Origin of the sequence: Novacetimonas cocois (genome assembly GCF_003311635.1) — a bacterium.
GTDB lineage: Bacteria > Pseudomonadota > Alphaproteobacteria > Acetobacterales > Acetobacteraceae > Novacetimonas > Novacetimonas cocois.
Genome location: NZ_QEXL01000014.1, coordinates 57,672 through 113,229 on the forward strand (window position 1 = coordinate 57,672; position 55,558 = coordinate 113,229).

General features: G+C 60.2%; 44 protein-coding genes and 1 tRNA gene (1 of these 45 running past the window's edge). 33 read left to right on the top strand and 12 right to left on the bottom strand.

Features of this window, described 5'->3' with window-relative positions; translation table 11 throughout:
• From shc to NJLHNGOC_RS11200, 4 genes are all read left to right on the top strand, one after another.
• Window positions 1-135: the final stretch of a squalene--hopene cyclase gene (gene shc, locus NJLHNGOC_RS11180; RefSeq protein WP_113596430.1), read on the top strand. It extends 1,896 nt beyond the left edge of the window; 135 of the gene's 2,031 nt are visible here — the last part of the coding sequence; its start codon lies beyond the left edge, outside the window; it ends in the stop codon at window positions 133-135.
• A gap of 20 nt (window positions 136-155) precedes the next feature.
• Window positions 156-836 (top strand): phosphorylase family protein, encoded by a 681-nt coding sequence (locus tag NJLHNGOC_RS11185; protein WP_113596474.1) that lies wholly within the window; start codon window positions 156-158, stop codon window positions 834-836.
• Window positions 837-1,291: 455 nt separating this feature from the next.
• Window positions 1,292-2,497, top strand: a complete 1,206-nt coding sequence (locus tag NJLHNGOC_RS11195; RefSeq protein WP_113596432.1) for an acetate/propionate family kinase — start codon at window positions 1,292-1,294, stop codon at window positions 2,495-2,497.
• A 34-nt stretch (window positions 2,498-2,531) separates the two neighbouring features.
• A complete protein-coding gene (locus NJLHNGOC_RS11200; protein WP_113596433.1) occupies window positions 2,532-4,901 on the top strand; it encodes a phosphoketolase family protein in 2,370 nt (789 codons plus the stop codon).
• Window positions 4,902-5,297: 396 nt separating this feature from the next.
• Here the strand turns inward: NJLHNGOC_RS11200 and NJLHNGOC_RS11205 are convergent, their stop codons facing one another.
• The 7 genes from NJLHNGOC_RS11205 to NJLHNGOC_RS11235 all read right to left on the bottom strand — a co-directional run bounded on the left by NJLHNGOC_RS11205 (window position 5,298) and on the right by NJLHNGOC_RS11235 (window position 11,592).
• On the bottom strand, window positions 5,298-6,815 hold the full coding sequence (locus tag NJLHNGOC_RS11205; RefSeq protein WP_113596434.1) for an efflux transporter outer membrane subunit: 1,518 nt from the start codon (window positions 6,813-6,815) through the stop codon (window positions 5,298-5,300).
• A 16-nt stretch (window positions 6,816-6,831) separates the two neighbouring features.
• Window positions 6,832-7,743, bottom strand: a complete 912-nt coding sequence (locus NJLHNGOC_RS11210; RefSeq protein WP_110530592.1) for a biotin/lipoyl-binding protein — start codon at window positions 7,741-7,743, stop codon at window positions 6,832-6,834.
• A 29-nt stretch (window positions 7,744-7,772) separates the two neighbouring features.
• Window positions 7,773-7,967 carry a DUF1656 domain-containing protein gene (locus NJLHNGOC_RS11215; RefSeq protein WP_003616576.1) on the bottom strand — a complete coding sequence of 65 codons (195 nt, stop codon included), beginning with the start codon at window positions 7,965-7,967 and terminating at the stop codon, window positions 7,773-7,775.
• Window positions 7,967-10,192: an FUSC family protein gene (locus NJLHNGOC_RS11220; RefSeq protein WP_113596435.1), complete on the bottom strand. Its 2,226-nt coding sequence runs from the start codon at window positions 10,190-10,192 to the stop codon at window positions 7,967-7,969. Before NJLHNGOC_RS11220 ends, NJLHNGOC_RS11215 begins: the two co-directional genes overlap by 1 nt.
• Window positions 10,189-10,665, bottom strand: coding sequence for a MarR family winged helix-turn-helix transcriptional regulator (locus NJLHNGOC_RS11225; RefSeq protein ID WP_113596436.1), 477 nt, complete (start codon window positions 10,663-10,665; stop codon window positions 10,189-10,191). Before NJLHNGOC_RS11225 ends, NJLHNGOC_RS11220 begins: the two co-directional genes overlap by 4 nt.
• A gap of 197 nt (window positions 10,666-10,862) precedes the next feature.
• A complete protein-coding gene (locus NJLHNGOC_RS11230) occupies window positions 10,863-11,303 on the bottom strand; it encodes a hypothetical protein (protein WP_110530585.1) in 441 nt (146 codons plus the stop codon).
• Between the two features lie 40 nt (window positions 11,304-11,343).
• The gene (locus NJLHNGOC_RS11235) at window positions 11,344-11,592 is read right to left on the bottom strand and encodes a hypothetical protein (RefSeq protein ID WP_110530583.1); all 249 of its coding nucleotides are present in this window, start codon (window positions 11,590-11,592) and stop codon (window positions 11,344-11,346) included.
• 99 nt (window positions 11,593-11,691) lie between these two features.
• Between NJLHNGOC_RS11235 and NJLHNGOC_RS11240 the strand changes: the two genes are divergently transcribed.
• The 12 genes from NJLHNGOC_RS11240 to NJLHNGOC_RS11295 all read left to right on the top strand — a co-directional run bounded on the left by NJLHNGOC_RS11240 (window position 11,692) and on the right by NJLHNGOC_RS11295 (window position 22,315).
• A complete protein-coding gene (locus tag NJLHNGOC_RS11240; protein WP_113596437.1) occupies window positions 11,692-12,813 on the top strand; it encodes an ABC transporter ATP-binding protein in 1,122 nt (373 codons plus the stop codon).
• A 58-nt stretch (window positions 12,814-12,871) separates the two neighbouring features.
• A complete protein-coding gene (locus tag NJLHNGOC_RS11245; protein WP_113596438.1) occupies window positions 12,872-13,993 on the top strand; it encodes an extracellular solute-binding protein in 1,122 nt (373 codons plus the stop codon).
• Window positions 13,990-14,481 carry a hypothetical protein gene (locus NJLHNGOC_RS11250; RefSeq protein ID WP_113596439.1) on the top strand — a complete coding sequence of 164 codons (492 nt, stop codon included), beginning with the start codon at window positions 13,990-13,992 and terminating at the stop codon, window positions 14,479-14,481. The genes NJLHNGOC_RS11245 and NJLHNGOC_RS11250 overlap by 4 nt, the downstream gene beginning before the upstream one ends.
• A 23-nt stretch (window positions 14,482-14,504) precedes the next feature.
• The gene (locus NJLHNGOC_RS11255) at window positions 14,505-15,032 is read left to right on the top strand and encodes a YcgN family cysteine cluster protein (protein WP_408890847.1); all 528 of its coding nucleotides are present in this window, start codon (window positions 14,505-14,507) and stop codon (window positions 15,030-15,032) included.
• On the top strand, window positions 15,029-15,742 hold the full coding sequence (locus NJLHNGOC_RS11260) for a M48 family metallopeptidase (protein ID WP_113596440.1): 714 nt from the start codon (window positions 15,029-15,031) through the stop codon (window positions 15,740-15,742). The genes NJLHNGOC_RS11255 and NJLHNGOC_RS11260 overlap by 4 nt, the downstream gene beginning before the upstream one ends.
• Window positions 15,743-15,842: 100 nt before the next feature.
• Window positions 15,843-15,931, top strand: a tRNA-Leu gene (locus tag NJLHNGOC_RS11265).
• Between the two features lie 94 nt (window positions 15,932-16,025).
• Complete coding sequence (locus NJLHNGOC_RS11270; RefSeq protein WP_113596441.1) at window positions 16,026-17,621, top strand: DUF6538 domain-containing protein; 1,596 nt, start codon at window positions 16,026-16,028, stop codon at window positions 17,619-17,621.
• Between the two features lies 1 nt (window position 17,622).
• Window positions 17,623-18,270 carry a hypothetical protein gene (locus NJLHNGOC_RS11275; protein ID WP_113596442.1) on the top strand — a complete coding sequence of 216 codons (648 nt, stop codon included), beginning with the start codon at window positions 17,623-17,625 and terminating at the stop codon, window positions 18,268-18,270.
• 167 nt (window positions 18,271-18,437) lie between these two features.
• Window positions 18,438-19,550: a rolling circle replication-associated protein gene (locus NJLHNGOC_RS11280; protein ID WP_113596443.1), complete on the top strand. Its 1,113-nt coding sequence runs from the start codon at window positions 18,438-18,440 to the stop codon at window positions 19,548-19,550.
• A 405-nt stretch (window positions 19,551-19,955) separates the two neighbouring features.
• Window positions 19,956-21,215 carry a plasmid recombination protein gene (locus NJLHNGOC_RS11285; protein WP_113596444.1) on the top strand — a complete coding sequence of 420 codons (1,260 nt, stop codon included), beginning with the start codon at window positions 19,956-19,958 and terminating at the stop codon, window positions 21,213-21,215.
• Between the two features lie 159 nt (window positions 21,216-21,374).
• Complete coding sequence (locus NJLHNGOC_RS11290) at window positions 21,375-21,716, top strand: hypothetical protein (RefSeq protein WP_095351118.1); 342 nt, start codon at window positions 21,375-21,377, stop codon at window positions 21,714-21,716.
• Complete coding sequence (locus NJLHNGOC_RS11295; RefSeq protein ID WP_095351117.1) at window positions 21,716-22,315, top strand: recombinase family protein; 600 nt, start codon at window positions 21,716-21,718, stop codon at window positions 22,313-22,315. The genes NJLHNGOC_RS11290 and NJLHNGOC_RS11295 overlap by 1 nt, the downstream gene beginning before the upstream one ends.
• 541 nt (window positions 22,316-22,856) lie before the next feature.
• Here the strand turns inward: NJLHNGOC_RS11295 and NJLHNGOC_RS11300 are convergent.
• Together NJLHNGOC_RS11300 and NJLHNGOC_RS11305 are read right to left on the bottom strand one after the other, a co-directional pair.
• Window positions 22,857-25,169, bottom strand: coding sequence for a GH92 family glycosyl hydrolase (locus NJLHNGOC_RS11300; protein WP_165837924.1), 2,313 nt, complete (start codon window positions 25,167-25,169; stop codon window positions 22,857-22,859).
• Window positions 25,170-25,438: 269 nt separating this feature from the next.
• Window positions 25,439-26,797, bottom strand: coding sequence for an L-serine ammonia-lyase (locus tag NJLHNGOC_RS11305; protein WP_113596446.1), 1,359 nt, complete (start codon window positions 26,795-26,797; stop codon window positions 25,439-25,441).
• Between the two features lie 418 nt (window positions 26,798-27,215).
• Here NJLHNGOC_RS11305 and NJLHNGOC_RS15710 point away from each other — a divergent pair, with 418 nt between their 5' ends.
• From NJLHNGOC_RS15710 to NJLHNGOC_RS11365, 9 genes are all read left to right on the top strand, one after another.
• The gene (locus tag NJLHNGOC_RS15710; RefSeq protein WP_133258734.1) at window positions 27,216-28,454 is read left to right on the top strand and encodes a hypothetical protein; all 1,239 of its coding nucleotides are present in this window, start codon (window positions 27,216-27,218) and stop codon (window positions 28,452-28,454) included.
• Window positions 28,451-29,095 (top strand): ATP-binding cassette domain-containing protein, encoded by a 645-nt coding sequence (locus tag NJLHNGOC_RS11325; protein WP_165837925.1) that lies wholly within the window; start codon window positions 28,451-28,453, stop codon window positions 29,093-29,095. Before NJLHNGOC_RS15710 ends, NJLHNGOC_RS11325 begins: the two co-directional genes overlap by 4 nt.
• A gap of 633 nt (window positions 29,096-29,728) precedes the next feature.
• Window positions 29,729-31,141, top strand: coding sequence for an APC family permease (locus tag NJLHNGOC_RS11335; protein WP_113596452.1), 1,413 nt, complete (start codon window positions 29,729-29,731; stop codon window positions 31,139-31,141).
• Window positions 31,142-31,335: 194 nt separating this feature from the next.
• On the top strand, window positions 31,336-33,765 hold the full coding sequence (locus tag NJLHNGOC_RS11340) for a TonB-dependent receptor (protein ID WP_113596453.1): 2,430 nt from the start codon (window positions 31,336-31,338) through the stop codon (window positions 33,763-33,765).
• Between the two features lie 245 nt (window positions 33,766-34,010).
• The gene (locus NJLHNGOC_RS11345; RefSeq protein ID WP_165837926.1) at window positions 34,011-35,312 is read left to right on the top strand and encodes an aspartate aminotransferase family protein; all 1,302 of its coding nucleotides are present in this window, start codon (window positions 34,011-34,013) and stop codon (window positions 35,310-35,312) included.
• A gap of 237 nt (window positions 35,313-35,549) precedes the next feature.
• Complete coding sequence (locus tag NJLHNGOC_RS11350) at window positions 35,550-36,161, top strand: hypothetical protein (protein ID WP_239021488.1); 612 nt, start codon at window positions 35,550-35,552, stop codon at window positions 36,159-36,161.
• 576 nt (window positions 36,162-36,737) lie between these two features.
• On the top strand, window positions 36,738-38,117 hold the full coding sequence (locus NJLHNGOC_RS11355; protein ID WP_113596455.1) for a purine-cytosine permease family protein: 1,380 nt from the start codon (window positions 36,738-36,740) through the stop codon (window positions 38,115-38,117).
• Window positions 38,118-38,204: 87 nt separating this feature from the next.
• Window positions 38,205-39,431 carry a histidinol-phosphate transaminase gene (gene hisC / locus NJLHNGOC_RS11360; RefSeq protein ID WP_239021489.1) on the top strand — a complete coding sequence of 409 codons (1,227 nt, stop codon included), beginning with the start codon at window positions 38,205-38,207 and terminating at the stop codon, window positions 39,429-39,431.
• Window positions 39,432-39,666: 235 nt separating this feature from the next.
• Window positions 39,667-40,470 (top strand): NAD kinase, encoded by an 804-nt coding sequence (locus NJLHNGOC_RS11365; protein WP_113596456.1) that lies wholly within the window; start codon window positions 39,667-39,669, stop codon window positions 40,468-40,470.
• A 278-nt stretch (window positions 40,471-40,748) separates the two neighbouring features.
• On the opposite strand, the gene NJLHNGOC_RS11375 is transcribed toward NJLHNGOC_RS11365, so the two are convergent.
• The gene (locus tag NJLHNGOC_RS11375; RefSeq protein ID WP_165837927.1) at window positions 40,749-41,660 is read right to left on the bottom strand and encodes a diacylglycerol/lipid kinase family protein; all 912 of its coding nucleotides are present in this window, start codon (window positions 41,658-41,660) and stop codon (window positions 40,749-40,751) included.
• Window positions 41,661-41,682: 22 nt separating this feature from the next.
• Entirely contained in the window at window positions 41,683-43,149 is a 1,467-nt protein-coding gene (rfaE2, locus tag NJLHNGOC_RS11380; protein WP_113596458.1) for a D-glycero-beta-D-manno-heptose 1-phosphate adenylyltransferase, read from the bottom strand.
• Window positions 43,150-43,331: 182 nt separating this feature from the next.
• On the opposite strand from rfaE2, the gene NJLHNGOC_RS11385 reads away from it, so the two are divergent.
• Window positions 43,332-44,276 (top strand): cation diffusion facilitator family transporter, encoded by a 945-nt coding sequence (locus NJLHNGOC_RS11385; RefSeq protein ID WP_113596459.1) that lies wholly within the window; start codon window positions 43,332-43,334, stop codon window positions 44,274-44,276.
• Window positions 44,277-44,433: 157 nt separating this feature from the next.
• On the opposite strand, the gene serB is transcribed toward NJLHNGOC_RS11385, so the two are convergent.
• On the bottom strand, window positions 44,434-45,339 hold the full coding sequence (serB, locus tag NJLHNGOC_RS11390) for a phosphoserine phosphatase SerB (protein WP_113596460.1): 906 nt from the start codon (window positions 45,337-45,339) through the stop codon (window positions 44,434-44,436).
• Window positions 45,340-45,369: 30 nt separating this feature from the next.
• Here serB and miaA point away from each other — a divergent pair, with 30 nt between their 5' ends.
• The 7 genes from miaA (at window position 45,370) to clpB (ending at window position 55,370) form a co-directional block, all read left to right on the top strand.
• Complete coding sequence (gene miaA, locus NJLHNGOC_RS11395; protein WP_239021490.1) at window positions 45,370-46,401, top strand: tRNA (adenosine(37)-N6)-dimethylallyltransferase MiaA; 1,032 nt, start codon at window positions 45,370-45,372, stop codon at window positions 46,399-46,401.
• A gap of 118 nt (window positions 46,402-46,519) precedes the next feature.
• The gene (ilvB, locus tag NJLHNGOC_RS11400; RefSeq protein ID WP_408890849.1) at window positions 46,520-48,304 is read left to right on the top strand and encodes a biosynthetic-type acetolactate synthase large subunit; all 1,785 of its coding nucleotides are present in this window, start codon (window positions 46,520-46,522) and stop codon (window positions 48,302-48,304) included.
• Window positions 48,305-48,407: 103 nt separating this feature from the next.
• On the top strand, window positions 48,408-48,923 hold the full coding sequence (ilvN, locus tag NJLHNGOC_RS11405; protein WP_113596478.1) for an acetolactate synthase small subunit: 516 nt from the start codon (window positions 48,408-48,410) through the stop codon (window positions 48,921-48,923).
• 56 nt (window positions 48,924-48,979) lie between these two features.
• A complete protein-coding gene (gene ilvC, locus NJLHNGOC_RS11410) occupies window positions 48,980-49,999 on the top strand; it encodes a ketol-acid reductoisomerase (RefSeq protein WP_113596462.1) in 1,020 nt (339 codons plus the stop codon).
• 268 nt (window positions 50,000-50,267) lie between these two features.
• Window positions 50,268-50,960 carry a fumarylacetoacetate hydrolase family protein gene (locus tag NJLHNGOC_RS11415; protein ID WP_113596463.1) on the top strand — a complete coding sequence of 231 codons (693 nt, stop codon included), beginning with the start codon at window positions 50,268-50,270 and terminating at the stop codon, window positions 50,958-50,960.
• 74 nt (window positions 50,961-51,034) lie between these two features.
• A complete protein-coding gene (locus tag NJLHNGOC_RS11420) occupies window positions 51,035-52,111 on the top strand; it encodes an aldo/keto reductase (RefSeq protein WP_113596464.1) in 1,077 nt (358 codons plus the stop codon).
• A 655-nt stretch (window positions 52,112-52,766) separates the two neighbouring features.
• Entirely contained in the window at window positions 52,767-55,370 is a 2,604-nt protein-coding gene (clpB, locus tag NJLHNGOC_RS11425) for an ATP-dependent chaperone ClpB (protein ID WP_113596465.1), read from the top strand.
• Window positions 55,371-55,558: the final 188 nt, after the last annotated feature.

Sequence of the window (55,558 nt, forward strand, 5' to 3'; positions counted from 1 at the left end):
TACAACGCCGTCGGTTTCCCGAAGGTCTTCTACCTGCGGTATCATGGGTACCGTCAGTTCTTCCCGCTGCTGGCGCTGTCGCGTTACCGTAACCTGCAGACCAGCAACAGCGGTCGCGTCGGATACGGGTTCTGATCGTGGAAGCCTTTCAGCCGATGCCCGCAGGCGCGCCGTTCACGCGACTGGGTATTGTCGTGGGGATGGAGGCGGAAGCCGCGCTGATCCGCCCGTTTTTCCCCAATGCGCGTTTCGGGATCAGCGGCGCCACGCTGGACGGGGCGCGACGCGCGACCTCCACGCTGCTGGCCTGCGGGGTGGACGCGGTGCTGTCGTTCGGACTTGCGGCGGGCCTTGACCCCGCGCTGTATGCGGGGATCGTCCTGCTGCCGCGCCATGTCGTGGTCGATGGCGCGCGCATTCCCACCGATCCCGCCTTTTCCGACTGGCTGGGGCAGGGACTGCGCAGCGTGCAGCGGGGCGACCTGCTGCAGAGCGACGTGATCGTATCCGACGCCCCCCGGAAGGCTGAACTGTTCGCCCGGAGCGGATGCGAGGGGCTGGATATGGAAAGCGGCGTCGTGGCGCAGGTCTGTTCCGAACGCAAGGTTCCCTTTGCGGTCCTGCGGGTGGTGTGCGATCCCGCCGACCGGACATTGCCGGCCGCCGCCGTCGTGGCATTGCAGGCGGATGGGGAAATCGCGCTGGGGCCGATCCTGCGCAGCGTGCTGGCCCATCCGGGGCAGATCCCGGCCCTCATTCAGGTGGGGCGCGATGCCGGCAGGGCGCGCAAGGCGATGCGCGCCATGCTGCAACGGCGCTTTCGCGGCGATTCCTGACATCACATTGTATGTGATTGATAAGAAATAACAGAAGTTTTTGGGTGCCGCCTTTTTTCAAAAAGGCGGCATTCTTTTGAAGCTTTTTGCAAAAAGCTTCACCAAAAAACTCTGTACGATACGAAAAATCTATCGTCGGCAGGTTCCTGAAAACGGCATGAAACTGATTTCCCGAAATCCATGATCCCTGCCCCTGCGACGCGGCGCCGACAGGTCGCGGCTTCGCGCCGCAGGGGGCGGCAGACGATGCCTGAACATGCATGCAGCAGGCGGGTATCGGCCATGTATGGATTACCGCGCTGTTTTCCCCTTATATTTCAAAAGATGACGCCGATCCGGTGGCTGACGTCGCACGTTCGGGATGCGTAAGGACATGCGGAAATTGATTCGCGTCAATGTGTCATCGGTTCGATAGTCGATAGGATCGCATCGGTAGTACGAAGGGATAGGCGGGCATGACAAAGGCTGTTCTGGCATTGAACGCAGGGTCGTCCAGTCTGAAATTCGCCCTGTTCAGGGTCGATCCGACCGATACCCCCGCCAGTCCCAGCCACCGCATCGCGTCGGGCGAGGTGGAAGGCATCGATACCCACCCGCATTTCCGCGCAAAGGACGCCGGTGGCAGGGTCCTGGTTGATGAAAGCTGGGACACCCATGCGGGTACGGCCGATCCCCACCACGGGCCGATGGCGACCCTGATGGACTGGATTGGCGGCCATCTGGGCGGTCTGGAACTGATGGGGGTGGGGCATCGTGTGGTGCATGGCGGCCCCGATTTCATCCGGCCCGTGCGCATCACGCCCAAGATTCTGGGGGATCTGGCGGCACTGACCCCGTTCGCCCCCCTGCATCAGCCCGGCAGCCTGGCCCCGGCGCGCGCCCTGCTGGCGCAGCGGCCCGACCTGCCGCAGGTCGCCTGTTTCGACACGGCCTTTCACCATACGATGCCCGCCGTGGCGCAGGCGCAGGCGCTGCCCCGGTCGTATGCCGACAAGGGCGTGCGTCGCTATGGCTTTCATGGCCTGTCATACGAATATATCGCAAGCTGCCTGCGCGAACGCGCCCCCCATCTGGCGACGTCGCGCTGCATCGTCGCCCATATCGGCAGCGGCGCCAGCCTGTGCGCCATGTGCGAGGGACACAGCATCGACACCACGATGGGCTTTTCGGTGCTGGATGGCCTGATGATGGGGACGCGATGCGGTCATCTCGACCCGGGCGTGATTCTGTACATGCTCAAGGAAGAGGGGCTTGGCGCGGCGGAGATCGAGACGATCCTGTACCACCGTTCCGGCCTGCTGGGCGTATCGGGCCTGTCCAATGACATGCGCGACCTGCATGCCCGCGCCGCCCATGACCCCGCTGTTACTGCGGCGCTGGATCTGTTTGTCTATCGCTTCGTGCAGGAGGCCGGCATGATGGCGGCCTCCCTCCAGGGACTCGACGGGCTGGTCTTTACGGCGGGCATCGGGGAAAATGACGCCATCATCCGCGCCGCGATCTGCGGGCGGCTGGCATGGCTGGGCGTTCGGCTGGATGAGGCCGCGAACGCCGCGAACAACGAAATCATCAGCACATCCGACAGCAGGGTCGAGGTGCGGGTCATTCCCACGGATGAGGAAACGACGATCCGCCGCCATGTGATGATGTGTCTGGCGTAACGGACACGAACAACTTGTTTCGAAAGGGACGCAGATGAGTGAAACAGCATCCGCCAAGCCGTTATCGGCACAGGATATCGCGCTGTTTGACAAGTGGTGGCATGCCGCCAATTACCTGTCGATCGCGCAGATTTACCTGCTGGCCAACCCGCTACTGCGCGAGCCGCTGAAGCTGGAAGATACCAAGCCACGCCTGCTGGGACATTGGGGCACGACACCGGGTCTGAATTTCCTGTATCTGCACCTCAACCGCATCATCCGCGAACAGGACCGCAGCATCCTGTTCGTCGCGGGGCCGGGACACGGGGCGCCGGGCGTCGTCGCCAATACCTACCTTGAGGGGACCTATAGCGAGTATTTCCCCGAAGTGTCGCAGGACGCGGACGGGCTGGCGCGACTGGTCAAGCAGTTTTCCTTCCCCGGCGGCATTCCCAGCCACGCCGCCCCGACAACGCCGGGTTCAATCAACGAAGGCGGGGAACTGGGCTATTCCATTTCCCATGCCTATGGCGCGGTGTTCGACAATCCCGACCTGATCGCCGCGTGCGTCGTCGGCGATGGCGAGGCCGAAACCGGGCCGCTGGCGACGTCATGGCACAGCAACAAGTTCCTTGATCCCAAGACCGATGGCGCGGTCCTGCCGATCCTGCACCTCAACGGTTACAAGATCGCGAACCCCACCGTGCTGGCGCGCATCCCGACCGAGGAACTGCTGTCGCTGTTCAAGGGATATGGTTACGACCCGATCCTGGTCGAAGGCGACGTTCCCGACGTGATGCACCAGGCCATGGCAAGCGCGATGGACACGGCGTTTGCCCGCATCGACGCCATCCAGAAGGCCGCCCGGACCGAAGGCAAGACCGAACGGCCCGTATGGCCCATGATCATCATGCGCACGCCCAAGGGCTGGACCTGCCCCAAGACGGTGGACGGCCTGCGGGTCGAGGGATACTGGCGCGCCCATCAGGTGCCCTTTACCGATCTGGCCAACCCCGCGCATCTGAAGCTGCTCGACGAATGGCTGCACAGCTACAAGCCTGAAGAGCTGTTTGACGAGAACGGCACCCTGATGCCCGAAATCGCGGCGCTGGCCCCCAAGGGCAACCGCCGGATGAGTGCCAATCCCCATGCGAATGGCGGCCTGCTGCGTCGCGACCTGCGCCTGCCGGATATCGCGCCCTATGCCGTTACGGTGGAATCGCCGGGCCACGCGCTTGGCGAAGGCACCCGCGTGCTGGGCACCTGGCTGCGTGACGTGATGAAGGAAAACCTGCCGTCACGCAATTTCCGCGTGCTGGCGCCGGATGAAAACAATTCCAACCGCCTGAACGCGGTGCTGGATGCGAGCGATCGCGCCTGGAATGCCGAAACGTTCGATTACGATGACCATCTGGCGGTCGATGGCCATGTGATGGAAATCCTGAGCGAGCATACATGCCAGGGCTGGCTGGAAGGTTACCTGCTGACGGGTCGTCATGGCTTCATGTCATGCTACGAGGCGTTCATCCACATCGTCGATTCGATGGTCAACCAGCACGCCAAGTGGATCAAGCAGGCCGATGAGGTGCCGTGGCGCGCGCCGATCTCCTCGCTCAACTACCTGCTGACGTCGCATGTCTGGCGGCAGGACCATAACGGGTTCAGCCATCAGGACCCGGGTTTCATCGACCATGTCCTGAACAAGAAGGCCAAGACCGTCCGCGTGTATCTGCCGCCCGATGCGAATACGCTGCTGTGCACGGCGAAGACCTGTCTGGAAAGCCGGGACCGCGTGAACGTGATCGTGGCGGGCAAGCAGCCGGAGCCGCAGTGGCTGGACATGAACTCCGCCATCGAACACTGCGCGCAGGGAATCGGCATCTGGGAATGGGCCAGCAACGACAAGGGGGGTGAGCCCGATGTCGTGATCGCCTGTGCCGGCGATGTCCCGACCATCGAGGCGCTGGCCGCCACGCAGATCCTGAACGAACACCTGCCGGACCTGAAGGTGCGTGTCATCAACGTGGTGAATCTGCTGACGCTGCAGACCCCGCAGGAACATCCCGACGGGCTGGATGATGCGGTGTTCGACAGCCTGTTCACGATGGACAAGCCTGTGATCTTCGCGTTCCATGGCTATCCCGCGCTGATTCACAAGCTGATTTACAAGCGGACCAACTGTCGCAATTTCCACGTCCACGGCTATCGTGAGGAAGGATCGACCACGACGCCGTTCGACATGACGGTGCGCAACAATCTGGACCGTTTCCATCTGGTGCAGAATGTCATCCGTCGCGTGCCGGCACTGGCGGTCAAGGCGGCCTATGCCAATCAGCTGATCAATGACAAGCTGAACGAGCACAAGCGTTATGTCGCGCAGTACGGGCAGGACCTGCCGGAAGTGCGCAACTGGCGCTGGTCATAAGACAAGGCGACCCGGACCCGGATTACCGGGTTCGGCGGATCCGGGACCGGCGGTGGGCATGGCCTGCCGCCGGTTTTTTATGGGCAGGTTTTCCCGTGTTTGAAGAAAAAGAGTAAAAGTTTTTTGGTGAAGCTTTTTTCCAAAAAGCTTCGAAGAACGCCGCCTTTTTAAAAAAAGGCAGCATCCAAAAACTTCTTTATGATTTATGGGTGGCCCCTGGGGCTTTTCCGGCTTCTTTCCATTCAGGAAAAGAAGCACCAGCCCCTATTCCCCTGACGGAATTTGCAATCCCCAACCCGCATGGGGGCAAACGGGAAAGTGTCCGCCCCCCGGTTATTTTCAAGCACAAGGGAACGGACAGCCCGGCTGTCCGTTGTTTATGCGTATTCGTGCGGATTACTGCTGGAACAGGTGCGCAAGGAAGTTCTGTTTCTCCAGCGAGATCGGCAGTGTCGTGTTGGTCAGCGCAACCCCCTGCCAGCCCGCGCCGATGGAGGTGTACAGGTCGATGGCATCCTGCAGCCGTTCCAGCCGCGCCATGGCCTCGGCATTCTGTGCGTTCAGGGTCGTCCGCTCCGTGGTCAGGACTTCGAGGAAGCCGACCAGACCCGCGCTGTAGAGCTTGCGCGCGCGTTCGCTGGCAAGGCTGCTGTCCTCGGCGGCCTTGGCCAGCAGTTCGGTATGTTCCTCGTCATCATGCCATGCGGCCATCGCGTCCTCGACTTCCTTGAAGCCCTTGAGCACGGTCTGGCGGTAATTCAGGCGGCTGGCCTCGGCTGCGGCCTGCGTCGCGCGGACCTGCGACGTCATCTTGCCACCATGCATCAGCGGCAGCGACGCCATCATCAGGAACTGCCAGCTCATGGTCGCGGCTTCCGTCATCTGGGACATGACGGATGCGTTCGGGTTGAAGCTGATGGGGATGCTGAAATTGGGATAAAGCTGCGACACCGCCATGCCGATGCGGGCCGTGGCTTCGGCGTACTGGCGTTCGGCCGAACGGATGTCGGGACGGTTGGCAATGACGATCGACGGCAGGGTGGCGGGGAATTCCGGCACCTTCGGCAGGGGCTTGGGCACCTTCAGCTCGATTTCGGAGGTGCCGGGCATCTGCCCCATCAGCACGTCAAGCGCATGCGTGATCTGTGAGATATGGGTCTTGAGCGGTTCGCGCGCGGCAGTCTGGGAATCCAGCTCCGCCTTGGCCTGCGCGATCTGCATGGTGTTGCCCACGCCTTCGAGGTACAGGCGGTTGGTCAGGTCATAGGCATCCTGCGCGACGCGGATGTTGTTGTTCGCGATTTCAAGGCGCAGCTGCTGGTCACGCAGCATCATGTAATCGCTGGCGACCTCTGACAGGATCATGACCATCAGGGCGCGGCGGTCCTCGATCGTGGCCTCGACCGCGTATTTCTGCGCCTCGACACTGCGGCGGATGCGGCCGAAGACGTCAAGCTGCCAACTGCCCGCCATGCCATAGGTCAGGTAGTTCGCGTCCGGATGGTTGGCCGGATTGCCGGGGCGCAGCGGCCAGTTCTCGATGTTGATCGAGTACCGCACGTTACCGCCACCCGCGTCGGCATCAAGCTGCGGATACCACTGCGACGCCTGCACGTCGCGGATCGCGCGTTCCGCCAGGATGTGCTGGCCCGCCGCCTGCAGGTCGTAATTCCCCGCGATCGCCTTGTCGATCAGCTTGTCGAGTTCAGGATCCTTGAACAGGTGCCACCACTGTTTCAGTTCCTTGTTGGTATCCTCGATCTCTTCCTTCGTGGCGGGATGATCGTCTTCGGTGAAGCGCGCGGGCAGCTTCATCCGGTCCGGCTGGTACCGCGGGCCGACCGTGCAACCGGCCAATACCAGGGCGGCACTCAGGAACAGGCCGGTTTTGCGGGTGATCGTACTGATATTCATTGTTGTGCCTGGCGCCTTACAGGTGGTCTTGCAACCACGTCGTCAGATGACCGCGTTGGGTACGGGACTGTGGGCCGACGCTGATGGTCGCCGTCATGCCCGCGGCAAGAGTGATGCTGTCGGGAACATGATCCAGATGGATGCGCACCGGAATACGCTGCGCCAGACGGACCCAGGTGAAGATCGGGCTGACGTCCTGCAGGCCCAGCCCGTCGGGCCTGCCGTTCTGGTCATTGATACCACGCGCGATACTGACGACATGGCCCGGCAGGATATCCTTGTATCCCATCAGCTTGACGCGTGCCTCGTCACCGACATGCACGCCCCACATCTTGGTTTCCTCGAAATACCCGTTGACCCAGTAGGAGTCGGCATCGATCACCGCAAGGCGCGCATGCCCCGCCGTGACGTAATCGCCCACCCGCAGGTTCAGGTTGGTGATGTTGCCGTTGACCGGCGAATACAGGATGGAACGCTGCAGGTTCAGCTTCGCCAGGTCCAGCGCCGCGCGGGCCCCGTCAACGGCCGCGATCTGCGTCGCCACGTTGGAGTTGAAGACTTCCTGTTCTTCAACCGAGACGATGCCACCCAGTCCCATGCGGCGGCGTGCATCGTTCTGCCGGAGCTTTAGGTCCTCCAGCGCGCCGTCGAGGCGGGCCTGCGCCTCGCGGATGGCAAGGTGGAAGCGGACCGGGTCAAGAACGAAAAGGGGATCGCCCTTGTGGACATACTGGTTGTCCACGACAGGAAGCTGGACCACCGTGCCGGAAACTTCGGGGGCGACATCGACGACATAGACGCGCACACGTCCGTCACGTGTCCACGGGGCAATCATGTAGGTGTCCCATAAGGTGACGCCCATGACGATGGCCATCGCCACGACCGCCAGGGTCAGTACCACACGGATCAGGGTGCGCAAGAGAGGCATGGTGGATTCTCGAACCTTTTCGGCGACAGTCAGATGTACAGGATCATCAGGCAGAGGACGCAAGTGTAGAGCGCGACCTCGAACAGGGCGAGATGCCAGAACCATTTCATGATACCGCTCCACCACAAAAGGGAGCGCAGCAGCATGGTCACAGGCAATGCCGCGATGGCATAGACGACAATCGGTGCCATGAAGACACCGAAGAGATTGAATTCGGTCAGCATCAGGCGGATCTCATTCCGAACGGGCCAGTCGTGGACGATACGGGCAGGGTCAGGCGGTTATGGGCGCCGGGCATATCCGCCGCCATCTGTAGCGGACCGTGGCGATGGAAGAAACCGGGGATTGCCCCGATCAGCAGCGACGCCTGCTCCAGACAGGCGGCGATGCGGCGTGTCGGCGTGTGCGCCGGCAGGCCGCGCCGGTCCAGGTGCGACATCAGCGTCAGCGCCGTGGCACGCAGGGTCTGGACCGTGACGGCAGGATTGCTGCGCAGGTAACGGAATGCCGACAGGGCCTCCACCACGCGGGTCCTGTCTTCTTCATGAATGGCGGGGGACAGGGCAAGCATGCGCAGGCGCACCAGCACGCGGCCCAGTGAAACCGCCATGAAGGCCGCATCCGTCAGTTCATAGACCCGCCCCGGCGACGAGACGAGGGAGAAGCGCTGTATGATGCGCAGGATCTTCTGCATCTGCAGGTTTTCCCAGACCGGCCATTCGACCTGCCGGTTCAGGGGGCGGCGCGCCAAGCGTTCGGTCGCCCGCGCGATGGAGGCGACCAGCCGCCCCGAATCGAGCCGGTGATTGGCCGGCAGGATGACGCGGAACACCAGCGCGATCGACACCACGCCAAGCAGGAAGGCCAGCCATGTATTCATCAGCGACAGGTCGCTGTAGGTGATGGGGTTGCGGATCTGCACCATCGCGTTGAAGAACACGGCATAGCCGAACCCCCGCATCGCGTGGCGCGGATGGAACTGGATCCATATCCCCGGCAGCAGGCAGATCGACAGCGACAGCCACAGCAGGGGATAGCCGTCGATGCGCGGCAGCATGAAGGTCTGGCAGATGAAGGCGGCAGGAATGGCCGCAAGCGTGCCGCTGGCGAACATGACGCTGGCGCGTGAGGCAAGCGGGCTGGTCGCCAACAGGCACGATGCCGGGATCAGGTAGGTCAGCATGTTCGCCCCATGCGTCCAGCGACATATGTACCAGAACAGGCATCCCAGCAGGGTGACGAACGCGCCGCGCGTGCCGTTGCGCAGGGCGGCGGGCCAGTCGAAATAAAGCTTAAGCGCGATGGGACGGACATGTTCCTGCGGTCCCATGAAATCATCCAGCGCGGCGCACAGCTGCGCCAGGACGTCGCGTTCATTGTCGATGAAGGCAATGGTCGGCAGGTCCTGCGTCTGTTCCCCCAGTTCGTCCAGCTCGACCATCGCGCTGCGGATGCGCCTGCGGATGGGACGCATGTTGTCGCGTGCCTCCAGATGCAGGTCGCCAGCCGGAAGGGTCGCGAAATGACGCATGATCTGCTGGCGGATCTGGCGTGCCTGACGCGCCTGTGGCGTCAGCGGCGGCTCGTCCTGCCAGATCGGGTGATGCGCGCTCAGCAGTCCCAGCAGGCGCGCGACCCCGCCCCGCAGCCCGTTGGCGCGCACGCTGACACTGTAATTGTCGGCCGCGGCGTATTCGATCGCCTCCACCAGGGCATTGGCCTGCGACAGCAGGCGCGCGCGCTGGTCGTACGACGTGATGGACATTGCGCGAAACGACAGCGGCTGCCCCGCGTCGTCGGGCATGGAGGTCGGATTTTCCCATGACGGATCGATGGACTGCGCGAAATGGGACGTGATGTTGCGCAGCACCTGATCGATCTGGCGGATGACCTTTTCAGGGTGGCTGATGTTGGTCAGCAGGAAGACGAAGGCCGTGCTGAGGATCCCCACCGTCACGGCCGACAGGCGCGACATGGCCGCCATGAAGATGTGGTCGGGTTCGCTGAACGCCGAAACCGAAATCAGGATGATGGTATAGCCCGTCAGCACCGCGGCATACGCCTTGTAAAAGCGCAGGAGGGTGGAGACGCAGCATGCCAGCCCGATGATGAATGACAGCCCCATGAAATACAGCAGCGGGGACTGCGGAAACAGCGCCATCAGCAGGATGGCGGACGTGGCCCCGATGATCGTGCCAAAGATACGCCACACGCTTTTGGACACCATGGCGCCGACAACCGGGTTCGCCACGATCAGGACCGTCGTGACCGAGGACATCGGTGTCTGAAGCTGCAGGTCGAACGCGAGGAACAGCGCAAGCCCCACCGACAGCAGCGTGCGGATGCTGTAGGCAATGGTCGGGCGCACCGTCTTCCATTCGGGGAAAACGAACGTGCCGAACCGCAGCAGGGGTTGCGATAACGCGCCGTGGGGTGGGATCAGCCTCATGAAGGGACGGCGGCCTCCGTCCCCATGCGGGTGGTGCACAGGTTTTCCTCGATCCGGTCGAACACGGAATAGCACGCGGTCAGTTCGGAATCGGAAATCCCCGACAGCAGGCGGTGCGATACGGCATCCACCGCGTCGCGCACCTGACGTTCGATCCGCTCGCCCTCCGTCGTCAGGCGCACCAGCTTGGAACGGCGGTCCTCGTGATCGCGGGAACGGAAGACAAGGCCCCTTCGTTCCAGCACGTCAAGCAGGCGCGCAACGGAGGGGGCCTCGATTTCAAGGGCGCGTGCGAGATCCGTCTGGCGCACCGGCGGCAGGAGAAGCCCCAGATACAGAACAGGCCGCCACGTGGCCTCCGTCAGGCCGTAATCGCGCAGGTCATGGTCCACCTGTCGCCGCCATGCCGTGCCAAGGCGCGCCAGCCTGCGTCTGAAGGACCGTTCTCGTTCAAGGCGCTCGGTATCGGCCATTGCATCCTGCCAGCCGGGTTGGAAAAAATCGTAAGCATGCAAACTATTCGTCTGCTTACGATCACGTGCAGTCGCACGTTTCCAGAAAAAGCATCCGGGAGCCAATGCAATTTCGTCATGAATGCCATCTGACAATGATGTGCATCAATCCCGGATGGTATTTCAGGCTGGCGGAGGCGGCGGCCTCCGGCGGGACGTCAGGCGCGGGGGCGACGTCCGAAGATGGTCTGGAACAGGTTCCAGATCGCGCGGCCGGTATGGCGCGTCACCGGGCCGGCCAGCGTGCCGACCACGGCGGACAGGGCCACCGTCTGGCGCAGTTCGTTAAGCGCGTGTTCGCGGGCGAAGCGGACACGGATTTCCTCGGGTGTCATATAGGACCGCCGTCCCATGAACGCGAACATGAACGCTGCAAGGATGTCCGCCGCGAACACCGCGACAGAAGCGCCAAGCACGCTGAAGCCGAGGGTCTGGTAACAGAACGCCCACAGCAGGGCGTGGCCGGTAATGGCCGCGAAACCACCGAAAACGGCCGCGACAACTAGAAAAGCAGCCTGGCGGCCAAGGCGGATGGCCATCAATTTGCGTAGGGTGAGTTCCCCATCGATGATGGTCTTGCCGATTTCGCCTATTCTCATTGCTGTCGCGTGTCCTCTGGTTTCGTCAGGCTACCAAGCCTTATTTCGTGGCGCGGCCAAGAAAGTAGCCGATTGCCGAAAAAATGGCGATAGCCAGAAAGGAACGTCCGCGCGAGCGGGGTTTTGCGGGGGATTCGGCGATTTCACGGGCGTTGGAGGCAAGGTGCTCGGCCTTTTCGACGGCGCTGTGCAGCGCCTGCTTGCCATGCGAATGCAGCAGGTTCTCGACATGCGACTTCAGCGCCTGAAGGTCTTCATGCGTGACATGCTTGATATCTGTCTTGGTCATTTTCTTGTCCTTGCAAAGGGGCAGGCCCGATGATCCTCTGGTAAGGAGGAAGGAAACACTTATAACCCATTCTCTGGATAGTCAGGTTTCTGTTATCGCATGCCTCCTTTCTCCTCACGACTGGTTGTTCGCAATCTTGTCACGGCGACGGACGCCGTCCCCTTTTCCTTTGGCGTGGGGGCCGGGGAATGCTTGGCCCTTCTTGGAAACCGGGGGGAGTGCCTGTCGGCGGTGGCGGATTCGCTTGCGGGACACCGGCCACTGCTGCACGGCAACGTCGAGGTGGGGGGGATCGATGTCTCCGATCGTCCACCCCTCACGCGGATGTGTGGATTATGGAGCGCGCGCGACCCGCTGTTCGCGCACCTGACGGTTTTTGGCAACCTGCTGTTTCCCCTGCGGGTGCGCGGGGTTGGCCGTGCCGACGCGCGGGCGCGGGCGCGGCAGGCCATGGCGTTGCTGGGGCTGGAGGGGATGGAAGAGATGTTTCCCCCCGCGCTGGATGCCCAGCAGACCCTGCGTGCCGGGCTGGCGCGGGTGCTGGTGTCGGCGGCGCCGGTCATCGTGCTGGATGATCCGTTCGCCGCGCTTTCCGTAGATGTCCGCCGCGCCATGCGCGGTTTCCTCGGGCGGCTGATCCGCGCGCGCGACCTGTGCGTGGTGATGACCACCTGCGATCGCGAGGACGCGCTGGCGATGGGGGAGCGCATCGGGCTTTTCGATGGTCCCGACCTGCTGCAGGTCGGCACGGCGGCGGACCTGTTCGACCGTCCCGCATGCGATCGCGTCGCCACCGGCTTTGCCGATGCCAATGCCCTGACCGGGCGCGTGGCCTCCATCGAGGAGGATGTCGCCATCGTGCGCCTGCCGGGCGAACTGACGGTGCAGGCGATGGCGGCACCCGGACTGGTGGAGGATACGCTGTGCACGGTGTGCGTGCGTCCCGACCGTGTCGCGACGCTGTTCCCCGCGCGGCCCGGGGCGATGGGGATGATGACCTCCGACGATGGGGAACCCGCGATGCTGCCGGCGGTGCTGGTGGACATGCGGCATATGGGCAGTTACATCCGCATGCGGCTGAGGCTGTCGAATGGCAAGGAGCTTCTGGTGCGTCGCGCGCCCCTGCAGATCGTGTGCGGGGTGGAGCCGGGGCGCCCGGCCCTGCTGGCATGGCAGGCGGCGCAGGCGATTGCCTTTCCGTTCAGGCATGAAATGCGCTAGCGTCCGGCATGCCGTCTTCTGAAGGTTTTTTCATCTGTCTTTCCTGCCCTCCTTTCCGATGAATCCTGTGCGTCGCCTGTCCTGTGGATTTCTGCCCCGCCCTGCGCGTTTTCCTGCCCTGGTGGCGCTGGCGGCGGCGGTCTGCGTGGCGGCCCCGCTGACCGGACATGCCCGCGTAACGTCCGTCGCCCGCGTCCGCCACCTGCCCACCCTGACGGTGGCAACGCAGGACGATGCGCTGGGAAAGGTGCAGGACCGCGCCTATTTCCAGCCCTTTGGCAGGAAGGAAGGAATCCGCGTCATCCGGCGGGTCTGGGATGGACAGGCCGCCACGCTGCAGGCCCATGCCGCGACGGAGTCCCGGCCCGCGACATGGGCGCTGGTCTTTGGCGAGGACAGTGCGATTCGCGCCGCGTGCATGCAGGGCAGCCTGGTCCGGCTGGCGGGCAGTGCGGATAATCCCGATGGATGTGGCGTGCCGTCGATGCAGCCGGCCATCGTCCTGGCCTGGGATCGTGGATGGCGGCCGTCGCCGCCACGCTGGGCGGATTTCTGGAACGTGGTGCGGTATCCGGGCAAGCGCGGATTGCGCCGTGACCCGCGTTCGACACTGGAAATCGCGCTGATGGCCGATGGCGTCCCCCCGCAGGAAGTTTACGGCGTGCTGTCCACCCCCGAAGGGATCGATCGCGCCTTTCGCAAGCTGACGCAGCTGCGTCCCTATATCACATGGTGGTCCACGCCGGAGGAATCCGCCCGGATCGTTGAAAATGGCGGCGTGCTGATGGGCAGCGTCTTCAGCAATGAAATCGCCAGCCTGCCGTCGCGCCGTCACGATATCGGGGTGCAGTGGACGCAGAGCCTGGGGGACCGCCTGTCGTGGGCGCTGGTGCATGGGACGGTCCCCGCCATGGCCGGACATGCGCGCGACCTGCTGCATTACGTCGTCCAGCCCGCGCAGGTGAACCGCTTTGCCGCGCTGTATCCGCCAGGACAGGTTACGGGGCAGATTGCGGGACAGGTTGCCGGGCAAGGCACAGGGCAGGCCACGGCAGGTTCCGCAACGGCCGCAGCCGGGGGCGAACCGGCCGTGGAACTGCCGATGAACCTGGAATTCTGGGGCGCGCACCTGCCGGACCTGTCGCAACGTTTTGCTGACTGGCTGCGTGGCCCGGCATGATGCCGCATTCGCCTGTCCTTGTCGCCGGTCCGTTTGATACCCTTATCCTTGATGCGGCGGTGTGCGCCCTGACGGCGTTCCTGCTGATGGTGCTGATCGTGGGAACGTGCATGATGGCGCGATACCGGATGGCGTGGGTATCCGCAGGCATGCGGGGCGTGCTTCTGGCGCTGCTGCTGCCGGGGGTGGCGGGGGCGGCATATCTGCCACTTTTCATGCCCCATGCCGAAGGGGTGGTCCTGTCCATGCTGCAGGGGCTTCTGTTATGTCCGCTTGTGACGCTGTTTCCCCTGTGGGCGCTGGAACGGCTGCCCGCCAACGTGTCGCGCACGGCATGGGGACTGGGGGCGGGGCCGTGGATGCAGGTGCGCATGCTGTGGCTGCCGCTGCTGGGGCCGGCGCTGATGCTGTCGGCCTGCGCGGGCGTGGTGACGTCTCTTATGGCCGCCATGGCGGATCTGGGGCGCGGCATGGGCGTGGGGGGATGAAAACATGATGGGACATGGGGGCAATGGCCATGGATGACGGCACGGTGGAAGGCACGGGCGCGCGTCCCTTCTGGATGACGGTTCCCCTGTCGCAGATGACCCGCGAACAGTGGGAATCCCTGTGTGACGGATGCGGGCGGTGCTGCCTGCACAAGTTGCGTGATGATGAAACGGATGAAGTCGTCTTTACCGATGTCGCCTGCCGGCTGCTGGATACGACAACGTGCCTGTGCACGGATTATCCCCATCGCCAGCGCAGGGTGCAGGACTGCATCAGCCTGACGCCCGCCATGCTGGATGATATTGACTGGCTGCCGCCCACCTGCGGATACCGCCTGATTCACGAGGGAAAACCCCTGCCATGGTGGCATCCGCTGGTTTCGGGCCGGGCCGAAACCGTGCATGAGGCGGGCGTTTCGGTCAGTGGCCGCGTCATCAGCGAACGCCGCGCCGGGGCGCTGGAGGATCATATCGTGCAGTGGCCCGGCGAATGCCCCCCGGGCGCCGAATGCGTCCGGAAACCGGGATGCCTGACCAGTTCTGACAGATGACGGCTGATGGCGGCGGGACCGAGACCGTGGCCATCGCCAGCGGGCAGGTCACGGTCTGCTGGCGTCGATCGACACGGGCACGGCGTATCTCGATGCGGATCGACGCGCGGAGCGGACATGTCGTCCTGACCCTGCCCCCGCGCGGCCGGCGCGAAGATGCGCTGGCATTGCTGCGGTCGCACTCGTCCTGGGTCGCGGCCAACCTTGCGCGCGTGCCACAGGCCCCGCGCTGGCGCGATGGGGGGCATATCCTCCTCGACGGACGTCCGCATGCCATCCGGCATTGCCCGCAGGCCCGTCGGGGCGTGTGGATCGAAGGGGATGTCGTGCATGTCAGCGGGGAGGTTGAGTTTCTGGTGCGGCGGCTGACGACCTTCCTGCGTGAACAGGCACGGACGCGGCTGGGGGCCTGCCTTGAGACGCTGGCGCGGGAGACGGGGCTGCGTCCCTCCCGCCTTACGATCCGCGATACCCGCAGCCGCTGGGGAAGCTGCACCGCCGATGGCGCGATCATGCTGTGCTGGCGGCTGGTGATGGCCCCGCGGGAGGTGCAGCATTACGTGATCGCCCACGAGCTTGCGCATCTGCGTCACATGAACCACGGGCCGGATTTCTGGATGCTGGTGGATCGCCTGACCCCCCATCGACGCCATGCCGAAACATGGCTGCGCCGGGACGGGGCCGTGCTGCTGCGTGACATGCAGGAGTGAGGGGGGCGAAGATTCTGGTCCCGGTGATCGTGAAATATCACCCGAACCCCGACAGGCCGAGTTGTCCTGTCCGATGTGTGTGCTAGAAGATGCCTTCTGGGCGAGCTTGGCGGAATGGTAGACGCACGAGACTTAAAATCTTGCGCCCGTTAACAGGGCGTGCGGGTTCGAGTCCCGCAGTTCGCACCACAATAACCCATTGATTTTATTGGCTTTTATGGTCTTTCCGCTACCATAAGAGCCTTGTCTTCTACACAAGGCTTCTACACACAGAGGCTTTTTTGTGCTGATTCGTTTACCTTCGGGGTATCATTTCCGCAGACGTGTCCCTTCACATATCCGTGATGTTATTGGCAAAAAAGAGCTATGGCTCTCCCTTGGCACTTCCAAAAGAGAAACAGCAAAACCATATGCTTGTGCAGTTTATGCCCAAACAGAAAGGCTGTTCCGTTCAGTGTCTCATATCAAAACAGAACTAAACGAGAACGAAAACTTTATTAATGATGAACTCCCAGAAGACACGCGGGAACTGTTCCATCTGCTTATCGAAGATTATCACCATCAGATTTCACTTCTAAAGCAACAATACGAACACCAAAAACTCAGACATTCCATTGAGGCACTCAAAAGCCTTGAGCAGTTAGAAAAAACACAAAACGTAGCTGAACGAGGCGTTCAACTGCTGAAAAAAACTTTTTCTAAACTTCAAAAGCAAGAACCAACAGACAAGTCTTTAAATGCACTTCGAAACCAAATTAATGAAATGCAGGCTTTCCTAAAGCCACCACAGACAAAGCCTTCGCCCTTATTCTCCAAGGCTTCCGAAACGTTCCTTGAAACCAAAACTAACGTCAAACAGTCGGTTATTGATGGCTACAGAGCCACCTTTAAAAGGTTCTTAGAAGTATGTGGCAATAAACCCCTACGCGATTACACAGGAGAAGACGCAGGCCTATTTAAATCATTGATGGAACAGCTACCAGAAACCTACGGAAAACAACGCAACGACACACGAACCATTCAAGAGTTTGTCGCCGTAGCTAACAAGAAAAACTTGCCACGTGTTTCTGGCAAATCAGTGAAAAACCATTTCACAAGATTATCAGGACTTTTTAAGTATTTTCTTCTACGCGATTTAGTGGATAAAAATATTTTCACTGGTGGCTGGCAATTCGATACCAAAGCAAAAACCAAACGTGTGCGCTGGTCTGATAATAACTTAAATACGATTGCTGGACAGCCTTGGCAATTCGGAACAGTAAGCAACAAAACAGCCAACATGATTGTCGGAATTGCGTCTTACACAGGTATGCGATTAGAGGAAATCTGTAGGCTTAGACCACAGGACATTAAAGAAATCCAAGGTATTCCTTGCATCATTGTGCAAGACCACCCAGCCTTAAAAAATCAACCTTGGACAGAATGGAGCGCCAAAACCGAGGCTGGTAGTCGCGTTGTCCCTATCTGCAAAGCATTACAAAAGGCTGGACTTTTAGACCTTGCACAAAGAGCCACTAACCAAGGAAGACACTATATTTTCCACGATCTGCAATTCTCTGGAAAAGACAAAAAACGCTCTGCTCACTTCCAACGCGACTTCTCTAAACTCAAAACACACTTAGGAATCGGCAAGAGCGTGGTGTTCCATTCCTTCCGTCATAACGTGTCCACAAAACTCAGGAACATTCATGAACATGGTGAAGGAGGATTAAGAGAGTCTTGGATTGACGATTTCCTTGGTCATGAAGGAAATAACAAATCAGTCGGTAACACTGTTTATTTTGATGACGTTGACGTTATCAATCTTCTGAAAGTCGCTGAATCAGTCCAATATCCAGACTTCTGGAATGTCGAATATTTGTTTTTAAAAAAGGAATAAAATGGTGGAGAATATTCCAAAAATAGAAGCCTTAATCGATGGGAAATATGATATTCGAGAAACGTTAATTATATCATCTGTCTTTTCCATAATTTTGGAGCGTTTTAAAAAATACGCCATATCAACAGTGGACCATTTTTTTGCGTCAGAGTTCAAAAAAAATGTAAATGACAAACTTACTATGTCGAGGGGAGAGGAGTTTAAAAAACTTATACATAAATATGGAAACTTAAATAGCGGAAATCACACTTGCAAAGACTTTAGGACTTGCACCTATTTCTTTTTAGATATGGGCTTTATGAGCCAAGAAGAGGTAAATAAAGTTAATAAGTATTACGATGAGAAAAATAATATATCACATGAATTATATGAGATTATATTAGATGATAAAAACAATGGCGTTTATATAGATGACATTCTTGATTTATATTGCATTTACAAAAAAGTTTATCGTAAATGGTTTCAAGAGGTAGAAGCAACTACTGGACTAATAGACCACGAAAATTATTATCATAGAAATTATGATTACGACTTGGAAAATGTGGAGAGTGTAGAAACAATATTATTATGGAAAATAATAGAAAATGGACTTCAAGGTATTCCCGCATGGGAACTCTTCCAAGAAGCTTTAAATAATAGCCAAAAATAAGATATTTAATAACACTTGTAATTTACAAATAAATACTTAATAATAAAAAGGCATCCAAACAAATGGATACCTTTGTTTTAAGATTATTTAAAATTACCGTACCAATTTAAGTTTTCCAGACACCTGCAAGTAGAAGGAATCAAAAAAGATAAGGAGTTGTTAATATTATGATAGAAAATTACTATGAAAATATCAAGCAAAATATTGATAATAAACCATATTTTTTTATGAATGATTCAAACAAATATAAAAAATATACAAATCATATAAGAAATAAAATAATATCTAATGCTTTAAATCATTATGCAGATAGCCAAAAACTTGCTTCTGTATTTGTTACGCTAACCAGTGAAAATTATAATGATAACAAGTTATTGGCAAAAAATGAATTATCCAGAATATTCCAATACCTGCAAAAAGCATTGAAGAAATCAGACATCGTAAACTTCGGCATCAAGTCCTTTGAGAAAAATAAAAATAATATCTATCATCTTCATATTATTCTCTTTTGTCTTGAAGAGGATATAGAAAAAATACAGAATATAACAGCAAGATACTTTAAGAATGAGATTAATAAAAATGAGTTATCATTCCAAAAAATCTTCAAAGAAACAACAAGCCATGTTGTGCAATATATCAATAAGATTGAGTTTAATAATGATATTTTCAAACAAGAATCTAACTTAATATCTTATTCGGAAATTAGCTTTTTCGGTATCCAAAAAATCATTAAAGAATATGATAGGATATATAAAAAAGATTTTTCTGATATAAACTGTAACAGATATAAAGAATTAGGAATCCTTGAATATCGAAAGAAAGACTTGATGATTCATAATCTTATTAAGTCCAAAAAGATTTTTACAGCTCTTATAGAATTGGGGGCTTTCACAAAATTATCCAAAAAAATTAATTCCAAACGCTGGAACTTACAGAAACTAAATCCACAGAAAATTAAAAAATTATTTTCTAAAAAATTGCATACTTGCAAAATGCCACTTTGCTCAATGTTTTCTAAGGATAACTCGGAAAATACAAATATAACTAAAAAAGAAAGATTAAATTACTTATCTTATATTCCGCCACCTTTTGAAAGGGTAACGGAAAGTTTTCTATGCTTAAAAGTCAGCATTTTTGAATACAACTATTATTTTAAAATTATCTCAGGAGGTCAAATTATGTTATATCATTGTCTTGCAAAAATAAAACATTATTACACAGGAAAACCACCACCTTTTCAGAGGTGCACAAATACGAACCTGCTACGATTATGGGAATGAAAGAGCCATTAACACCTTCCATTCCTGAGAAAAAAGAAAAGCTACACGCACAAAAGGACTAACAGAACAAAAGCGAGCGTAGAACGGGAGCCACGTAGTGCGCGTAGCGTTTTGTTGAGACTAAAAGAATAAACAGAAGCAAGAGCCACACACGAACAGCAAGCCAGAGAGTTAGGCTATGCGGAGGCATACGCTAAGGCCAAGGGTTGCACTGTGGGGTGGCTTGTTGGTTCGTGTGTGTGATTATGACCAGCAACACCTAAAGCCTCACGTGTAGCCTCTGTAGCTGTCTGCAAGACCCTGCGGAGCACCGATGTGCAATGTAATTGCTTTAGTCGGTTACTAAACCAATGGTGTCATTTGCCAATTACTCCCGAAGAATAAAAAGAAAAAAGGGAGAAACGCATGGGCTACCAGTTCGCACATATTGAAACATACGCACGTAAGAGTGTGGAAGCCGGAGAAAAAACCAAGGGTGGAAAGACACGCAAGACCAGAGCAAAAGCCTCGGTTTCTGATGTGTTGAAGGAAGCAAGCAGAGAAGCAGGCCACCACCCTCACGTGCAACACCCGCAACATCCTGCCTTGGTTTTTGGGCTTGATATTCCTGCACTGGAAGCCTTGCACGATGGTATGGCAAGCCAAGCAAAAAGCACCATGAAAAATGGCAAGAGCAGGGCTGTAAGGACTACACAAGCAACCTTGTTAGCTGGTGTTTTGTCTCATCCTGGGAGTGTAGAGGGGTGGAGTGAAGAAGCTGTTAAGGACTGGCAAAAGAAAAGCATAGAGTGGCTTAAAAGCAGGTATGGCGAGCAGTTAAAAACTGTTGTGCGTCATGATGACGAAAGCCACCCACATTTGCATTTTTATGTTGTTCCGTCTGGCTCTGAGATGAAAGCCAATGATTTGCATGATGGAGCAAAGGCAAAGGCTGATTATCTGGCTACCAGTGAAGCCAAAACGCTAGACCCTAAAACAGCAAACAAGAACGGAGACAGGGCATACAGGAACGCAATGCGAGCCTTTCAGGACGATTATTTTTCCAAGGTTTGCGCTGGTTGTGGTTTGGAAAGGTTAGGCCCGAAAAGGCAACGTAAGCAGGGTTTTGAGCATCAGCGAGACAAGCAAACGAACAGGTTACAGGCTGAAAGCAACCTATTGAAGGCGCAGAAGGCCAGAGAGTGCGAGCGTGTAGCCAGTGAAGCCAAAAAGAGGGCAGAGAGTGCAACAGAGCAGGAACAGAAGATTAAGAAATCTCTAAAGAGTGCAAGCCGGAAGCTGAAAACAACACAAGAAGAACTAAGCGAATTGGTTGAAAATGGCTTTTTTCTGCGGTTGTTTGCTGGTCTCAACCTTTGGGTTGCTGGTACAAAGCGAGAGATGAGAGAGACAATCGAAAAGAACAACAAGGAAAACGAAAGCCGTATGAGTCGCTTGAAGCGTCAGGCCAGTTCAGAAATATCAAAATTAAAAAACAGGTTGGCGGACGAAATGGAAAAGGTTGCAAGTTATCAAAACAGAACTTTTCGGGCTGAAAATAACGCAAGATTAGAGCGAGAAAGACACGAAAAAACAAGCAACGAACTAACCAAGGCTAGAGAAGAGTTAAGCAACAAGGCAAAGCACGCGAATAATTTTAAAGGCGATATTAACTTAAAAAGGTAAATAATTATTTTTAATTAAAGTAAAAGTGTTTTTTAAATTGTAATTTTCCGAACATTATGATAATATTAAAAAATGGACGGAACGAAAAGGGGCTTGTTGTTCTTTTATTCTGTTCGGAAAATCATAGAAGGAAAATAACAATTTAAGGAGAAAATTATAATGTTATCAGTAATTACATCAGCGTTGCCGACTGTGGACAGAGAGTTGGCTTTTACATTCTCGATTGTTTCTTTGAGTTCAGGGGAGGCAAGCCCTGAAGCTGTTCGAAAGTGGCAGATTGACGTTAAAAAATTAGCTTTAAAAGCATTTAGAGACCTCGGCATTGAGACAAAAGACGTAACAGAAGAAGACATTAAAAAAGCTTGTAGCGTGGTTCTTGATGATGCCAAGAAAACAATACCTAGGGGCATGAGTAGCTTTAATTTTAAGGCCGATTATGTTTCTCCTGAATATGTTCAGGAATTGATAGAACTAGACAAAACTTTTTTGGAACAGTTCTAATGATTTATGGATATGCACGTGTAAGCACCAGCGACCAAAATGAAGGTATGCAGGTGGACGCTTTAAAAGGGGCTGGATGCTCTGAAATATTCACAGATAAGGCCAGCGGGGCAAAAACCTCGCGTCCTGCTTTGGATAAGATGCTCCCTCTTTTAAAAGATGGTGACACTCTGGTTATTTGGAAGCTGGACAGGCTTGGACGCTCTACTATTCACCTTTTTAATTTGCTGGAAGACCTGAAAAGCAGGGGGGTCGCTGTGCGTTCCATAATGGAAGGAATAGACACAAGTGGTTCTCTTGGTAGATTCCTTTGCACAATCTTGGCCGGGGTTGCTGAGTTGGAGCGAGAGAACATCAAGCAGAGGGTTAACGCGGGGCTTGCAAAGGCCAAGCGTGATGGTGTGAGACTTGGCAGAAAAGAGCGATTTAATGCCAAGGACAAAGCCTTAATTAAAAGACTTCACACGCTCGGAGACAGTTACACAAAACTCTCTCGTCAGTTTTCTGCATCACGTTCAACCATCTGGGAAATCGTGAACAGCGAAGAAAAAGTAGCGTTTCAGGATAATCGCCAAACCGACCTTGAAGACGCATTATAAAGGGGTTGATTTTCTACATAACCCTTCTACATTCTTCTTCACGACAGGATTATAAAAGTCTTTAATATCAATATGTTATTTAACCGACTGCGGGACTGTTGCTGTTCGAGTCCCGCAGCTCGCACCACGAATGGACCTGTTCCATCAGTCCCGGATCATACCGGGCTGGCTGGTTCCCGGTCAGGACTCAGGACGATGATGCCGATTGTCTTTGCGATCCATGAGGCTTGCATGAGCGGCTGATATCATCGCGCAGTGTCGTCAGTCATGGGGCATGTGAAAATAACGCATCGGCAAAAATGACAAAAGTTTTTGGGTGCCGGCTTTTTTCAAAAAGGCGGCGTTCTTCGAAGCTTTTTGCAAAAAGCTTCACCAAAAACTTTCAAATGATGCGCGGGATGTTTTAAGGATGTTCTTTCAGGAGTCATATTGAAGAATACCTGATTGCAATACGTATTTTTCAATATATACCGCAAATCCGTTCCGAAAGGATCGGGCCGTCACTGTTACCCCAACCCTTTCGGAACGCTTCCCGCTCAAATCAGCCTTTTTCAGGAACGGAGGCGGAGGGCTCGTGGCCCGGTTCGGCCTGCATGGTAAAATGCAGGGTGCCCCCTTTCAGGATGTCCTGCTGTCGCAGGTTCAGCAGATCCACCGGCCTGCCGTTGAGCGTCACGTGACCGACATACGGATGCGCCGTATCCATGTTGTCCGCCACCATCGTAAAGGTCCGGCCATTGGGCAGGTGCAGCACGGCCTTTGGCACGAAGGGACGGCCAATGACATAGACATTGCTGGCGGGCGCCACGGGATAGAAGCCCAGCGCGGTAAAGAGATACCATGCCGATGTCTGCCCCAAGTCGTCATTCCCCGCCAGTCCATCGGGGCGGGCGCTGTACTGGCTGTCCATGATCTGCTGCAGGCGCTGCTGTGTCTTCCACGGCGCCCCGGCGTAATCATAGAGGTAGGCGATATGGTGGCTGGGTTCGTTGCCATGCGCGTACCAGCCGATCAGGCCGCTGATATCTTCGACATCCTTGAAAATCGCCGGATCAACCTTCGTATCGAACAGTTCATCCAGCCTTGTGACGAATTTCGCCTTTCCGCCCAATGTCGCGATCAGGCCCGGCACGTCCTGCGGCACGGACCACAGATACTGCCACGCGTTGCCTTCGGTATAGTCGCTGCCATAGGCGGCGGCGGCGGGATCAAAGGGTTCGTGGAATTCGCCGTTGCTGAGCCTGGCGCGCATGAATCCTGTCTTGGGGTCCCATACATTGCGCCAGTTGCGCGCGCGTTTTTCGAATTCAGCCGCGATTTCGGTCTTGCCCATCGCACGGGCCATCTGCGCCAGTGACCAGTCATCATAGGCGTATTCCAGTGTCTTGGACGCTGCCTCCGCCTCCCTGTCGATCGGGACGTAACCCAGCTTCATGTAATCCGCCAGATCCCCGTACGGGCCGTAGGTCGCGCTGGCGACCATGGCCTTGAGCGCCGCCTCCGCATCAAAGCCCCGCACCCCCGCCAGATAGGCATTGGCGATGATCGGCACCGCGTGATAGCCGGTCATGCACCATGTCTCCAGCCCCTGGTACGACCAGATCGGCAGGACGCCGACCGGACTGGCCTGCTGCGCCGCGACGAGGGAGCGCACGAACTGCGCGCTCAGATCCGGGCGCAGCAGCGCCATCAGCGGCTGCTGCGCGCGATAGACATCCCATGTCGACCATGTCGAATAGAAGTCGAAGCCGTTTGCCCGGTGAATTTCCTGATCCGGCCCACGATATTCGCCGTTCGCATCCATGCTCAGCGTGGGGGCCAGCATCGTATGGTACAACGCGGTATAGAACTGCGTCCGCTGGTCCTGCGTGCCGGAGACGTCGATCACCGACAGCGTTTTGTTCCATGCCGCAAGTGCCGCGGCCCGGCGGGCATCGAAATCCCACCCTGCGCCTTCCTGATCGAGGTTGGAAATGGCGTTGGCCTCACTCACGGGGGAGATTGCGACCTTCACCTCCAGCGGTCTGTCCAGCGTGCCAAAGTCGAATACGCCCTCCACCGCCCGTCCGCTCTGGGCGTCATGGTCCTCGGGGCGGTATCCCGGTCCCCTGAACCCGCGATAGGTCACATTCGTTTCACGATTGTATAACGTGCGCGACACCATCGGCTGTGAAAAGCGCATCGCAAAGCACATCGTCCGGTCCGGCGCCCAGCCACGCGTCGTGCGACAGCCCGACACCGTGCCGTCGGAACGCACGCGCAGGCGCGACCATAGCACCTTGCCGGGATAGTCGTAGATGCTTGGCCGCAGATCCAGCAGGACATGCGCCGGCCGCCCCTTGGGGAAGGCATAGCGGTGCCAGCCCACACGGCGTCCCGCCGTCAGTTCGGCATGGACATCGTAATCCGCCAGCGTCACGGCGTAATAGCCGGGCTGCTCAACCTCCGTATCGTGACTGAAGCGCGAGCGGTAGCCGCTGCCCGGTTTTGCGGGATCACCCGGTTCCATCCTGACATCGCCGGAAATCGGCATCATCAGCACGTCGCCAAGGTCGGAATGTCCCGCGCCGGTGAAATGGGTATGCGAAAATCCCATGATGGTGGGATCGTCATACTGGTACCCGCCCGCCCAGTTATAGGCATGCTTGAAGTCCGGCATGGCGGTATCGGGCGAGGGCTGGATCATGCCGAACGGCACTGTCGCGCCCGGAAACGTGTGTCCAGCACCCCCTGTTCCGATACGCGGATCGACATCGGCGGCGGGTCCGCTGATGGTGGCCGCCATCCCGGATGAGAGCGACGGCATGACCGCCAGCGCGGTGGAAAGGCAGGAAAGCACCAGGCGACGCTTCATGTGGAACCTCGGTTCGGCGGATGGATCGTTTCGGGCGGTACGGGCGTGGGCATATCGCCCGCGTCTGGATTGTTACGTTATCTTATCGTCAATTCCGCCCGGATAAACCCCGTGCGAAATGGCTGTTCCAGAGGCCGCCTGAAAAGGCAGCCCCCATAATTCCCTGAAATCATAAAAGTTTTTGGTGAAGCTTTTTGAAAAAGCTTCGGAAGAATGCCGCCCGTTTGAAAACAGGCGCCCCCGGAAATCTTTATTTTTCAGACAGTTCCTCAGCATTCCGGGAAATTGATCGCCAGTCCGCCCAGTGACGTTTCCTTGTAACGATGGTTCATGTCGCGCCCGGTTTCCGCCATGGTGCGGATGACCTGATCCAGCGAAACGCGATGGTCGCCATCGCCCCGCATGGCCAGCGACGCGGCATTGATTGCTTTTATGGCACCAAATGCATTTCTTTCGATGCAGGGAATCTGCACCAGCCCGCCGACTGGATCGCAGGTCATGCCCAGATGATGTTCCATTGCGATCTCGGCCGCGTTTTCCACCTGCGACGGGGTGGCCCCCAGAACCGCCGCCAACCCGGCCGCCGCCATGGAGGAGGCTACGCCCACCTCCCCCTGGCATCCCACCTCGGCGCCGGAAATGGAGGCGTTGAGCTTGAACAGCCCGCCCAGTGCCGCCGCCGTCAGCAGGAATTCCCGCATGCCTTCGCGCGTGGCGCCGGGACAGTAATCGCGGTAATAGCGCAGGACGGCGGGCACCACGCCCGCCGCGCCATTGGTGGGGGCGGTCACCACGCGTCCGCCAGCGGCATTTTCCTCGTTCACGGCAATGGCGAACAGGCTGACCCAGTCCATGATTTCATGCGGCAGGCTGCTGTTCAGCTTCTCCCGCTCCCGCAGGCGTTCATACAGCGCGCCCGCGCGGCGCCTGACCTCCAGCTTTCCGGGCAGGACGCCCCGGCTGGCAATTCCGCGCTCGATACAGTGCATCATGATGTCGATGATCCGGTCCAGATGGGCCACGACGGCCTCTTTTGGACGCAGCGCGGTCTCGTTGCGCAGGACGATGTCGGCTATGTTCAGCCCGTCCCGGCGCGCCAGATCCAGAAGTTCCATCCCGGAGCGGAAATTGTAAGGTACTTCCGGCATGGTGTACGAAGTACTCTCGGCTGCGTCTTCCGAGACGATGAACCCCCCGCCGACAGAACAGAAACGCGCATTTTCCAGCAGCCGCCCGTCCCGGTCGAACGCCGCGAACTGCATGGTGTTCGTATGGACGGGTGGCCTTGTTTCCTTGTCGAGCACGATGTCATGCGCGGGCTGGAACCGGACCGTGGCGGGGCCGATGGCAATGACCCCCTTTTTCCATATCTCCGCAACCAGCGCGTCCGCCTTTTCCGGGTCGACCGTTTCGGGCCGTTCCCCGCACAGGCCAAGGATGACGGCCTTGTCCGTTGCATGGCCCGTCGCGGTCCATGCCAGCGAACCATAGAGCGTGACCTGAACGTGGGCCAGGCCATCGCGTCCGCTGATGGTCTCCATGAACCGTCGCGCGGCACGCATCGGGCCGACCGTATGGGAGGAAGAGGGACCGATGCCTATTTTGAAAATATCGAAAAGACTGATCATGACCGTTCCGGTGGCGATGTGAGGGCGAGGTGTGGGTTTACATGCGACAGGCCTGCATCACAGGGAATAGGCATGTGGCGATTCATGAGTCCAGTCTGGGAGAGTGCTGGAAACACTCTGTTGATAAATAAGGACAAAAGTTTTGGGGTATCGCCTTTCATCTGGAAAGGTGATGTCATTCAAAGCTTTTTGGAAAAAGCTTCACCAAAAACTTTTATGATTTCAAGGTATTGTCGGGTCTGGCTTTTCAGGCAGCCTCCCACACCTTGTCCCCTGGAAATCTTTCCTGGGGAAACGGGTCGGGATGCGTCGGGACCCGGTTGCCGGCTTTCGCGATATGGAAATTCGGGCAAGTATGACCGAAATGGCCCGTCCACCGACATGCAGTGTCGCGGGTCGGCGCGGGCGAGGGGGCATCATGACGCAACGGCGTGAGCGCGCATGGGGGTTATGGCGTTATCTTGTGCTGCGCGGGCGCTTTTTCATTCACGCCAGCGATGCCGTGGTGGCCCGCCACTGGCAATGGTTCCTGTTCGCGGGCCTGCTGACGCCGGGCCTGCCGGTCGTCTCGCTTTTCATGGTTCCGGCGGCCCTGTTCGCGCAGGACCTTTCCGCCGCGCATGCGTTCGGGTGGCATTTCGGCGTCACGCTCCTTTTCGAAGCGGGGGCGCTGGCATGGGTCCTGCCGCAAAGGCGGTTTCTTCGCGGGGGCGCCTTTCGTGATTACATCGGGACGCTGCCGATTTCGGCCATCGCCAGATGCACGGTTTCGTCCGTCCTGCTGTTCGTGGTTGATATCCTGCTGTTCATGCCGGCCGTGATCGGGACCGGCATGGCCGGGCATGCCACCATTTTCGATCTGGCATGCGATATTGAAAAAACGCTGGTATTTGTTGCGATCATTCTGATGATCCAGCTTGGAATTGTTGAACGCCTGCCCTTTCTCCTGCTGATGGGGCTGCCTGCGGATATTGTGTTCGCGGCGGCGGCCAGCATTGCCGACAGCACGGTGGCCATGCTGGTGCTGTCCGGCGCGGTGGCATGCGCGTTGCCATGTGCGGCGTTTGCCATGCGGACTGAACGGTTTTGCGTCGGCCGCGCGGGACAGGTGGGCCGGCTGGCCGGTCGCCTGCGCCCGGGGTTACGCCTGCCGGCTGTGTGGCGTGTTCAGTTCGGGATACTGGCGCGTAATCCCGTGATATCGGCGGGGTGCGCCGTCATGTCGGTCGCGGTTCCGGTCGGGGCGGGCGCGCTGATCGGGGCGTTTGATTATGACGGGCGCGCGCCTGTCGCCATCGTGATAGGCATGGCGATTGTAGCATTTGTCCTTGGTAACCTGTACCGTCTTCTTGCCGACGCGCATGCCATGGCGCGGCCGCTGTTCATGACGCTGCCGCTGTCGCGACATTTCTGGCCGATACGTGACTGCTGTCTGGTGGTGGGGCTGGGGATGGTGCCCCTGTTCATGTTCGGGGGGATCCTTCTTGCGCATCGGCTGGTATCCCTGTGGGCGCTCATGGGGCTGGCCGCGGGTTACGTGGCCTTGCTGGCCGTGTTGCGGGCCGTGGTGGGAACGGACACGCGATTTCGTTTCATGCTTGCCGCCGCATTCAGTATCGCATGGGCGGGGGCAGCAATCGCGGGGGTAAGCGGATGACGCGCAAAGGGGTGCGCTGCACGGCGATTGGCGTTTCCTATGGCGGCAGGGTCGTATTCGATGGCCTCGATCTGACGCTGGGATGCGGGCTGTACGCGCTTCTGGGGGCGAATGGCGTCGGGAAATCGACGCTCCTGCGCCTGCTGGCCGGTGCGCAGTCCCCCGATGCAGGGGAGATCTGGATCGCGGGGGAAAGCCTCATGCGCTTCCCGGTGCGGGCAAGGCGACATCTGTCCTATGTGCCTGATGAGGCGGCGGTCTATCCCTTCATGACCGGGCGTGACCTGCTGGATTTCTGCGCGTGGGCCAAAAACAGCGGGATTGACGGGGATGTGGAGGAGATGATCGGAAATTTCGGTCTGCAGCCGCATCTTGCGACCCGTTTTGACGCGATGTCGCTGGGCACGCGCAAGAAGATGATGATTTGCGCGGCCCTGATCGGCGCGCCCGATGTCCTTCTGATGGATGAGCCCAGCAACGGGCTTGATGCGCCGTCGCTGGAATGTCTGGTCATGTTGCTGCGGCGGCAGTCACGGAACGCGGTTGCCCTGATCGCAAGCCATGACCATGATTTCCTTCAGAGATTTGATGCGGAGCCGCTCCTGATGAATGACCTTGTGCAATCGGGGCCGGCCTCATGACATGGGCCGTGGCGCGCGTCCCGTTCATGCCCGTGTTCAACCGCGTGGGATTACTTTTTACAGTAAAGAAGGGTCACGGAAACCAGCACAACGGTAATCAGCAGGGACAGGCATGCGGAAATCATGAATGTCACCCGGTGGGGAATATTGAAAATCCCCGGCAGCACGTATGAAAACACAACGACAGCGCTATATGCATAGGCAGAATACAGGCCAACGACTGCCGGGATGGTTTTCGGGATGGAGCCTTTCATTGGCGTAATCTCTTTACGGGATATGTTCGTTACTAAATAGTAACGTAATGCAGGGGAAAAGACAACAGGAAAGGGCAGGCTAGCGGCATGGACCGGTTCTCGCGTGAGGTTGCCTGAAGTAAATCCCTGATAAATGTAATGAAAGTTTTTGGGTGCCGCCTTTTTTCAAAAAGGTGGCGTTCTTCTAAAGCTTTTTGCAAAAAGCGTCACCAAAAACTTGTCAGTGATGCGTGGAGCGTCCGGGTGCCGGTTCTGAAACGGCCCCCAGCGGGGATGGGGCGCTGCGTAATTCTGTATCGCGCGGACCGTTGCGGATGTAACATGACCCCGGAATGAAGGGGATAATGGACATCCGCATGCGTGAGACAGAGGAAAGACCATGACGCACTACCTTCCCGGTGGTCAGGGACGCCTGATGCGGGGGCGTCTCGGATTGTCCGATATCGTGGCGCAGGCGGTCTCCGGCGTGGGGCCGGTCTATTCCTCGCTGGTGTTCGTGCCCCTGATCGCCGGGGGGGATGGCGGCGTGGGGGCTGGGGCGGGGGTTTCGGTCTGTATCGCGCTGGCGGCCGTGGTCATGGTGGCCATTGCATGGGTTTTCGCGACATTCGCGCGGCAGGTGGACACGCCGGGTTCGCTGTATGATTACCTGAACCTGTCGCTTGGCCCGCGCTGGGGGCGGGCGTTCGGGCTGCTGTTCTACAGCTGCGCCATCGCCGCCTTCCTCAATGGCGTGCTTACCCTTGGGGGGCTGGGGTCCGATCTTGCGCGGGCGTGCGCGGGCGTGGATGTGCCGTGGTGGGCGTGCGCGCTTGTGTCGCTGGGGATGATCGCATGGGCGGTGTCGCGCGGCATCAGCCTGTCCACCCGGCTGCAGCTGGGGATCAGCATCGCCTCCATGCTGGCGATTGTCATGTTTGCCCTGTGGGTTGTCGTGCATGCGCCGGTGGGATCGGGAATGGCCGCGCATGCGACGATGCGTTCCCTGCGTCATGGCGGCGTGGCGGGCGTGATGATGGGGATGGTGTTTGCCCTGTTCATGTATGGCGGTTTCGAGGGGGCGGCCAACCTGGCGGAGGAAAGCGCCGATCCACGGCGTGCCATCCCTCGCGCGATGATGCTGACGATCGGGATCAATGCCGGGTTTTACGTCATTGTTTCCTATGCCTCCCTGGCGGGAAACATGTTCGATCCGGCACGGCTGGAGGAACAGGCGATGCCGCTGCTGTCGCTGTCCGCGTCGCGGCAGTGGGGGGCGCCCGCGCTGCATGCCGCGCTGCTGGCGCTGACGCTGGCCGACGTGCTGGCGATGATCATGGCGGGCAGCATCGCCATCGCGCGCGGGCTGCTGTCCCTTGCGCGCAATGGGGTCCTGCCGCCCGCCCTTGCCCGCACCAGCGCGGTGCGGCGGGTGCCTGTCACGGCGAACTGCATGCTGCTTGGCGGCTGTGCCGTGGTGGTGTGCCTGATCCATGTCCTTCATGCGGGCCACGGGGCGGATGGGCCGGAATACATGGCGGTGTTCGTCTGGCTGGGCACCTATGCGGGGTTGTGCCTCATGATCGCATGGGGGGCGACCTGTCTGGGGGCGCTGCGGTATTTCAGCCGGCCGGGACATGCGCGCGCGCCCTGCCTGCGCCCGGCCGCACTGGTGGGATTTGTGGCCTGCGCGGGGGTGGGGGGTGTCACGCTCATGCAGTGTGGGGGAAGCACCCTGTGGGTGCCGGTACTGATCGGTCTCGTGCTGTGTGTCGCGGCGCTGGGGACGCGTCGGCAGGCTGGCGCGGCATGATGCAGGGTCAGTGCATCGGGAAGCGGGAAATGGAAAAGGCTGCCGGGCGCAGGTCTTTTCCGGGATCGGGGGAAGCCGTTCTTTATGTTTCGGTTTCGTTCCTATTTTCTTGACGGTGCCGGATGAAGCGCATAACAGCAGTAAAAACCGGACCAGTTTCCGACAAACATGTTCGCAGAGAGGAAGCCCGCCTGATGACGAACGGTCCGCGCATGGTGCTGCATGGCTGTCTTTCCGGTTTCCGCATCCGCCTTGCCTTTTCGACATCCGTGGCGGTCACGCTGGCAACATGTGCGATGCCCTTCGTGTCATGCGCGGCCCCGGCCAGGGGCAAAGGAACAGGCACCTCCATTCCCGCGCGCGCCAGCACCCCGGATGCGGCCGCCCCCCGGCGGCCGGCCAGTTCCCCGGCCCCCCGGCCCGAGGCGATCACCGTGGTGGGCAACGGGCGCGGTTCGTTGCGGCAGATGCAGTCGGCGTCGCGTACCATGCTGGACAATTCGGCCCCCGGGACCAGCGCGCTGAAGGTACTGGGACAACTGCCGGGGGTGGTCTTTACCTCCGCAGATCCATTCGGGGCCTATGAATGGTCGGCGCGGATCTATTCGCGCGGGTTCAGCGAAAACCAGCTTGGCTTCACGCTCGATGGCATCCCGCTGGGGGAACAGGGATACAATATCTATAACGGGCTGAGCACGACACGCGCCGTCATTACGGAAAACCTGCATGACACCAGCATCTCGCAGGGGGCGGCGGCCGTGGATGTCGCCTCCACCAGCGCGCTTGGCGGCGCGGTCAGCCTTCATACGCTGATGCCCTCCGACATGGCGGGGGGACTGGTGGAGCAGACATTCGGCAGCAATTCGGGATTCCGTACCTTCGCGCGTGTCGATAGCGGCCGCCTCAACGGCAGCGGGACGAAATTTTCCGCCTCGTTCACCGATTCCACGATCGACAAGTGGAAAGGATACGGCACCAACGCGACGCAGCAGGTCAATTTCAAGTTCTATCAGCCGCTGGGCGAACGGAGCTCCCTGACCGGGTATTTCGACTGGAGCAGTCATCAGGAAGTGGACAATCAGGACCTGTCGCTCAATTACATCCATACGCTCGGCACGCGGGTGGACAATTATTACCCCAACTATGCCGCCGCCTATGACGCGGCGCTGGGCATATACACGCATGGCGAAAACCTGACGGACGATCCGAAGGATGTCAGCTATTATGAATCCTCCGGCCTCAGGAAAGACTATTTCGCATATCTGACGTTCAAGTCGGACATTACGGACAATCTGGATGTCAATGCCTCGTTCTATTACAGCAACAGCGCGGGGCTGAGTACCTTTACCTCGCCCTATGGTTCGTCACCGAACGGGGCGCCGCTGCAGCTTCAGGGCTATACGCTTGATGTCTCGCGCATCGGGTTTCTTGCCGCCGCGGGATACCGTATCGCGCACAATCACCTGCGGGCGGGCGTCTGGTATGAAAACAACCAGTTCAATAACGGACTTTATCTGTATCAGGACCCGATCCTGGGGCAGGGAACCCCGCCCAGCCCGACGACATGGCTGAACCCGAAGAACGCGTTCGACCATGCCTATGGATATGTGTTCAACACGAATACGTTCCAGACATTTTTCGAAGATACCTATCAGATCACGCGCAATTTCCGGATCAATGCCGGGTTCAAGTCGATGCTGGTCACGACGCATGACGGCATTACCGCCAACGATCCGTCCTATACCGGGTACGGCAGCCTGCCATCGGGCACGATGACGGCGTTTGATCCTTTCCTGCCGCAGGTCAGCGCCAATTACCGTTTCACCCATGATGACGAGGTCTTTTTCGACATGGCCGAAACCATGCGGGCCTTCAGCCAGTTTGGCCTGTCGGGCGGCGCGTCGGCATCGGCATGGTCGGTGGGCGACCCCACGCAGTTCCATCAGGCCATGCGCCTGAAACCGGAAAAGGCATGGGTGTTCGAGATGGGATACCGCCATGACGACAGGTGGCTGTCGGCGCTTGTGACGGCCTATCGGGTGAATTTCGAAAACCGCCAGCAGGTCGTAAGCTCAGGCCCCATCATCCAGCTGGTGGGCGTCCTGAACAATGTGGGCGGCGTGACAACCGATGGCGCGGAAGGGAGCCTGACGCTTCATCCTTTCCCCGACAGCAGGATTTTCAAGGGACTGTCATGGTACAACAGCATCAGCTTCAACCGCTCCACCTTTGACAACAATTTCACGGACTCGACCGGGGTCCATCATATCGCGGGCAAGCTGATCCCGAACTATCCCGAACTGACCTACAAGACATCGCTGATGTACCGTTATGGTCCGGCCAGCGTGAATGTCGATGCGCAGTATATGAGCCGACGTTACATCAGTTACATGAATGATGCGTGGGCGCCCCATAACTGGGTCATGAACCTGGGCGCGCGGTACCAGTTCCCGGGATATGGAATATTGCAGCATATCAGTCTGGAACTTAATGTATATAACCTTCTGAACGCGGATTATATCGGAACGGTGGGGGAACAGGGCAACCCGATCAGCGGCGATTACCAGACGATGCTGATTGGTGCCCCCCGGCAGTATTTCGGGACCGTCCGCGCGGAATTCTGATGGGCGTTGCAAAAGTTTCCTGCGAAACGTTGCGCATGTCACAAGGAACGCCATCTTTTCCAGCAGGCTGCCTGAAAACAGCCTGCTGATAAAAGTAACAAAAGTTTCCGGGTATCGGCTTTTTTAAAAAGGCGATGTCTTTCAAAGCTTTTTGCAAAAAGCTTCACCAAAAACTTTTATTATTTTTATCAATGGGTTATCTTTGGGGGCTTATTCAGGAAACATCCAGGGCAGGATCACGGGACATGCAGGGTTGCGCCGATACGCGAAAGGTTTTCACGAAATCGCGTGAATATCGCACAAATGCGCTGCGTCACCTGTCAAATGGCGTGTCCTCCACCCCGCGCGCGTCGCAACGGCCCGTGCCGGTCGTCATCGACAGCGCGGCGGGGGTGACGCTGACGGATGTCGATGGCAACCGTTATCTGGATTATGCGCTGGGATATGGCCCGCTGATACTGGGACATTCGCCCGAACCGGTCATGCATGCGCTGCGCGACGCGTTGGATCGGGGATTGCGCACCGCATCCGTCAACAGCGACGAAGCCGCGCTGGCGGACCTGATTGCCGCGAACGTGCCCTGCGCGGACAGGGTCGCCTTCGTCAATACCGGCACGGAGGCGGTGCAGCTTGCCATCCGCATCGCGCGCGCCACCACCGGCAGGTGCCGGGTCGCCAAATTCCGCTGCAACTATCACGGCTGGGTGGATGACCTGCATGTCGGCTGTTCCTCCGGACAGGACGGGCCCGCAACGCTGGGGCAGGACCCGCGTGCCTCCGAAATGGTGACGCTGCTGGACTGGGGGGAAAGTGATGCGGCCCGGCAGGTGCTGGACGACAGTTTCGCGGCCGTGATCGTCGAACCCGCCGCGATCAACGCGGGGTGCTTTGCGCCGCCGGCGGGGTTCCTTGAAACATTGCGCGATGTCACGCGGCGGCATGGGACTGTTCTGGTGTTTGATGAAGTCATCACCGGATTTCGCATGTCGCTGGGCGGGGCGCAGGCCCGTTACAACGTGGTGCCGGACATGTGCGTGCTGGGCAAGGCGCTGGGCGCGGGGCTGCCGATCGGGGCGGTCGCGGGGACCGATGACGTGATGGATGTGGTGTCGTCGGGCCGGATGCTGCACCGGGGCACGTTTAACGGCAACCCGCTGTCGATGGCGGCGGGCGTTGCCTGTGTTTCCCATCTTCAGGAACATGCGGACCGGATATATCCCCGCATGGAATCTTTCGCGCAACGGATCTGCGCCCATATCCAGCACGAGGCCGCCCGCAACGCGGTGGCCGTTCATGCCCGGGGCGTGGGTTCGGCACTGCAGGTCTTTGCCGGGGTGCGTCAGGTTGACGGGATTGGCGACCTGGCCGGGATCGACCGCGACGCCACGCTGCTGCTGACCGAAGAACTGCTGCGTGAGGGGATTTTCACCCTTCCGCGCGGGCTGATGTATCTTTCCGCGATCCACACGGATGAAGACGTCGCCACGACCCTTGCGGCCGTGACCCGGGCGGTCCGTTCCTATGCCGACAGGCTGGGTGGCGCATAGGCCATATCGGCAGGAAAGGGGCGAAGCCCGGCCGCTGATCTGCGGACAGGACATTTCGCATATGTTGATGACGGCGGTTGTCGCGCCCGATACGGGTCGTCATGCAGTTCCCTGTCCGGGTTACATGGACGCGTGAAGGATATATGCAATTCTGCCTAACAGTCTTGCAGTCTCCTGCTTTGTCTTTTCTTGCGATAGCCTCGATAAGAGGCGGGTGAGAGTGGAAGGGGATGCCGCGTGAGCCAGACATGGGGTGATTTTCAGGCCGTCGTGCAGCTGTCGGCGGGGTTGAATGTGGCGATTCTCAGCTTTGTCGATATCAGCCTGCCCGCCATCAAGGAGCGTCGGCGCGTTTTCGCCAAGGCCCAGCAGGAACTGGCCATGCACCGTTCCGCCCCGGGCAAGGTCACCAGCGCGGCACAGCTGGAACATGACTGCCAGGTCGATGAAATGAATGGCAAGCTGTACCTGCTGTGGCAGGAATCCTCGTCCTTCAGCAATGAGGAGGATTCCCTGATCCACTATACCGGCATCCTCGGCTTTCTGGGCGCGGTGCTCAGCCTGGTGCTGCTGTGGTATTCGGCGGAATATTATGACGCTGTCATCAGCGTGACGGGCAAGGCGGTGATCTCCCTGTCCTTCTGCTCGCTGATCGGGGCGTTCATCATCAATTTCATGACGGCCTCGCAGGCCAGTATCTTTACAAAAAAATGTAACCAGATCCGCGAGGAAATGCACCAGAAGTTTGACAATACCCAGCTGGTGCCGCCCACTGGCACGACTGGCACGACTGGCACGACTGGCACGACTGGCACGACTGGCACGACTGGTCACAAGGTGACGTCATGACGTGCATGTCCCTGTCCGGCCCGGCCTGTATTTCATCGGGCATATGTTTGGTTTTTTTTAAAGCTTGATTTTGCAATCCCTGCATCTGTCGCGGCCGCGTCACATTGGCCTGTCGCATGCATTGCGCGGGGTTGGCGGGCGTTGCGTCCGCGAAATGGGGCGGCATTTCCATATGCCGCCTGCCTGTCGCGGCCTTTGGACAGGACGGGGGCGGAAACAGGTCCGGCGCGGCCGGGCGCTGATTCCGTAACGATCCATGGTCGCGCGGCATTACCGTCTTGCCGGGCGCGGCGCGAAGGGATTACGTGGGCTGCGTTCCCCTGGGGGGTTACTGCCCCGCATTCGTGAAGAAAATTTCGTGATTTTCGCAAAACCGTCCTTTTCGCGCGTCGCTGGCCCTGATTCCGCCGGAATCGCAACGACATGGTGAAGGACGCGATCATGCCACGGCCCGTGGCGTATTGCTTTCGGGCGCGATGTCTTCATAACAGGCAGGGAAGCAGGAGAAAGCCGTTGAAGCAATTACTGACATGCCAGTGTATTGTTCCGTAAAGAAAATGAAGGGAAAAAGCGGCCATGGCCATGACGTTTGAGACGCATACGATCTATCAGATACCCGAAGACCAGCGTTACGGCCGTGTAAGTGACCTTTTCACCGTCTGGTTCAGCACCAACATGACGCTGCTTACGGTCGTGACGGGGGCGCTGGGGCCGACGGTCTTCGGGCTTTCATTCGGGTGGTCGATGCTGGCGGCGGTCGCGGGCAACATGGCCGGGGCGGTGTTCATGGCCCTGCACGCGGCGCAGGGTCCGATGCTGGGCGTACCCCAGATGGTGCAGAGCAGGGGGCAGTTCGGTTCCTACGGCGCGGTGCCCATCGTCCTGCTGGTGATCGTGATGTATGTTGGTTTTGCCGCGTCCAACTATGTCGTGGGGGGACAGGCCTTGGTGCAGGCGCTTCCGGGGCTGAACGGCACGGTCAGCGTGCTGACCATCGCGATCGTCAGCCTTGTGCCCTGCTGCATGGGGTACAAGGCGATCCATGTGATTTCCAAGATCGTAAGCTGGCTTGCCGGGGCGGTGGTACTGGGGTGCATCGGGCTGGGCCTGTGGCGGTTTTCGGGCGCCACGCTGATGGATACGCACGGGTCCGTGGCCGGAATCATGAGCGCCTTTTCCGTCTCCGCCCTGTGGCAGGTGGCGTATGCGCCCTATGTTTCGGATTCCTCGCGCTATCTTCCCAACAGCGCCGTTTCGGTCCGCAATACCTTCATCGCTACATATACCGGCACGGTGCTGGGCACCATCCTGCCGATGATGCTGGGGATCGTGCTGGCGTGCCAGTGGGCGAACCTGACAACGGTGGAGGCGCTGGCGCAGCTCTGCGGCGGGGCCGCGCCCTTCGTTCTGGTGGTGCTGTCGCTGGCCATTACGCTGGGCAATGCGATGGGGGTGTATTGCGGGGCGCTGTCCACCATCACGGTGGTGCAGACGTTCCTGCCCGACTGGCGTCCCGAAATGATGAGCCGCGTGGTGGTCACGCTGTGCCTCGTGGCGCTGGCGCTTACCATGGCCTTTGGCATGAGCAGCGATTTCATGAAATCCTATGCCGCGTTCCTCGACATCCTCATGGCGGTCATCGTGCCGTGGACGGCCATCAACCTGACGGACTACTACCTCCTGCGGCATGGCGATTATGATGTCGCGTCGTTCTTTCGCGCCGACGGGGGGCGTTACGGCTATTTCAACGTGGCGGCCGTCCTGTCCTATCTCGTCGGGGTGGTGGTGGAACTGCCGTTCCTCAGGAACGACCTCTATACCGGCTTTCTCGTCCCGGCGCTGCACGGGGTCGACATTTCGTGGCTCGTCAGCCTTGTCGTGACCACCGTGCTGTATGTGGTGCTGTCGCGCGGCGACAGGGCGCGGACGGCGAAAGAAGAGGAACAGGCTGCCTGACGCGGCACGCGGCAATGGACATGCGTGCGGGGTGTTCGCGCGGGCGCGAATTCCCTGATAAAAGGCAGGACATGTAAAAGGCGGGGCATGGATCAGGCCCGTGCCGCGTGGCTGCTTCCGACCCCGTCGGGCGGCGTGCGGCCTGCCCGCCGCGCGGATATCGCAGGAACAGGATACAAAATGGCGGAGACGATCGCACATCAGGCCAAGGCCCACCCGGCCTTCTGCCGCCCCGAAGTCAGGACGCTGCCGCGTTATAACGCCGGCCTATCCGAAGAGGCCGTAAGGCGGCAGTTCGGCGTGGAAGAGATCAGCAAGCTGGGCAGCAATGAAAACCCGTATGGCCCCTCGCCACGGGTACTGCGGGAATGGCCCCTGCTGGCCGGTCGTCTTTTCCTTTATCCCGACGCCAGCGCAACGCGCCTGCGTGAGGGGATCGCGCGGTTCAACGGCATCGCGATGGACCGGGTGGTCATTGGCAACGGGTCGGAACAGATCATCCGCATGATTGCCGAAGCCTGCCTGTCGCCGGGTGAACGCGTGGTGACGGTCCGCCCGGCCTTTGGTCTGCATGAAATCCATCCGCTGCTGATGGGGGGCGTGGTCGATGCCGTGCCTGTCACGGCGGGGGGACAGTTCGATATCGACGGCCTGTGCCGCGCCCTGTCGCGTCCCACGAAGATCCTGATCTTCTCCAACCCGTCAAACCCGGTCGGGTGCATGATGAAGGAAGACGCCCTGCGCGCGGTCATCGACGCCTGCCCGCCGGATACGCTGGTGGTGGTGGACGAGGCGTATCGGGAATATGCCGAAACCGATGCTGATTATCCCGACGCCTGCGCCATCCTGCGCGAACAGGAACGGCCCTGGATCTGCCTGCGGACCTTTTCAAAGGCCTATGGCCTGGCGGCGCTGCGGATCGGCTATGCCCTGACCTCCTCGGCGGAGGTGGCATCCGTGCTGGAGACGGTGCGCGACACGTTCAACACCACCATGCCCGCGCAGGAAATGGCCGCCGTCGCGCTGGGGGATCAGTCACACATGCGCGACAGCGTCGCCCGCACCGTGGCGCAGCGCGACCGTGTCGCCGCCGCGTTGCGGGCGATGGGCCTGTTCGTCGCGCCCACCCACACCAATTTCGTCTTTTTCCGCACGGCGCGGGATGCGATGTCCGTGGCGCACGACCTGCTGCAACATGGCGTGATCGTCAAGCCGTGGAAGGAAAAGGGCTTTGAAAACTGGATCAGGGTCAGCATCGGCCTGCCACATGACAATGACCGGTTCCTGACGCATCTGGCGGCGGTGCTGGGCTGAGGGCGCGGCACGCGCGGACGGTTGCGAAACCGGGCCGGCGCATCCTAGTATCGGCGATCCGGCGGGTGGCCCGGCGCCACCGCCCGCGATGTTCCGCCCCGAGACGCGGTTTTACGGAGTTCCTGATGCGCACGACAGTCATTCCGAGGCGTCCCGCCGCGTTGGGGGGTGACACCGTGACGGCGGCGCGCGTGCGCATCAACGCATGTCGTGTGCCGTCGTGACGTCATATTGCATGAATGAAAATCCGGTGACCCGGTGGCAGGACGGCAACCTGCCGACGCGCCTGTGCTTTGTCGCCGCGCCCAATGACAGCGCGCAGGCATGGCTGGAACGCCTGACCAGGCGTTATGGCCAGACCCCCGCGGCGCAGGCGGATGCCATGATCTGCCTGGGCGGGGACGGTTTCATGCTGGAGGTGCTGCATACGACGCTGGACCGCGACATCCCGGTCTATGGCGTCAACTGTGGCACGGTCGGTTTCCTGATGAACCCGACGGTGCCCGATGACCTGCCCGCGCATCTGGCCAGCACGCAGGAAGCGATCCTCCATCCCCTGCGCATGCGCGCCACCAGCGTGGATGGCGAGGTGACGGAGGCACTGGCCCTGAACGACGTGTTCCTGTTCCGCCAGACGCGGCAGGCGGCCAAGATCCGCATCGATGTTGACGGGCGGCAGCGTCTGGCGGAACTGATCTGCGACGGGGTGCTGATCGCCACGCCCGCGGGCTCGACCGCCTATAACCTGTCGGCGCACGGGCCGATCGTGCCGCTGTCGGCGAACCTGCTGCCGCTTACGCCCATCAGCGCCTTTCGTCCCCGGCGCTGGCGCGGGGCGCTGCTGCCCTCCACCGCGCAGGTCAGGTTCACCATACTGGAAACCGACAAGCGTCCTGTCGCGGCCGTGGCGGATTTCACCGAGGTCCGCGATGTCATCTCGGTGGAAATCCGCGAGGACCGCACACGTTATACGACATTGCTGTTTGACCCGGGGCAGAGCCTGTCCGAACGCATCATCGCCGAGCAGTTCACGGTCTAGAGCAGATCCAGTTTGAATGGACACATTCGAACTGGTGAATATGATCTAGAAACAATGAGTTGGAACAATTCTACTGAGCCAGGGTTCTGTGGAATTGCTCCAGGCGCGGGCCGGGCGAACCGGTAGTTTGCGCATTCTGGAAAAGCCCGTAATCAGGAAGAAGTTTTTGGTGAAGCTTTTTGCAAAAAGCTTCGAAAGACGTCACCTTTCTGAAAAAAGGCGACACCCGAAAACTTCTGTTATTTTCAGACAGTCTCTGAACCCGGCCGCGTGGTCCATCAGGACGGACGGGCCGCCCTGTCGATGGCAAGGCGCAGGGGGCGTCCGGCGTCGCGGATGCGGACCGGCGTAGTGCCCGAAATATCGCCATCCGTCTGGACCGGGATGGCGGTTGCGGCCTGGATGTCGATGTCGCGTCCGCAGACGATCCGGACATCGGGCATCTGTTCCACCCGGCCGCGCAGCAGCGCCCATCCCATGCGCAGGGTGGGGATGATCCCGCCCTTTTCCTGCATGATCGCGCAAAAGCCCGCCTGATGGTGCATGGCCTGCGGACAGATGACATACGCCCCGCCATACAGCCGCCCCTTGGACACCACGACGGCGCGGGCCTGGTACGCAGTCCCGTCGATGCGGACATCGATGACGGGAAAGCGGTAGGTCATTGCCGCACCCAGCATGGTCAGGACGTAGCCCGCCCGCCCGATCAGCCGTTTCAGCCGTAACGGCAGGCGGTGCACCACGCAGGCGTCGAACCCGATTCCCGCCATCTGCACGAACAGGCGCGGCGGGGTGGGGCGGCCGTCGCACGTGCTTTCGATCACGCCGGGCCAGATGGTGGCGCAGGCCCCCGAAAGGATCAGTCGCGCCGCCGCCGCCGGGGCAAAGGGAATGCCGAGTTCCAGCGCAAGGACATTCGCGCTGCCGGCGGGAAAGATGCCCATGCGCTGCGATGTGCCCGCCACGGCCTGCGCGATTTCGGCAATCGTGCCATCGCCCCCCGCCGCGATGATGCAGTCGGTCGCGCCCTCGCGCACGATCTGGCGTGCCAGTTCCCCGCCGTGCCCGGCGTGGCGCGTCACCAGCACGCGCACCTGCGCGCCGCCGGCCTGCAGGGTTTCGATGAACAGGCGCAGCGGCCCGCGCCGCCTGCGTCCCGCCGTGGGGTTGAGGATGATGCAGGTTCGCATTTGCCCGATGCCGCGCGCCGGCCTATGCCCCGCCCGCGTCGCCGGGCGTCCTGTCGTCATGGCCCGCCGCCCTGGTGACGAGGGAGGAGGTCGAGCGTCCCGCCACGATGTCCACCAGCGCCACGCGCCCCCCGTATCCCTTGACGAATGCCCCGCCGACTACCTGATCCTCGGTATAGTCGCTGCCCTTGACGATGACATCGGGACGCAGCCGGCGGATGGCTTCCATCGGGGTATCCTCGTCAAACAGGATCACCAGATCGACATCGCGCAATGCCCCGATGACCGTGGCGCGTGCGATTTCGTCCTGGATCGGGCGGCTGTCACCCTTGAGCCGCCGGACGGAACGGTCGGTGTTCAGCGCGACGATCAGTTTGTTCCCCTCCCGCGCGGCCGCGCGGATCAGGGCGACATGGCCGGGATGGACAAGGTCGAAACAGCCATTGGTGAAAACGACCGTCGCCCCGTGATGCTTCCAGTTTTCCACGATGCCGGCGGCCTGTTCCAGCGATACCAGCGCGCCGGCGTCGTGCATTTCCTCGCTCAGCTGGCGGCTGAGTTCCGCGCGCGAGACGGTGGCCGTTCCCAGCTTGCTGACCGAAATCGCGGCGGCGGCGGTGGCGATGACGATGGCGGTTTCCATCGACTGTCCCGCCGACAGGACGCTGGCGACGGTGGCAAGGACGGTGTCCCCCGCCCCCGATACGTCAAAGACCTCCGCCTTGCGGGTGGCGGCATGGGTCATCGTCCCGTCGCGCCGCCACAGGGTCATGCCCTCCTCGGAACGGGTCAGCAGCACGTCGCCGCCAAACTGTGCGGAGGCCACCTGCGCCGCGCGGCGGATTTCGGCATCGGTATCGACCGCAAGGCCGGTCGCGCGCGTCATTTCGATCAGGTTGGGCGTCACCAGCGTCGCCCCGCGATAGGCGTCAAAGGTCGGGCGCTTGGGGTCGATGATGACGGGAACGCCCCTGGCCCGGCCCGCCGCGATGACGGCCGCCAGCACCTCGTCCGACAGCACCCCCTTGGCATAATCGGAACAGACCAGCACGTCGCAGGTCGCGATTGCCGCCACCGCCGCGTCGATCAGCCGCCGCGTCGTCGCGGCGGACAGGGGCAGCACACGCTCCTCATCAATGCGCACGATCTGCTGGCGGCCGCTCAGGACCCGGGTCTTGGTGATGGTGGTCCAGTCGGGATCGGTGATGACGCCGTCGGTGTCGATGTCCGGCCACAGCGCCAGCGCCCCCAGCAGGGAGGTCGCCGCCCCGTCCTCCCCCACCAGGCCGATCAGGCGCACCCGCGCGCCCAGCGCGCTGGCGTTGGCGGCCACGTTGGCCGCCCCGCCCGCGACGCACGACAGCTGCGAATGCAGCAGCACCGGGACCGGGGCCTCGGGCGATATCCTGTTGACCATCCCGGAAACATACCGGTCCAGCATGAGGTCGCCGATTACGGCCACGGTGCCGAAATGTAGGTTGTCAAGCATTGGTAAGGACATGGACCCGGCCGGTTGAAGGACGCAACGGTAATATGGAACGCCGCGCCGTGTCGATATCCGCCCCCGGCCCGTCCCTCCGGCCCGTCCCCCGGTCACGGCCTGTCAGGTCATGCCCTGTCAAAATGCGAAGGCAGGCGATAGGATAAAGCAGCTTTTCATATGGGACCGTCATGGCGCATTCTTCTTCCTCCCGCTTCGTGATTCTGGCGGCGCTTGGGGGTAATCTCCTTGTCGCGGCGACCAAGTGCGTCGCGGCCTTCATCTCCGGCAGTTCCTCCATGCTGAGCGAGGCGATCCATTCCCTGATCGATACGGGCAATCAGGGGCTGCTGCTGGTGGGAATGCGGCGCGCGGCGCGCCCGGCCACGCTGGCCCATCCCTTCGGCTATGGGCTGGAGCTGTATTTCTGGACGTTTGTCGTCGCGCTGCTGATTTTCGGGCTGGGGGCGGGCATCTCGTTTTTCGAGGGGGTGACCCACATCCTCCATCCGCAGCCGGTGGAGCATGTCCTTGTCAATTACATCGTACTGGGGCTGAGCATCCTGTTCGAGGGATCGGTCTGGGTGCTGGCGCTGCGTGCGTTCCGCCGGCATGGCAAGGGCCGTCACGGCTGGGTGGAGGCGGTGCAGCGCAGCAAGGACCCGACCGTCTTTACCGTCCTGTTCGAGGATACGGCGGCGCTGGCGGGCCTGATGGTCGCCCTGCTGGGCAATATCCTGTCGGAAACGCTGGACATGCCTGTCATTGACGGCGTGTCCTCCATCATCATCGCGATGATCCTTGCGGTGACGGCGACCTTCCTTGCCCGGGAATCGCAGTCGCTGCTGACGGGCGAGGGCGTGGCGCCGGAAGTGCTGGCCGCCCTGCGCCGCATGGCGCTGTCGGCACGGGGCGTGGATCGCCTGAACGAAATCCGCTCCATGCATTTCGGGCCGCGCGACGTACTGGTGGTCATCAGCATCGATTTCCACAACAACCTTTCCGCAGGCGATGTGGAGGCGACGGTCTCCGACCTGGAACGCCAGATCAAGCAGACCTATCCCGAAGTCACCCGCGTCTTCATCGAGGCACAGGACAATCGCAGCCAGCCCCCCGCCGTCGCGCCTGCGTCCTGACGCAACCTGATGATGGAAAGTAATGAAAGTTTTTGGGTGTCGCCTTTTTTCAAAAAGGCGACGTCTTCCTGAAGCTTTTTGGAAAAAGCTTCACCAAAAACCTTTAAAATTTCAGGATGTTAAGGGTCTTTTTTTCAGGTAATCGCGGTGCGTGGGGTCAGGCGACGAAGTCACGCGCCGCGTACCCTTGGGCGAACAGCAGCGTGCGCAGCGTGGTATGGTTGACCTGACAGGCGATGGCCCTGCGCACGGCGGGCTTGGCATGGAAGGCAACGCCCAGCCCGGCCTCGCGCAGCATGGCGAGGTCGTTCGCGCCATCGCCCACCGCCATGGCCTGCGCCGTCCCGATCCCCTGCCGCGCCGCCAGCCGCCGCAGGTGCGCAAGCTTGGCGTCCGGGCCAAGGATGGGCTGTCCCACGTCGCCCGTCAGGTGTCCGTTCTCGATCAGCAGGGAATTGGCATGCTGTTCATCGAATCCGCACAGTTTCGCCACGCGGGAGGTAAAGAACGTGAATCCGCCGGAAACCAGCGCCGTGCACGCACCATGATGTTTCATGGTGCGGACCAGTTCCAGCGCGCCGGGATTGATCCGCACGTCCTTCCACGCCGCCTCCAGCAGGGTGGCGGGCATGCCGCGCAGCAGGCCGACGCGTTCGCGCAGCGCGGCCTCGAAATCCATTTCGCCATTCATGGACCGGCGCGTGATTTCGGCGATGCGTTCGCCGATGCCCGCATGCCGGGCCAGATCGTCAAGGGTTTCGCAATCGACGATGGTGCTGTCCATGTCCGCGACCAGCAGCTTCCTGCGCCGCCCCTGCGCCGCGACGACCATGAGGTCGAGGTCGCGGCCGGAAAATTCCTCGCGCAGGGGGGCGATATGCGGCATGTCGCCTGTGCCGGGGGCGGGACAGGGAATTTCGGCGGCCTCGCCTTCCGACAGGATGGTCGCCGGGCCGCCGCCGGTCATGTCGCGCGCCGCCGCGATGTCGGCGGGGGCAAGTGACGTGGCCGCGCGGTTGGCGACGAGGACAAGGACATGGGACAGGGAGGAGGATTCAGGCATGGTGTCCGGGCATGTGGCAGGGATGACGCGATGACGCAAGGCACCGGGACGCAACAGGGCGTCGGCGCACCCATGCGTCCCGCCGTGATCGTGGCAGGCCCCACCTGTTCGGGCAAGTCCGCGCTGGCGCTGCTGCTGGCGCAGACGATTGGCGGCACGGTCATCAATGCCGATTCGATGCAGGTCTATCGCGAACTGCGCATCCTCACGGCCCGTCCCGGCGCGGCGGAGGAAGCCCTGCTGCCGCACCGGCTGTATGGCGTCGTGCCAGCGGCGCGGGCCGGGTCGGTCGCATGGTGGCGCAAGGCGGCCCTGTCCGCCGCGCACGAAGCGTGGGAGGCCGGGCGCATCCCGGTTTTCTGCGGGGGGACGGGGATGTATTTCCGCGCCCTGACCGAAGGTCTGGCCGATATTCCCGACCCGCCCCCCGAAATCCGGGCACAGGCCCGTGCCGCAGTGCTGGCCGAAGGGGGACCGGCAATCCATGCCCGCCTGATGCAGGTGGATCCCGAAACCGCCTCCGCCCTGCGTCCGGGCGATACGCAGCGCATCGCCCGCGCGTGGGAGGTGTGGCGCGCGACGGGGCGGGGCCTGTCACGGTGGCGCGCGGAATCGGTGCTGCCGCCACTGGCCGCGCGGTTTGTCGCGGTGCGTCTGTCGCCCCCGCGCGACGTGCTGCGGCGTGCAATCGCGGCGCGTTTCGACGCCATGATGGAAAATGGCGCGGTGGAGGAAGTACGTGCCCTGCTGTCGCATAACCTTTCCCCCGCATTGCCCGCGATGCGCGCCCATGGGGTGCCGGAACTCGCGGCGATGCTGCGTGGCGGGATGTCGCGCGAACAGGCGGTCGCGCGCGCCGTGCAGGTCACCGCGCAATATACCAAGCGCCAGTCCACATGGTTCGCCCACCATGCGCTGGCGCCCGACGCGCGCACCCTGGTTCACGAGGGAAGAATCGAAGGGGAAAAAATCGCACCAGATGCGCAACAAATGGAAAGAGATGAGCGGAAAATTATTTCTTTTGTTATTAATTGCATTGACGCCGGGGGCTGCTTTGCTTAAACCCGGCCCACATTTCGCCTGATGGGGCGCCGTCCTTCCTGACGGTGCCGGGGCGAAAGGAGTAAGGGATATGAACGCAGCACCGCAGCACACCGCCATCCGGCCCGACGCCCGCGTCATGGGCGTTGACCCCACGGTCATGTCCGGGGCGGAAGTACTGCTGCGCGTTCTTCAGGATGCGGGGGTGGAGGTCGTCTTCGGCTATCCCGGCGGCGCGGTCCTGCCGATCTATGACGCCCTGTTCCGGCAGGATGCGATCCGCCACGTGCTGGTCCGGCATGAACAGGCGGCCGTGCATGCCGCCGAAGCCTATGCCCGTTCCACCGGCAAGGTGGGGGTGGTGCTGGTCACCAGCGGGCCGGGCGGCACCAATACCGTCACCGGCCTGATGGACGCGCTGCTGGATTCCGTTCCGGTCGTGTGCTTTTCGGGGCAGGTGGGCGTGCCGCTGATCGGGACCGACGCCTTTCAGGAGGCGGACATCACCGGCATCACCCGCCCGGCGACCAAGTTCAACTACCTCGTGCGGCAGCCGCGCGACATTGCCCCCGTGGTGCGCGAGGCATTCCATATCGCGCGCACCGGCCGTCCCGGCCCCGTTCTGGTGGACCTGCCCAAGAACCTGATGGTGGGGCCGGCGCCGTATGCTGAAACGTCGGCACCGCTGCATCCGTCCTATCGCCCCCGGTTCGAGCCCGACCGCGCCGCCGTGGCAAAGGCCGTCGCCGTGATGAAGAAGGCGCGCCGTCCGCTGTTCTATACCGGCGGCGGGGTCATCAATTCCGGCCCGCAGGCGGCGCAGGCGCTGGGGCGGCTGGTGCGCATGACGGGATTTCCCTGCACCTCCACGCTGATGGGGCTGGGCGGTTTTCCCACGACGGACCGGCAGTTCCTGGGCATGCTGGGGATGCACGGATCGTATGAAGCGAACATGGCCACCCACGACTGCGACGTGCTGATCGCGCTGGGATCGCGTTTCGACGACCGCGTCACGGGCCGCCTTGACGCGTTTTCCCCCGGTTCGTTCAGGATCCATGCCGATATCGACCCGGCGCAGATCGGCAAGATCGTGCCCGTGGACCTTGGCATCGTGGGGGATGCGGGGCGTGTCATCGAAATGATGATCGAGGAATGGGAACGCACCCCCACGCCCGCCACGCAGGCCGACAGCCTTGATCCATGGTGGGCGCAGATCGGGACATGGCGCGAACGCGACAGCTTCGGATTCCGTCAGGACATGGCGCCTTCTTCCATTATCCGTCCCCAGTACGCCATCAGCCGCCTGTATGAAATGACGCGCCAGCTGGGCCGTGACACCTATGTCACCACGGAGGTGGGGCAGCACCAGATGTGGGCGGCGCAGCATTTCCAGTTCGACCGTCCCAATCACTGGATGACGTCGGGCGGTCTGGGCACGATGGGATACGGGCTGCCTGCGGCCGTGGGCGCGCAAATCGCCCATCCCGACGCGCTGGTGATCGACATCGCGGGCGAGGCCTCGACCCTGATGAACATTCAGGAACTGGGCACGATCGCGCAGTACCGCCTGCCGGTGAAGCTGTTCATCCTGAACAACGAATACATGGGCATGGTGCGCCAGTGGCAGCAGCTTCTGCATGACTCGCGCTATTCCGAAAGCTATAGCGCCGCCCTGCCGGATTTCGTGCGCCTTGCCGAAAGTTTCCATGGCCGCGGCCTGCGGGCGACCTGCGTCGGGGAACTTGACGGGGTCATCGCGGAAATGCTGGCCCATCCCGGCGCGGTGGTCGCGGACATCCACGTCGCGCAGGAGGAAAACTGCTATCCCATGATCCCCTCGGGGGCGGCGCACAACCAGATGCTGCTGGGTCCCGATCAGGATGACGGGGTGGAAGTCAGCGCCGAGGGACGGATGCTCGTCTGACCCATCATCCGCGGGGCGGTTCCGCCGTTCCGCCTTGTCGTGTCATGCCATGTCCGCCCTGCAGGAGGCGGCCGGCGTCAATCAGAGTGCAGGAAACAAGATCATGACCACCCAGCAGGAGGTTCCGGCCTCCGCGGTCATTTCCATACTGGTCGAGAATGAAAGCGGGGCGCTTGCCCGCGTGCTCGGCCTGTTTTCGGGGCGTGGCTACAACATCGAAAGCCTGACCGTCGCCCCGGTGGACGAGGCGGGGCGCCTTTCGCGCATCAACGTGGTGACGACGGGCACGCCGCATGCCATCGCGCAGGTGCAGGCGCAGCTTGAACGGCTGGTCCCCGTCTATCGCGTCGTGAACCTGAGCGCGACCGGACCGCATGTCGCGCGTGAGCTGGCGCTGGCCAAGGTGGTCGCGACGGGCGAGGCGCGCGCCGAATCCCTGCGCATCGCACAGGCGTTCCGCGCGCGTGTCGTTGATACGACCGCCACGTCCTTCGTGTTCGAGCTGACCGGTTCGCCGGAAAAGCTGAATTCGTTTATTGACCTCATGCGTCCGCTGGGACTGGCTGAAATATCGCGCACCGGCGTCGTCGCGATCAGCCGGGGCCCGGACACGCTGTAACGCAGGTCCCGGTTTTTCTTTCATTCCAAACAGTCCACACATACAGGAGTATCCCCATGCGCGTGTATTATGATCGCGATGCCGACGTGAACCTGATCAAGAGCAAGAAGGTCGCCATTATCGGCTATGGCAGCCAGGGCCATGCCCATGCCAACAACCTCAAGGATTCGGGCGTCACGGACATCGTGGTCGGCCTGCGCCCCGAATCAGGCGCCCGCGCCAAGGCGGAAGCCGCCGGGTTCAAGGTGATGTCCCCGGCCGAGGCGGCGGCCTGGGCCGATGTCGTCATGGTGCTGACGCCTGACGAAGGGCAGGGCGCCCTGTACAAGGAATCGCTGGAAAAGAACATGAAGCAGGGTGCCGCGCTGGCATTCGCGCATGGCCTGGCGATTCATTTCCGAATTATCGAGGCGCGTCCCGACCTCGACGTGTTCCTGATCGCCCCCAAGGGCCCGGGCCACACCGTGCGTTCCGAATACCAGAAAGGTGGCGGCGTGCCGTGCCTGGTGGCCGTGGCGCAGGATGCGTCGGGCAACGCGCTGGAAATCGCCCTGTCCTATGCCTCCGCCAATGGCGGTGGGCGTGCCGGCATCATCGAGACGACCTTCAAGGAAGAGGTCGAGACCGACCTGTTTGGCGAACAGGCCGTGCTGTGCGGTGGGCTGGTCGAACTGATCCGCGCCGGTTTCGAAACGCTGGTGGAGGCGGGATACGCGCCGGAAATGGCGTATTTCGAATGCCTGCATGAAACGAAGCTGATTGTCGACCTGATCTATGAGGGCGGCATCGCGAACATGAACTACTCCATCTCCAACACGGCCGAATATGGCGAATACGTCTCCGGCCCGCGCGTGATCACGCCGGACACCAAGGCGGAGATGAAGAAGATCCTGACCGACATCCAGGACGGCACGTTCGTGCGCAACTTCATCCTGGAAAACCAGTCCGGCAACATCGGTTTCAAGGCGACGCGCGCGCGCAACAACGCCATGCAGATCGAAAAGGTGGGTGAAAAGCTGCGTGGCATGATGCCGTGGATCGGCAAGAACAAGCTGGTTGACAAGACCCGCAACTGATCGCCTGTCGCAGTCAGGTCATCGGGGGACGCATGTGCCCCGGCGAACGCCGCCCGGATCCGTCCGGGCGGCGTTTTTCATTATGGGCCGCCCATGCGCGATGACGGCCACGGCGGGGGAACCCGAATCGGGGGGCGATGAATTTATTGTATTGTCCCCGCCCCGCATGGGCGCGTGACAGGCGGGGGTGCGTAATGCAACCATGCCCCTCCCCAAGGTCTGCGCCCCGTGATGGGCCGGTTGCAACTGTGACGGAGTTATCGTGCCAATGGTGGATTTTGTCATTCCCCCGCCTGTCCAGCCGACGGTCAATGTCAGGAATACGGAGGCACTGTTTCCCGTGCGCCGCATCTGGTGTGTCGGACAGAACTATGCCGATCATGCGCGCGAAATGGGGGGCAATCCCGAACGGAACGAGCCCTTTTTCTTTGCCAAGCCATCCGATGCGGTGGTGCCCGGCGGTGGGCTGCTCGATTTTCCCGTCGCGACATCCGACCTGCATCACGAGGTCGAACTGGTGGCCTGCATCGGGCGCGATGGGGAAAACATTCCCGTCGAAAAGGCGCTGTCCTACATCTACGGCTATGCCGTGGGGCTGGACATGACGCGCCGCGACCTGCAGGCCGCGGCCAAGAAGGCGGGGCGTCCGTGGGCGCTGGCCAAGGGGTTTGACCAGTCCTGTCCCATCGGGACCATCCGCCCGGTGTCCGAAATCGGCCACCCGGCAAAGGGGCGCATCACCCTGAGCGTCAATGGCGAGGAACGGCAGGCGGGCGACCTGTCGGACATGATCTGGTCGGTGGCGGAAATCATTTCCGTCCTCAGCCGTTTCGTGGCCCTTGCGCCGGGCGACCTCATCATGACCGGCACCCCGGCGGGGGTCGGCCCGGTCCGGCGTGGCAATGTGCTGCACGCCGTGTGCGAAGGGGTCGGTGAACTCAGCGTCACATACGGCCGGTAAGGCGCCCCCCTCGGGGCGTTGTTCCCATCCGGTCATCCTATCATTCCATATCATCCGCACAGGAGAGACAGATCATGCAATATCGTCAGCTTGGGCGCTCCGGCCTGCGTATTTCCGCCTTTACGCTGGGGACGATGACCTTTGGCGGCAAGGGCGACTTTGCCAAGACGGGCAATACCGACCTTGCCGGGGCAAAGCGCCAGATCGACATGTGCGTGGATGCCGGGATCAACATCTTCGACACGGCCGACATCTATTCCTCCGGCGTGTCGGAGGAAATCCTTGGCGCGGCGCTGAAGGGGCGTTCGCCCGATCTGCTGGTCAGTTCAAAGGCCCGTTTCACCATGGGGCCGGGGGCGAATGACGCCGGGTCCTCGCGCTATCACCTGATCAATGCGTGCGAAGCCAGCCTGAAGCGGCTGGGACGTGATCATATCGACCTGTATTACCTGCATGAATGGGACGGGCAGACGCCGCTCGATGAAACGCTGGAGGCGCTTGATACCCTGACGCGCAGTGGCAAGATCCGGTATGCGGGGGTTTCCAACTTCTCCGGCTGGCACCTGATGAAGGCGCTGGGCACGGCGGAACGCAACCGTCTGATCGCGCCGGTGGCGCAGCAGATCTACTACTCCCTCCAGGCGCGTGAGGCGGAATACGAACTGCTGCCGCTGGCGGTGGATCAGGGCATTGGCGTGCAGGTCTGGAGCCCGATGGCAGGAGGCCTGCTGTCGGGGAAATACCGGCGTGGCAAGCCGCAGCCGACAGGAACGCGCCAGATCGAGAAATGGGGCGAACCCCCCGTCTATGACATCGAGAAACTGTATGACGTTGTCGAGGTCCTGGTCGCCATCGCGGCCGAGCGCGGGGTTTCGGCGGCACAGGTCGCACTGGCATGGGTGGCGCATCGCCCGGCGATTACCTCCATCCTGATCGGCGCGCGCAACGATACGCAGCTGGCCGATAACCTGAAGGCCGCGGAACTGAGCCTGAGCGCCGAGGAAATGGAGCGTCTGGACAAGGCCAGCGCGCCGCCGGTGCTGTATCCGTACTGGCATCAGGCCAGCACCGCGTCCGACCGCCTGTCCCCCGCCGACCTGCTGCTGCTTGCCCCCACCATCGCGGAACGGGCAAAGGACGGAAAGGCCTGAGGACAGGTGTTCCAGTCGCTATAGATAAGATAACAGAAGTTTCCGGGTGCCGCCTTTTTTCGGAAAGGCGGCGTTCTTTCGAAGCTTTTTGAAAAAAGCTTCACCAAAAACTTCCTGACGGTTTTCGCGGTTTCTGCGCTGTATCCGGAAGCGATCCTGCCATCTGGAAATGTGATGGCGACGGGAAAAAACAGGATGGTTCGTGATAGGATTCCTGAATGCCGGAAGCTGACAGGTAATATTGCACCGCAGACAGGAAACGCCTGTCAGTAACCGGGTTCAGGACCGGGATGTCTGCTGACCCACGTTCGCACAATACATTCCTACGTTCATGATGAAGGCGATATCCGCCATCCCCCCGGAATGCCTCATCCCCCATCAGGATACGCGTTGCGCGAATGGCCGCCCGGAGAAGAAGTCACGCCAGCCTTGATCCAGATTAAGTAGCATTTCACCAACCGGTGATCATCTGGGACGGCGGATGTGTCCGATGCTGCTGGAGACTGGAAAGGGGTGTGGAAACATGGGATTGCCATCTTGTAATAACATGCGTCCCTACCCACCTGTGAAACCAGCCGCTGTGCCGTTGCCTCTCTATCTGGGACGGCAAAAGCGGACCTGTTTTGTCGCCTGAGAATAAGGGACGGGGGAATTTATGAATATCGAGAAGTTTACGGAACGTTCGCGCGGGTTTCTTCAGGCCGCGCAGACGATCGCGATGCGTGAATACAACCAGCAGCTGACGCCGGAGCACCTGCTCAAGGCGCTGCTGGATGATGACCAGGGGGCCGCGTCCTCGCTGATCCGCGCGGCAGGGGGGCAGCCGCCCGCCATTGCCGCCGCCGTTGACGCGGCACTTGCCAAGCTGCCGAAGGTGCAGGGCGGTGGCGCGGGACAGCCCAATGCGACGCCGGATCTCGTGCGCCTGCTGGATGCCGCCGAACAGGCCGCGCAGAAGGCCGGGGACGAATATGTGGCGCAGGACCGCCTGCTTGCCGCTATCGCGGCGTCCGAGACGCCGGCCGGTCAGGCGCTGCGTGCGAATGGCGCCACGCCACAGGCCCTCGACAAGGCCATTGCAACCATCCGCAAGGGACGCACCGTGACCAGTGAAAACGCCGAAGCCAGTTTCGACGCGTTGAAGAAATATGCCCGCGACGTGACCGAGATCGCCCAGCAGGGCAAGCTTGATCCCGTCATCGGCCGTGACGAGGAAATCCGCCGCGCCATTCAGGTGCTGGCGCGTCGCAGCAAGAACAACCCGGTCCTGATCGGTGAGCCCGGCGTGGGCAAGACCGCGATCGTCGAAGGGCTGGCGCTGCGTATCGTCAACGGTGACGTGCCGGAAGCACTAAAGAACAAGAAGCTGCTGTCGCTCGACATGGGCGCGCTGGTGGCTGGCGCAAAATATCGCGGCGAGTTCGAGGAGCGTCTCAAGGCCGTCCTGAAGGAAATCGAGGCCGCCGAGGGGCAGGTCATCCTGTTCATCGACGAAATGCACACCCTTGTCGGCGCCGGGCGTTCGGACGGGGCGATGGATGCCTCCAACCTCATCAAGCCGGAACTGGCGCGCGGCGTGCTGCATTGCATCGGCGCGACGACGCTGGACGAATATCGCAAGTATATCGAAAAGGACGCGGCCCTCGCCCGTCGGTTCCAGCCTGTCTATGTGGGTGAGCCGACGGTGGCGGACACGATCTCGATCCTGCGTGGCATCAAGGAAAAGTACGAACTGCATCACGGCATCCGTATTTCCGATGGTGCGCTGGTTGCGGCGGCGACATTGTCGAACCGCTACATCACCGACCGCTTCCTGCCGGACAAGGCGATCGATCTGGTGGACGAAGCCGCAAGCCGCCTGCGCATGCAGATCGACAGCAAGCCGGAGGAACTCGACGAACTCGACCGTCGCCTGATCCAGCTCAAGATCGAGCGTGAGGCCATCCGCAAGGAAGACGATGCCGCCAGCAAGGAACGCCTGGTCAAGCTGGAGCTTGAACTGTCGGACCTTCAGGAAAAGTCGGATTCCCTGACCGCGGCGTGGCATGCGGAAAAGGATCGCGTCAACGCGGTGCAGAAACTGCAGGAAGAACTCGACCAGGTGCGCTCGGATGTCGAGGTCGCGCAGCGTCGTGGTGATCTCGGGCGTGCGTCCGAACTGATGTATGGCCGCCTGCCCGCCCTGCAGGCCCAGATCGCGCAGGCACAGGAAGAGGCGGACCAGGCCAGCAAGGGCGAGGGCATGGTCAGTGATACCGTGACCGATCAGGGAATCGCTGCCGTGGTGTCGCGCTGGACCGGCGTGCCGGTGGAACGCATGCTCGAAGGTGAGCGCGCCAAGCTGCTGCGGATGGAAGATGAACTGCGCAAGAGCGTGGTGGGTCAGGAACCTGCGCTCAAGGCCGTGTCCGACGCGGTGCGTCGCGCGCGCGCCGGGTTGCAGGATCCCAACCGCCCGATCGGTTCGTTCCTGTTCCTCGGCCCGACGGGCGTGGGCAAGACCGAGCTGTGCAAGGCGCTGGCCCGCTTCCTGTTCGATGACGAGAAGGCGCTGCTGCGCATCGACATGAGCGAGTTCATGGAAAAGCACGCGGTGTCGCGTCTGGTTGGCGCCCCTCCCGGCTATGTCGGATATGAGGAAGGCGGCGTCCTGACGGAGGCCGTGCGTCGCAAGCCATATCAGGTCATCCTGTTCGATGAGGTTGAAAAGGCGCACGAAGATGTCTTCAACATCCTGCTGCAGGTGCTTGACGATGGTCGCCTGACGGATGGGCAGGGGCGGACGGTCGATTTCCGCAATACCCTGATCGTGCTGACCAGCAACCTTGGCTCCGACGTGCTGGCGCACCTGCCGGATGGGCAGTCGGTGGAAAGCGTGCGTCCAGAGGTGATGAAGGTGGTCCGCGATCACTTCCGGCCGGAATTCCTGAACCGTCTGGATGAAATCATCCTGTTCTCCCGTCTGCAGAAGGCGGACATGGGCAAGATCGTGGAAATCCAGATCGGACGGCTGCGCAAGCTGCTGGCGGATCGCAGCATTACGCTGGATCTCGACAAGGCGGGCGAGACGTGGCTGGCGGATGCCGGGTACGATCCGGTCTATGGCGCGCGTCCGCTCAAGCGGGTGATCCAGCGCAGCCTGCAGAATCCGCTGGCGGGTCTGCTGCTTGCTGGGGACATTCATGATGGCGAGACGGTGAAGGTTTCGGCGTCGGACGATCACCTGACGATTGACGGGCATGTTGTTGACGGGGACTGACGCGTGGATGCGGGATGCCGGACGTGAAGGAGGGGAGGCGAAAGCCTCCCCTTCTTTTTTTGGATTTTTTTTAGGGCGTGCGTGCCGGGAATGGGAGTTTTCGGGTTAGGTTTGCCGGTTTTCCGCCGTTTTTTCTGGTGTTGGATAAGGCGTTGACAATGGGGGTCGATCTCCTTAAAACCCGCTTC

What these genes read in the sequence shown, in the direction of transcription:
- NJLHNGOC_RS11185 (WP_113596474.1), top strand. Translation starts at nt 156, where the DNA reads ATGCCCGCAGGCGCGCCGTTCACGCGACTGGGTATTGTCGTGGGGATG.
- NJLHNGOC_RS11195 (WP_113596432.1), top strand. Translation starts at nt 1,292, where the DNA reads ATGACAAAGGCTGTTCTGGCATTGAACGCAGGGTCGTCCAGTCTGAAA.
- NJLHNGOC_RS11200 (WP_113596433.1), top strand. Translation starts at nt 2,532, where the DNA reads ATGAGTGAAACAGCATCCGCCAAGCCGTTATCGGCACAGGATATCGCG.
- NJLHNGOC_RS11205 (WP_113596434.1), bottom strand. Translation starts at nt 6,815, where the DNA reads ATGAATATCAGTACGATCACCCGCAAAACCGGCCTGTTCCTGAGTGCC.
- NJLHNGOC_RS11210 (WP_110530592.1), bottom strand. Translation starts at nt 7,743, where the DNA reads ATGCCTCTCTTGCGCACCCTGATCCGTGTGGTACTGACCCTGGCGGTC.
- NJLHNGOC_RS11215 (WP_003616576.1), bottom strand. Translation starts at nt 7,967, where the DNA reads ATGCTGACCGAATTCAATCTCTTCGGTGTCTTCATGGCACCGATTGTC.
- NJLHNGOC_RS11220 (WP_113596435.1), bottom strand. Translation starts at nt 10,192, where the DNA reads ATGAGGCTGATCCCACCCCACGGCGCGTTATCGCAACCCCTGCTGCGG.
- NJLHNGOC_RS11225 (WP_113596436.1), bottom strand. Translation starts at nt 10,665, where the DNA reads ATGGCCGATACCGAGCGCCTTGAACGAGAACGGTCCTTCAGACGCAGG.
- NJLHNGOC_RS11230 (WP_110530585.1), bottom strand. Translation starts at nt 11,303, where the DNA reads ATGAGAATAGGCGAAATCGGCAAGACCATCATCGATGGGGAACTCACC.
- NJLHNGOC_RS11235 (WP_110530583.1), bottom strand. Translation starts at nt 11,592, where the DNA reads ATGACCAAGACAGATATCAAGCATGTCACGCATGAAGACCTTCAGGCG.
- NJLHNGOC_RS11240 (WP_113596437.1), top strand. Translation starts at nt 11,692, where the DNA reads ATGCCTCCTTTCTCCTCACGACTGGTTGTTCGCAATCTTGTCACGGCG.
- NJLHNGOC_RS11245 (WP_113596438.1), top strand. Translation starts at nt 12,872, where the DNA reads ATGAATCCTGTGCGTCGCCTGTCCTGTGGATTTCTGCCCCGCCCTGCG.
- NJLHNGOC_RS11250 (WP_113596439.1), top strand. Translation starts at nt 13,990, where the DNA reads ATGATGCCGCATTCGCCTGTCCTTGTCGCCGGTCCGTTTGATACCCTT.
- NJLHNGOC_RS11255 (WP_408890847.1), top strand. Translation starts at nt 14,505, where the DNA reads ATGGCCATGGATGACGGCACGGTGGAAGGCACGGGCGCGCGTCCCTTC.
- NJLHNGOC_RS11260 (WP_113596440.1), top strand. Translation starts at nt 15,029, where the DNA reads ATGACGGCTGATGGCGGCGGGACCGAGACCGTGGCCATCGCCAGCGGG.
- NJLHNGOC_RS11275 (WP_113596442.1), top strand. Translation starts at nt 17,623, where the DNA reads ATGGTGGAGAATATTCCAAAAATAGAAGCCTTAATCGATGGGAAATAT.
- NJLHNGOC_RS11280 (WP_113596443.1), top strand. Translation starts at nt 18,438, where the DNA reads ATGATAGAAAATTACTATGAAAATATCAAGCAAAATATTGATAATAAA.
- NJLHNGOC_RS11285 (WP_113596444.1), top strand. Translation starts at nt 19,956, where the DNA reads ATGGGCTACCAGTTCGCACATATTGAAACATACGCACGTAAGAGTGTG.
- NJLHNGOC_RS11290 (WP_095351118.1), top strand. Translation starts at nt 21,375, where the DNA reads ATGTTATCAGTAATTACATCAGCGTTGCCGACTGTGGACAGAGAGTTG.
- NJLHNGOC_RS11295 (WP_095351117.1), top strand. Translation starts at nt 21,716, where the DNA reads ATGATTTATGGATATGCACGTGTAAGCACCAGCGACCAAAATGAAGGT.
- NJLHNGOC_RS11300 (WP_165837924.1), bottom strand. Translation starts at nt 25,169, where the DNA reads ATGAAGCGTCGCCTGGTGCTTTCCTGCCTTTCCACCGCGCTGGCGGTC.
- NJLHNGOC_RS11305 (WP_113596446.1), bottom strand. Translation starts at nt 26,797, where the DNA reads ATGATCAGTCTTTTCGATATTTTCAAAATAGGCATCGGTCCCTCTTCC.
- NJLHNGOC_RS15710 (WP_133258734.1), top strand. Translation starts at nt 27,216, where the DNA reads ATGACGCAACGGCGTGAGCGCGCATGGGGGTTATGGCGTTATCTTGTG.
- NJLHNGOC_RS11325 (WP_165837925.1), top strand. Translation starts at nt 28,451, where the DNA reads ATGACGCGCAAAGGGGTGCGCTGCACGGCGATTGGCGTTTCCTATGGC.
- NJLHNGOC_RS11335 (WP_113596452.1), top strand. Translation starts at nt 29,729, where the DNA reads ATGACGCACTACCTTCCCGGTGGTCAGGGACGCCTGATGCGGGGGCGT.
- NJLHNGOC_RS11340 (WP_113596453.1), top strand. Translation starts at nt 31,336, where the DNA reads ATGACGAACGGTCCGCGCATGGTGCTGCATGGCTGTCTTTCCGGTTTC.
- NJLHNGOC_RS11345 (WP_165837926.1), top strand. Translation starts at nt 34,011, where the DNA reads ATGCAGGGTTGCGCCGATACGCGAAAGGTTTTCACGAAATCGCGTGAA.
- NJLHNGOC_RS11355 (WP_113596455.1), top strand. Translation starts at nt 36,738, where the DNA reads ATGGCCATGACGTTTGAGACGCATACGATCTATCAGATACCCGAAGAC.
- hisC (WP_239021489.1), top strand. Translation starts at nt 38,205, where the DNA reads ATGGATCAGGCCCGTGCCGCGTGGCTGCTTCCGACCCCGTCGGGCGGC.
- NJLHNGOC_RS11365 (WP_113596456.1), top strand. Translation starts at nt 39,667, where the DNA reads ATGAATGAAAATCCGGTGACCCGGTGGCAGGACGGCAACCTGCCGACG.
- NJLHNGOC_RS11375 (WP_165837927.1), bottom strand. Translation starts at nt 41,660, where the DNA reads ATGCGAACCTGCATCATCCTCAACCCCACGGCGGGACGCAGGCGGCGC.
- rfaE2 (WP_113596458.1), bottom strand. Translation starts at nt 43,149, where the DNA reads ATGCTTGACAACCTACATTTCGGCACCGTGGCCGTAATCGGCGACCTC.
- NJLHNGOC_RS11385 (WP_113596459.1), top strand. Translation starts at nt 43,332, where the DNA reads ATGGCGCATTCTTCTTCCTCCCGCTTCGTGATTCTGGCGGCGCTTGGG.
- serB (WP_113596460.1), bottom strand. Translation starts at nt 45,339, where the DNA reads ATGCCTGAATCCTCCTCCCTGTCCCATGTCCTTGTCCTCGTCGCCAAC.
- miaA (WP_239021490.1), top strand. Translation starts at nt 45,370, where the DNA reads ATGACGCAAGGCACCGGGACGCAACAGGGCGTCGGCGCACCCATGCGT.
- ilvB (WP_408890849.1), top strand. Translation starts at nt 46,520, where the DNA reads ATGGGCGTTGACCCCACGGTCATGTCCGGGGCGGAAGTACTGCTGCGC.
- ilvN (WP_113596478.1), top strand. Translation starts at nt 48,408, where the DNA reads ATGACCACCCAGCAGGAGGTTCCGGCCTCCGCGGTCATTTCCATACTG.
- ilvC (WP_113596462.1), top strand. Translation starts at nt 48,980, where the DNA reads ATGCGCGTGTATTATGATCGCGATGCCGACGTGAACCTGATCAAGAGC.
- NJLHNGOC_RS11415 (WP_113596463.1), top strand. Translation starts at nt 50,268, where the DNA reads ATGGTGGATTTTGTCATTCCCCCGCCTGTCCAGCCGACGGTCAATGTC.
- NJLHNGOC_RS11420 (WP_113596464.1), top strand. Translation starts at nt 51,035, where the DNA reads ATGCAATATCGTCAGCTTGGGCGCTCCGGCCTGCGTATTTCCGCCTTT.
- clpB (WP_113596465.1), top strand. Translation starts at nt 52,767, where the DNA reads ATGAATATCGAGAAGTTTACGGAACGTTCGCGCGGGTTTCTTCAGGCC.